The 55,850-nt window shown below is 60.5% G+C and carries 58 protein-coding genes (1 of these 58 running past the window's edge); 26 read left to right on the top strand and 32 right to left on the bottom strand.

Annotated elements, in window-relative coordinates:
* Nucleotides 1–448: 448 nt before the first annotated feature.
* The 3 genes from C8N42_RS17035 to C8N42_RS17045 form a co-directional block, all read right to left on the bottom strand.
* Complete coding sequence (locus tag C8N42_RS17035; protein ID WP_107817790.1) at nt 449–1,531, bottom strand: quaternary amine ABC transporter ATP-binding protein; 1,083 nt, start codon at nt 1,529–1,531, stop codon at nt 449–451.
* A 7-nt stretch (nt 1,532–1,538) separates the two neighbouring features.
* The gene (locus tag C8N42_RS17040; RefSeq protein ID WP_211309211.1) at nt 1,539–2,429 is read right to left on the bottom strand and encodes an ABC transporter permease; all 891 of its coding nucleotides are present in this window, start codon (nt 2,427–2,429) and stop codon (nt 1,539–1,541) included.
* Between the two features lie 75 nt (nt 2,430–2,504).
* Nucleotides 2,505–3,518, bottom strand: coding sequence for a glycine betaine ABC transporter substrate-binding protein (locus C8N42_RS17045; protein ID WP_107817739.1), 1,014 nt, complete (start codon nt 3,516–3,518; stop codon nt 2,505–2,507).
* A 365-nt stretch (nt 3,519–3,883) separates the two neighbouring features.
* Here C8N42_RS17045 and C8N42_RS17050 point away from each other — a divergent pair, with 365 nt between their 5' ends.
* From C8N42_RS17050 to C8N42_RS17065, 4 genes are all read left to right on the top strand, one after another.
* Nucleotides 3,884–5,671 carry an ABC transporter transmembrane domain-containing protein gene (locus C8N42_RS17050; RefSeq protein WP_107817740.1) on the top strand — a complete coding sequence of 596 codons (1,788 nt, stop codon included), beginning with the start codon at nt 3,884–3,886 and terminating at the stop codon, nt 5,669–5,671.
* An 87-nt stretch (nt 5,672–5,758) separates the two neighbouring features.
* The gene (gene lysM, locus C8N42_RS17055; protein ID WP_107817741.1) at nt 5,759–6,181 is read left to right on the top strand and encodes a peptidoglycan-binding protein LysM; all 423 of its coding nucleotides are present in this window, start codon (nt 5,759–5,761) and stop codon (nt 6,179–6,181) included.
* A 195-nt stretch (nt 6,182–6,376) separates the two neighbouring features.
* Complete coding sequence (locus C8N42_RS17060; protein WP_107817742.1) at nt 6,377–6,658, top strand: hypothetical protein; 282 nt, start codon at nt 6,377–6,379, stop codon at nt 6,656–6,658.
* Between the two features lie 39 nt (nt 6,659–6,697).
* Nucleotides 6,698–7,996 (top strand): DUF2254 domain-containing protein, encoded by a 1,299-nt coding sequence (locus C8N42_RS17065; protein WP_107817743.1) that lies wholly within the window; start codon nt 6,698–6,700, stop codon nt 7,994–7,996.
* Here C8N42_RS17065 and C8N42_RS17070 read toward each other — a convergent pair.
* A complete protein-coding gene (locus C8N42_RS17070) occupies nt 7,960–9,078 on the bottom strand; it encodes a beta-ketoacyl-ACP synthase III (protein WP_107817744.1) in 1,119 nt (372 codons plus the stop codon). The genes C8N42_RS17065 and C8N42_RS17070 overlap by 37 nt on opposite strands.
* A 244-nt stretch (nt 9,079–9,322) precedes the next feature.
* Here C8N42_RS17070 and C8N42_RS17075 point away from each other — a divergent pair, with 244 nt between their 5' ends.
* Entirely contained in the window at nt 9,323–11,221 is a 1,899-nt protein-coding gene (locus C8N42_RS17075) for an acyl-CoA synthetase (protein WP_107817745.1), read from the top strand.
* Nucleotides 11,222–11,417: 196 nt separating this feature from the next.
* The gene (locus C8N42_RS17080) at nt 11,418–11,636 is read left to right on the top strand and encodes a hypothetical protein (RefSeq protein WP_107817746.1); all 219 of its coding nucleotides are present in this window, start codon (nt 11,418–11,420) and stop codon (nt 11,634–11,636) included.
* Between the two features lie 7 nt (nt 11,637–11,643).
* Here C8N42_RS17080 and C8N42_RS17085 read toward each other — a convergent pair whose 3' ends face one another.
* From C8N42_RS17085 to C8N42_RS17100, 5 genes are read right to left on the bottom strand one after another with little or no spacing between them, the layout of a single operon-like run.
* Entirely contained in the window at nt 11,644–12,408 is a 765-nt protein-coding gene (locus C8N42_RS17085; protein ID WP_107817747.1) for an SDR family NAD(P)-dependent oxidoreductase, read from the bottom strand.
* Nucleotides 12,405–13,346: an SDR family oxidoreductase gene (locus C8N42_RS17090; RefSeq protein WP_107817748.1), complete on the bottom strand. Its 942-nt coding sequence runs from the start codon at nt 13,344–13,346 to the stop codon at nt 12,405–12,407. The genes C8N42_RS17085 and C8N42_RS17090 overlap by 4 nt, the downstream gene beginning before the upstream one ends.
* Nucleotides 13,343–13,684: a bile acid:sodium symporter family protein gene (locus C8N42_RS21940; RefSeq protein ID WP_245890231.1), complete on the bottom strand. Its 342-nt coding sequence runs from the start codon at nt 13,682–13,684 to the stop codon at nt 13,343–13,345. Before C8N42_RS21940 ends, C8N42_RS17090 begins: the two co-directional genes overlap by 4 nt.
* 48 nt (nt 13,685–13,732) lie before the next feature.
* Nucleotides 13,733–14,245, bottom strand: a complete 513-nt coding sequence (locus tag C8N42_RS21945; protein ID WP_245890234.1) for a bile acid:sodium symporter family protein — start codon at nt 14,243–14,245, stop codon at nt 13,733–13,735.
* Nucleotides 14,242–15,588, bottom strand: coding sequence for a flavin-containing monooxygenase (locus C8N42_RS17100; protein WP_107817749.1), 1,347 nt, complete (start codon nt 15,586–15,588; stop codon nt 14,242–14,244). The genes C8N42_RS21945 and C8N42_RS17100 overlap by 4 nt, the downstream gene beginning before the upstream one ends.
* Nucleotides 15,589–15,663: 75 nt before the next feature.
* Between C8N42_RS17100 and C8N42_RS22105 the strand changes: the two genes are divergently transcribed.
* Nucleotides 15,664–16,323, top strand: a complete 660-nt coding sequence (locus C8N42_RS22105; RefSeq protein WP_107817750.1) for a TetR/AcrR family transcriptional regulator — start codon at nt 15,664–15,666, stop codon at nt 16,321–16,323.
* A 6-nt stretch (nt 16,324–16,329) separates the two neighbouring features.
* Here C8N42_RS22105 and C8N42_RS17110 read toward each other — a convergent pair whose 3' ends face one another.
* From C8N42_RS17110 to C8N42_RS17130, 5 genes are all read right to left on the bottom strand, one after another.
* Nucleotides 16,330–16,788 (bottom strand): GNAT family N-acetyltransferase, encoded by a 459-nt coding sequence (locus C8N42_RS17110; protein ID WP_245890241.1) that lies wholly within the window; start codon nt 16,786–16,788, stop codon nt 16,330–16,332.
* 324 nt (nt 16,789–17,112) lie between these two features.
* Nucleotides 17,113–18,759 carry a chaperonin GroEL gene (groL, locus tag C8N42_RS17115; protein WP_107817752.1) on the bottom strand — a complete coding sequence of 549 codons (1,647 nt, stop codon included), beginning with the start codon at nt 18,757–18,759 and terminating at the stop codon, nt 17,113–17,115.
* 39 nt (nt 18,760–18,798) lie between these two features.
* Nucleotides 18,799–19,086, bottom strand: a complete 288-nt coding sequence (gene groES, locus C8N42_RS17120; protein WP_066705114.1) for a co-chaperone GroES — start codon at nt 19,084–19,086, stop codon at nt 18,799–18,801.
* A gap of 222 nt (nt 19,087–19,308) precedes the next feature.
* Nucleotides 19,309–19,737 (bottom strand): hypothetical protein, encoded by a 429-nt coding sequence (locus C8N42_RS17125; protein WP_107817753.1) that lies wholly within the window; start codon nt 19,735–19,737, stop codon nt 19,309–19,311.
* A gap of 145 nt (nt 19,738–19,882) precedes the next feature.
* Nucleotides 19,883–20,512, bottom strand: coding sequence for a DUF2161 domain-containing phosphodiesterase (locus C8N42_RS17130; protein WP_211309212.1), 630 nt, complete (start codon nt 20,510–20,512; stop codon nt 19,883–19,885).
* A 66-nt stretch (nt 20,513–20,578) separates the two neighbouring features.
* Between C8N42_RS17130 and C8N42_RS17135 the strand changes: the two genes are divergently transcribed.
* The 9 genes from C8N42_RS17135 to C8N42_RS17175 all read left to right on the top strand — a co-directional run bounded on the left by C8N42_RS17135 (nt 20,579) and on the right by C8N42_RS17175 (nt 27,466).
* Nucleotides 20,579–21,277 (top strand): ZIP family metal transporter, encoded by a 699-nt coding sequence (locus C8N42_RS17135; protein WP_107817793.1) that lies wholly within the window; start codon nt 20,579–20,581, stop codon nt 21,275–21,277.
* Between the two features lie 116 nt (nt 21,278–21,393).
* Complete coding sequence (locus C8N42_RS17140) at nt 21,394–22,314, top strand: manganese-dependent inorganic pyrophosphatase (protein ID WP_107817754.1); 921 nt, start codon at nt 21,394–21,396, stop codon at nt 22,312–22,314.
* Between the two features lie 65 nt (nt 22,315–22,379).
* Nucleotides 22,380–22,859, top strand: a complete 480-nt coding sequence (locus C8N42_RS17145; RefSeq protein ID WP_107817755.1) for a GNAT family N-acetyltransferase — start codon at nt 22,380–22,382, stop codon at nt 22,857–22,859.
* Nucleotides 22,859–23,239, top strand: coding sequence for a hypothetical protein (locus C8N42_RS17150; RefSeq protein WP_107817756.1), 381 nt, complete (start codon nt 22,859–22,861; stop codon nt 23,237–23,239). The genes C8N42_RS17145 and C8N42_RS17150 overlap by 1 nt, the downstream gene beginning before the upstream one ends.
* Before the next feature lie 175 nt (nt 23,240–23,414).
* Nucleotides 23,415–24,287, top strand: a complete 873-nt coding sequence (locus C8N42_RS17155; RefSeq protein ID WP_107817757.1) for a TIGR01459 family HAD-type hydrolase — start codon at nt 23,415–23,417, stop codon at nt 24,285–24,287.
* A 294-nt stretch (nt 24,288–24,581) separates the two neighbouring features.
* Nucleotides 24,582–25,025: a MaoC family dehydratase gene (locus tag C8N42_RS17160; RefSeq protein ID WP_107817794.1), complete on the top strand. Its 444-nt coding sequence runs from the start codon at nt 24,582–24,584 to the stop codon at nt 25,023–25,025.
* A gap of 31 nt (nt 25,026–25,056) precedes the next feature.
* Nucleotides 25,057–25,983 carry a bifunctional riboflavin kinase/FAD synthetase gene (locus tag C8N42_RS17165; protein ID WP_107817758.1) on the top strand — a complete coding sequence of 309 codons (927 nt, stop codon included), beginning with the start codon at nt 25,057–25,059 and terminating at the stop codon, nt 25,981–25,983.
* Complete coding sequence (locus C8N42_RS17170) at nt 25,980–26,429, top strand: YcgN family cysteine cluster protein (protein ID WP_107817759.1); 450 nt, start codon at nt 25,980–25,982, stop codon at nt 26,427–26,429. The genes C8N42_RS17165 and C8N42_RS17170 overlap by 4 nt, the downstream gene beginning before the upstream one ends.
* Nucleotides 26,429–27,466, top strand: coding sequence for a threonine aldolase family protein (locus tag C8N42_RS17175; RefSeq protein WP_107817760.1), 1,038 nt, complete (start codon nt 26,429–26,431; stop codon nt 27,464–27,466). The genes C8N42_RS17170 and C8N42_RS17175 overlap by 1 nt, the downstream gene beginning before the upstream one ends.
* A gap of 18 nt (nt 27,467–27,484) precedes the next feature.
* Here C8N42_RS17175 and C8N42_RS17180 read toward each other — a convergent pair whose 3' ends face one another.
* The gene (locus tag C8N42_RS17180; protein WP_107817761.1) at nt 27,485–28,084 is read right to left on the bottom strand and encodes a 2-hydroxychromene-2-carboxylate isomerase; all 600 of its coding nucleotides are present in this window, start codon (nt 28,082–28,084) and stop codon (nt 27,485–27,487) included.
* A 113-nt stretch (nt 28,085–28,197) separates the two neighbouring features.
* Here C8N42_RS17180 and C8N42_RS17185 point away from each other — a divergent pair, with 113 nt between their 5' ends.
* Nucleotides 28,198–29,214 (top strand): ribose-phosphate pyrophosphokinase, encoded by a 1,017-nt coding sequence (locus C8N42_RS17185; RefSeq protein ID WP_107817762.1) that lies wholly within the window; start codon nt 28,198–28,200, stop codon nt 29,212–29,214.
* Between the two features lie 74 nt (nt 29,215–29,288).
* Here the strand turns inward: C8N42_RS17185 and C8N42_RS17190 are convergent, their stop codons facing one another.
* From C8N42_RS17190 to C8N42_RS17225, 8 genes are all read right to left on the bottom strand, one after another.
* Nucleotides 29,289–29,636 carry an H-type lectin domain-containing protein gene (locus tag C8N42_RS17190; RefSeq protein ID WP_107817763.1) on the bottom strand — a complete coding sequence of 116 codons (348 nt, stop codon included), beginning with the start codon at nt 29,634–29,636 and terminating at the stop codon, nt 29,289–29,291.
* A gap of 68 nt (nt 29,637–29,704) precedes the next feature.
* Nucleotides 29,705–30,058 carry a hypothetical protein gene (locus C8N42_RS17195; RefSeq protein ID WP_107817764.1) on the bottom strand — a complete coding sequence of 118 codons (354 nt, stop codon included), beginning with the start codon at nt 30,056–30,058 and terminating at the stop codon, nt 29,705–29,707.
* Between the two features lie 79 nt (nt 30,059–30,137).
* Nucleotides 30,138–30,545 (bottom strand): ATP synthase F1 subunit epsilon, encoded by a 408-nt coding sequence (atpC, locus tag C8N42_RS17200; protein ID WP_245890236.1) that lies wholly within the window; start codon nt 30,543–30,545, stop codon nt 30,138–30,140.
* 24 nt (nt 30,546–30,569) lie between these two features.
* Nucleotides 30,570–31,994 carry a F0F1 ATP synthase subunit beta gene (gene atpD / locus C8N42_RS17205; RefSeq protein ID WP_107817766.1) on the bottom strand — a complete coding sequence of 475 codons (1,425 nt, stop codon included), beginning with the start codon at nt 31,992–31,994 and terminating at the stop codon, nt 30,570–30,572.
* A gap of 19 nt (nt 31,995–32,013) precedes the next feature.
* Nucleotides 32,014–32,886: a F0F1 ATP synthase subunit gamma gene (locus tag C8N42_RS17210; RefSeq protein ID WP_107817767.1), complete on the bottom strand. Its 873-nt coding sequence runs from the start codon at nt 32,884–32,886 to the stop codon at nt 32,014–32,016.
* Between the two features lie 17 nt (nt 32,887–32,903).
* A complete protein-coding gene (gene atpA / locus C8N42_RS17215; protein ID WP_107817768.1) occupies nt 32,904–34,442 on the bottom strand; it encodes a F0F1 ATP synthase subunit alpha in 1,539 nt (512 codons plus the stop codon).
* Entirely contained in the window at nt 34,442–35,002 is a 561-nt protein-coding gene (locus C8N42_RS17220) for a F0F1 ATP synthase subunit delta (RefSeq protein ID WP_107817769.1), read from the bottom strand. Before C8N42_RS17220 ends, atpA begins: the two co-directional genes overlap by 1 nt.
* Before the next feature lie 454 nt (nt 35,003–35,456).
* Complete coding sequence (locus tag C8N42_RS17225) at nt 35,457–36,206, bottom strand: class I SAM-dependent methyltransferase (protein ID WP_107817770.1); 750 nt, start codon at nt 36,204–36,206, stop codon at nt 35,457–35,459.
* 69 nt (nt 36,207–36,275) lie between these two features.
* On the opposite strand from C8N42_RS17225, the gene gloB reads away from it, so the two are divergent.
* The 3 genes from gloB (at nt 36,276) to C8N42_RS17240 (ending at nt 40,686) form a co-directional block, all read left to right on the top strand.
* The gene (gene gloB, locus C8N42_RS17230) at nt 36,276–37,064 is read left to right on the top strand and encodes a hydroxyacylglutathione hydrolase (protein WP_107817771.1); all 789 of its coding nucleotides are present in this window, start codon (nt 36,276–36,278) and stop codon (nt 37,062–37,064) included.
* A 234-nt stretch (nt 37,065–37,298) separates the two neighbouring features.
* Nucleotides 37,299–39,638 (top strand): ATP-dependent Clp protease ATP-binding subunit ClpA, encoded by a 2,340-nt coding sequence (gene clpA, locus C8N42_RS17235; RefSeq protein WP_107817772.1) that lies wholly within the window; start codon nt 37,299–37,301, stop codon nt 39,636–39,638.
* 79 nt (nt 39,639–39,717) lie between these two features.
* A complete protein-coding gene (locus tag C8N42_RS17240) occupies nt 39,718–40,686 on the top strand; it encodes a M23 family metallopeptidase (RefSeq protein ID WP_107817795.1) in 969 nt (322 codons plus the stop codon).
* Nucleotides 40,687–40,689: 3 nt separating this feature from the next.
* Here C8N42_RS17240 and C8N42_RS17245 read toward each other — a convergent pair whose 3' ends face one another.
* From C8N42_RS17245 to C8N42_RS17255, 3 genes are all read right to left on the bottom strand, one after another.
* Nucleotides 40,690–42,312: a peptidoglycan -binding protein gene (locus C8N42_RS17245; RefSeq protein ID WP_107817773.1), complete on the bottom strand. Its 1,623-nt coding sequence runs from the start codon at nt 42,310–42,312 to the stop codon at nt 40,690–40,692.
* 1 nt (nt 42,313) lies between these two features.
* On the bottom strand, nt 42,314–43,510 hold the full coding sequence (locus tag C8N42_RS17250) for a biopolymer transporter ExbB (RefSeq protein WP_107817774.1): 1,197 nt from the start codon (nt 43,508–43,510) through the stop codon (nt 42,314–42,316).
* 77 nt (nt 43,511–43,587) lie between these two features.
* Nucleotides 43,588–44,160: a gamma-glutamylcyclotransferase gene (locus C8N42_RS17255; protein ID WP_107817775.1), complete on the bottom strand. Its 573-nt coding sequence runs from the start codon at nt 44,158–44,160 to the stop codon at nt 43,588–43,590.
* A 79-nt stretch (nt 44,161–44,239) separates the two neighbouring features.
* Here C8N42_RS17255 and C8N42_RS17260 point away from each other — a divergent pair, with 79 nt between their 5' ends.
* Nucleotides 44,240–45,241, top strand: a complete 1,002-nt coding sequence (locus tag C8N42_RS17260) for a DUF2125 domain-containing protein (RefSeq protein ID WP_170109355.1) — start codon at nt 44,240–44,242, stop codon at nt 45,239–45,241.
* Nucleotides 45,242–45,548: 307 nt separating this feature from the next.
* Here the strand turns inward: C8N42_RS17260 and C8N42_RS17265 are convergent, their stop codons facing one another.
* The 6 genes from C8N42_RS17265 to ybaK form a co-directional block, all read right to left on the bottom strand.
* Entirely contained in the window at nt 45,549–46,472 is a 924-nt protein-coding gene (locus C8N42_RS17265; protein ID WP_107817796.1) for a prephenate/arogenate dehydrogenase family protein, read from the bottom strand.
* A gap of 4 nt (nt 46,473–46,476) precedes the next feature.
* The gene (gene hisC, locus C8N42_RS17270) at nt 46,477–47,571 is read right to left on the bottom strand and encodes a histidinol-phosphate transaminase (RefSeq protein WP_107817777.1); all 1,095 of its coding nucleotides are present in this window, start codon (nt 47,569–47,571) and stop codon (nt 46,477–46,479) included.
* Between the two features lie 119 nt (nt 47,572–47,690).
* The gene (locus C8N42_RS17275; protein WP_107817778.1) at nt 47,691–48,722 is read right to left on the bottom strand and encodes an endonuclease/exonuclease/phosphatase family protein; all 1,032 of its coding nucleotides are present in this window, start codon (nt 48,720–48,722) and stop codon (nt 47,691–47,693) included.
* Between the two features lie 136 nt (nt 48,723–48,858).
* Nucleotides 48,859–49,479 (bottom strand): 30S ribosomal protein S4, encoded by a 621-nt coding sequence (rpsD, locus tag C8N42_RS17280; RefSeq protein ID WP_107817779.1) that lies wholly within the window; start codon nt 49,477–49,479, stop codon nt 48,859–48,861.
* A 189-nt stretch (nt 49,480–49,668) separates the two neighbouring features.
* Nucleotides 49,669–50,730, bottom strand: a complete 1,062-nt coding sequence (locus tag C8N42_RS17285) for a Hint domain-containing protein (protein ID WP_107817780.1) — start codon at nt 50,728–50,730, stop codon at nt 49,669–49,671.
* A 111-nt stretch (nt 50,731–50,841) separates the two neighbouring features.
* Nucleotides 50,842–51,321: a Cys-tRNA(Pro) deacylase gene (ybaK, locus tag C8N42_RS17290; RefSeq protein WP_107817781.1), complete on the bottom strand. Its 480-nt coding sequence runs from the start codon at nt 51,319–51,321 to the stop codon at nt 50,842–50,844.
* Between the two features lie 221 nt (nt 51,322–51,542).
* Here ybaK and C8N42_RS17295 point away from each other — a divergent pair, with 221 nt between their 5' ends.
* The 5 genes from C8N42_RS17295 to C8N42_RS17315 form a co-directional block, all read left to right on the top strand.
* A complete protein-coding gene (locus C8N42_RS17295) occupies nt 51,543–51,752 on the top strand; it encodes a DUF1127 domain-containing protein (protein ID WP_107817782.1) in 210 nt (69 codons plus the stop codon).
* 371 nt (nt 51,753–52,123) lie between these two features.
* Nucleotides 52,124–53,167 carry a hemin-degrading factor gene (locus C8N42_RS17300; protein ID WP_107817783.1) on the top strand — a complete coding sequence of 348 codons (1,044 nt, stop codon included), beginning with the start codon at nt 52,124–52,126 and terminating at the stop codon, nt 53,165–53,167.
* Nucleotides 53,168–54,022: a heme/hemin ABC transporter substrate-binding protein gene (locus C8N42_RS17305; RefSeq protein ID WP_107817784.1), complete on the top strand. Its 855-nt coding sequence runs from the start codon at nt 53,168–53,170 to the stop codon at nt 54,020–54,022.
* Nucleotides 54,023–54,025: 3 nt separating this feature from the next.
* Nucleotides 54,026–55,099, top strand: a complete 1,074-nt coding sequence (locus tag C8N42_RS17310) for a FecCD family ABC transporter permease (protein ID WP_107817785.1) — start codon at nt 54,026–54,028, stop codon at nt 55,097–55,099.
* A gap of 1 nt (nt 55,100) precedes the next feature.
* Nucleotides 55,101–55,850, top strand: the 5' portion of a protein-coding gene (locus C8N42_RS17315; RefSeq protein ID WP_107817786.1) for a heme ABC transporter ATP-binding protein. It continues 48 nt past the right edge of the window; only the first 750 of its 798 coding nucleotides appear in the window; the start codon lies at nt 55,101–55,103; its stop codon lies beyond the right edge, outside the window.

Below are 55,850 nucleotides of genomic sequence, written 5' to 3' on the forward strand. Positions count from 1 at the left end.
AGTCCGTCTGGCGCCCCGCCGTGCGCCTCAGCGCCGCCGGTGAAGGGGGTTCTATGGCTTACCGCTAAGACCCGCAAGTGGTTTTTGAAAAAAAAGCACGCGGCACCCTAACTTTTTTCCAAAACCCCTTATTTTATTGGCGATGCCGCATGTTTTTTCTGCAGCCTCAAACCCGCGTCAAAGGGGTTTCTGCGTGATTTCGATGAATCACCCCGGTGAATCACCGCCCCTAGCGAGTCACTTTTCGCCTTATGGGTGCAAATCAGTCCAAACTGCCCCTACGTAAGGCGAGTGATTTTCCTGAATCGCCCCGTTTCAGATCCGATTCAGTCGCGAGTCACCCCGACTCGCCGCTATTTTTGCCGACTCGCATGACACCGAGATGAATCACCCACGAAAAAGGGCGAGGTTTTCCCCGCCCTTTGCCACTTCCACTCTGACTCGCCGCTCATGCGTAGCGCACATCCTCATCGCTATCGCTTTCGAGCGGCTTCAGCGCATTGATTGCATCATCGAGCGACACGGCCCCCAAAGGCTCGCCCTTCACCGAGACCACCGGACATTTACGATCCGGCGACCGGGTAAGCTTAGGCAGAGCCTGTTCGATGGACATATTACCCTTGAGTGTCGCCCCCTGCCCCGTTTCACCTTTCTTGGCGATAGACCGCAGACGCACGACCTTGGCGCGATTAATGTCACGGATGAAGTCGGTGATGTAAGCGTCCGCAGGTTTCATGATGATGTCCTGCGGGTCGCCCGACTGAACGATCTCCCCATCGCGTAAAATCGCGATCCGGTCGCCGATGTTCAGCGCCTCGTCGAGATCGTGGGTGATGAAGATGATCGTCTTGTGCAGTTCTTCCTGCAATTCGAGCAGGATCGACTGCATATCGGTGCGAATGAGCGGATCGAGTGCAGAGAAAGCCTCGTCCATCAGTAGAATGTCCGCATCGGTCGCCAGAGCACGGGCCAACCCCACGCGCTGTTGCTGACCGCCGGAGAGTTGCGAAGGATATTGCTCCTCGAAGCCCGCAAGCCCGACACGGTCGAGCCATTTGCGGGCACGCTCCTCGGCATCACCCCCGGCGACGCCCTGAATCTCCAACCCGTACATCGCATTCTCCAACACGGTCCGGTGCGGCAGAAGGCCGAATTTCTGGAACACCATGGACATCTTGAACCGGCGCAGATCGCGGAGTTGCTTGTCGTCCATCGCCAGAACGTCCTCCCCGTCGATCCAGATCTCGCCCGAGGTCGGCTCAATGAGACGGTTGAGGTGGCGGATCAGAGTGGACTTGCCCGACCCGGAAAGGCCCATGATCACCTGAATTCCTTTGGCGGGAATATCGAGATTGATATTGTTGAGGCCCAGCGCATGGTTGTGCTGGTCCATCAGTTCCGGTTTCGTCGTCCCGGATTTGACATGCTCCAACGCACCGGCGGGATCGTCGCCGAAAATCTTATAGAGATTGCGGATCGAGACTTTGACATCCGCATTCGGGCTTTCATCCAGCACCGTTTGATCCGTCATGTTCGTATCAGTCATGGCCGGTCTCCCGATAGGCTTGCAGACGTTTGCCGTAGGTCTGGCTGACCCGGTCGAAGATGATCGCCAGCGCCACAATGGCGAGACCGTTCATCAGGCCCAGCGCAAGATACTGGTTGCCGATGGCGCGCAGCACCTGCGTACCAAGCCCCTTCACCCCGATCATCGAGGCGATCACCACCATGGACAGCGCCATCATGATCGTCTGGTTCACACCGGCGAAGATGTTCGGCAAAGCGAGCGGAATCTGAACCCCGAACAACTTTTCACGCGCAGAGGCCCCGAATGCATCGGCCGCCTCCATCACATCCTTGTCGACGAGACGAATGCCGAGATTGGTCAGACGCACGATGGGCGGAATGGCATAGATGCACACGGCGATCAGCCCCGGCACCTTGCCGATGCCCAGAAGCATCACCACCGGGATCAGGTAGACAAAAGACGGGATGGTCTGCATCACATCGAGGATCGGCGTCACGATCGACTGGGCGCGATCCGAGCGCGACATAAGAATCCCGATCGGGATGCCCAGAGCAACACAAACCAGCGTGGCCACTGTGATCATCGCCAATGTGGACATCGTGTCTTCCCACATCCCCAGAACACCGATCAGCAAAAGCGACAGCACAGCGCCGATGGTGATTTTCCAACTGCGCGCGCCAAACCAGGTGATCGCGGCGATCACCAGAATAATGATTGGCCAAGGCGTGTCGATCAGGACATCCTCGAACCAGACGAGGAATTTCAGAAGGGGATTGAAGAAGGCCTCGAGCGCTTCTCCATAAGCGCGGGAAAATGTGCGAAACCCTTCGTCAATCCCCTGCTTGAAGGCGGACAGGTCGCTCCGCCCCAGAGAGGGAAATTCGGTGAGAAACTCCAGCAAGTTTTCACTCCTATATATAGAGGGAAGGGCCCGCGAGGGGATCGCAGGCCCGAAATGATCAGAAATTCGACAGGATCAGAGCGCGCCTTTGACCTTTTCGGCAACCTCGGGGGTCACCCATTTGGTCCAGACGTCTTCATGCTTTTCGAGGAACTCATAGGCGGCATCTTCACCGATGGCCTGATTGTCCGTCATGTAAACGAGCATCTCGTTCATCACCTCCCCCGGGAAAACGCGCGCCTTGAGGTAATCGAGCACGCCTTCGGGCGCGATTTCCGGCACATCCTTGGTCACCACGGTCGAGACCTCGGACTTGGTCCAGCTCGACGGTTGCGGATCGGCACATTCATCGACCGATTTCACCATGCAGCCGTCCCAGTTTTCCGACCCGGCCCATTCGGTTTCGAATGGCAGGGAGACAAGCTTGTACTTGCCGACCACGGCCGTCGGGTTCCAGTAGTAGCCAAACCAGTATTCGTCACGCTCGGAGGCTTTCGCAATTGCACCTTCGAGACCCGCGGCAGAGCCCGGATCGACCAGAACCCAGCCTTTTTCATCCATGCCGAAAGCACGGAACATGTTGGCATTCGCCGGCTGACAGCCCCAACCCGACGGACAGCCCATGAAGGCGCCTTTGCTGTCGTCTTCGACGTAGGGAAAATATTCCGGGTGTTCGAGCACCTTCTCGACCGTATCGAGTTCCGGATGATCCTTCGCGAACGCCGCTGTCACCCACCAACCCTCACCAAGCCCGGTGATCGGCCCGTCGAGCAGCTTGATCATGCGGCCCTCTTCCACCGCTTTCGCCAGAGGCTCACGCACCGCATTGGTCCAGAGCTCCGGCGCAATCTGCGGCTCGCCTTTCTCGTTCATCGAGGCGAACAGCGTGTTGGTGCCGCCGTTGATCAGTTCGACATCACAACCGAACCCCTCTTCGAGGATGATCGCATCGACATTCGCCATCAGCTCACCCGAGGCCCAGTTGAACTCGGCGATCTTCAGATCACCACAGTCATCCGCCGCGAAAGCGCCGCCGGCCATGGTGCCCAAGGCCAGAAAACCGGCCGCAAATAGTTTATTGTTTTTCATAAGGGGGACTCCCGCTTACTTCGTGTGAGTTCTCCGATCCGATGCGTTTGGCGCATCCGGACCAGTCACCACCCCGAATTGGGCGATTTCTCCGCGCTTGCCGTTCGCTACCCATCAAAGAGCGCCTCGGCCCCCTCCTCTCATATGACAGAGAAGACCCTGAGGCACGATCCGGCGGAGCGTGCCCATAACCCACCATATCACGCCCCGTGATGCAACCATGTTCCCGGAAAGCACGCCCTCAGGCCGCATTTTGACATGAAAAATTCACGGAATCCCTCAGAACCCCCGCAGGAGTTGCGCCGCAGCGCTGCGCACTCTATCAGTCATGCACCTTTATGCGCTCTTCTATACAAGGACAGGACATGGCCGCCGACCGCACTCTTACGGATGCCGCTGACCGCGAAAAATCGAAACACATCGGAGCATTGGGGGCGCTCTGGCCCTTCATCCGCCCTTACAAGGGGCTAATGATCGCCGCACTTATCGCGCTCGTGATCACCGCCTGCATTTCCCTCATCCTCCCTGTCGCCGTGCGCCGGGTGGTCGACGGGTTCCAAAATGCGGGTGTCGTGCTGCTCGATCAGTATTTCGGCGCGGCGCTTTTGATTGCGGGCGCTTTGGCGCTTGGCACCGGGATGCGCTATTACCTCGTGACCCGATTGGGCGAGCGTGTAGTGGCCGACATCCGCAAGGCGGTGTTCGACCGGATGATCCGCATGTCTCCCGCGTTCTACGAGCGCATCATGACCGGCGAGGTGCTGTCGCGCATCACCACCGACACCACCTTGATCCTTTCCGTCATCGGCTCGTCTATTTCGGTCGCGCTGCGCAACGCGCTGATCATGGTGGGCGGGCTGATCCTGATGCTCTTCACCTCGGCGAAACTCACCGGGCTGGTGCTTTTGATCGTGCCCGTCGTGATCGTGCCGATCATCGTGCTGGGCCGCCGTCTGCGCACACTGTCACGCGAAAACCAGGAATGGATCGCATCCTCCTCCGGCACAGCTTCCGAGGCGCTTTTGTCCGCCCAGACCGTGCAGGCCTTCACCGGCGAAGGCGAACAGGCCGCGCGCTTCAACAGCGTCACCGAGAAAAGCTTTGGCGCGGCCCACACAAGGATCAAGACACGCGCCGTGATGACCGTAATCGTTATCGCGCTGATCTTCTCCGGCGTGGTCGGCGTGCTCTGGATCGGCGCGCGCGATGTGCGCACCGAGGTGATGACCATCGGTGAACTCGTCCAGTTCGTGATCTACGCCATCATGGTCGCGGGGGCTGCGGGCGCGCTTTCCGAAATCTGGGGCGAATTGCAGCGCGCCGCCGGGGCCACCGAGCGCCTTGTCGAACTGCTCTCCTCCGAAGATCCGGTCAAAGACCCCGCCGATCCGAAACCCTACCCTCTACCCGCAAAAGGCGCGATCTCTTTCAAGAACGTGCATTTCTTCTATCCCTCCCGCCCCACGCCCCCGGCGCTCGATGGTGTGTCCTTCGACATCCGGCCCGGCGAAACCGTGGCGCTTGTCGGCCCCTCGGGTGCTGGCAAATCGACGATCATCCAACTTCTTCAGCGTTTCTACGATCCGCAGGAGGGCGTGATTACCGTCGACGGCCTGCCGATCTCCGAGATGGCCCGCGCCGATTTCCGGCGTCATATCGCGCTCGTGCCGCAGGATCCGGTGATCTTCGCCGCCTCCGCCGCCGACAACATCCGCTTCGGCCGCCCCGACGCCTCCATGGAGGAGGTGATCGCCGCCGCCAAAGCCGCCGCTGCGGACGAATTCCTGATGCGACTGCCAGAAGGCTATGACTCTTATCTCGGCGAACGTGGCATCATGCTCTCGGGCGGCCAGAAACAGCGCGTCGCCATCGCCCGCGCCATTCTGCGCGATGCGCCGATCCTGCTTCTGGACGAGGCAACCTCCGCACTCGACTCGGAATCCGAGCGCGCCGTGCAGAAAGCCGTCGAGGACATGGCCCGCACCCGCACCACACTGATCGTCGCCCACCGTCTTGCGACGGTAAAGAAAGCCGACCGCATTCTGGTGTTCGAACATGGCCGGATCGTCGCCACCGGCACCCATGACGATCTGGTGGCCGAGGATGGGCTCTATGCCCGACTGGCCAGGCTTCAGTTCTCGAACGGGGCCTGATGGCGGGGAGAAACCCGCGAAATTCCCGTTTCCATTCCGTCATATTCGGCGGATAGTCTAAAGATACCCAGTGACAGGAGATGAGACATGGGACTGTTCAGCTTTGTGAAAGATGCGGGCAAGAAGGTTTTCGGCAAGAAAGAAGAAGCCACCGATGCCGACGCCATTCTGGCCGAGATCAAGGCCCTCGGGCTTGAGGCCGAAGGCGTGGAAGTGGCTATGGACGGCGACAAGGTGGTGATCGGCGGCACGGTCAGCGATCAGGCCACGAAGGAAAAGATCATCATGGCCGCGGGCAATGTCGAAGGCGTCGCCGCCGTCGAGGACACGCTCGAAGGTGCCGATCCGGTGTTCCACGAGGTGAAAAAGGGCGACACGCTTTGGGGTATTTCCAAAGCCGCACTTGGAGATGGCAACCGCTATATGGAGATTTTCGAGGCCAACAAGCCGATGCTCTCCGATCCCGACAAAATCTATCCGGGTCAGATGCTGATCATTCCGCAGGGCTGATCGATCCGTACGGGCACCCATTACAAATGACTGCAAGGGCGTCACGACACGTGGCGCCTTTTTGCAGAAAACAACGATGAGGCGCTTCTGCGCATCTCTCCGCTTATTGTTTCGTCTAATGAGACAATAGGATGGTTGCTCCATAACAATCTGGATAGTTTGCCCTCGTAGTGACGAGGAAACGGACCACCGGCTTTGGAAGTGAGCACAGGACAGGATCAGATCGAAGAACGGATTACCCAGTGTCTTCTGATAGAACGGAAAAGCCCGTACGACGCGCTCAAGACACTGTTGGCGCAGTCCACCCCACCCGACCCGATGGAGGCCGTCTTTGCCCTGACCACCGTGGCCGCCGATCTCTCGGGCTGGCACGAACCCGTGCTCAATGACCTGTCGAACCGCTGTTTCGAAGCAGCCACGCTTTTCGTCTGTGAACTCTGGGCCGCGGGGTATCGGCTTGAACCACCGCCCCGATGAGCCATCATAAGAGAATGCTCATAGTCATAAGGCGCTGAGATGCTCCACGTTCTGCGAAAACCCCTGTTGTTCTTCCGGCGCTATTATCATGCGCTCTGGTTGCGGGTGACGCTCTATGCGCTCCTGTCGCTGGCGGTATCACTGATCACCCTCATCCTGCGCCGCTATATGCCCGAAGAACTGGCGCAACGCATAGACACCGCTGCCGTGATGCCGGTTCTGACCATCCTCGCCTCCTCGATGCTCGCCGTCTCGACCTTTACGCTCAACGTCATGGTCAGCGCGCATACCTCCGCCGCCAACACCGCCACGCCGCGCATTCACCGGCTGTTGCTGCAGGACACGACCACGCAATCTGTCCTCTCCGCCTTCATCGGCGCTTTCATCTTTGCGCTCAGTTCGATCATCCTGTTTCGCACCCATCTCTACGGAGACGATGAGGCGGTGGTGGTCATGGCGCTCACCATTCTTTTCGTGGTGGTGATCATCATCGCCATGTTGCGCTGGATCGAGCATCTGAGCCAGCTCGGCAGCCTCGACAACAGTCTAGATCTGGCGGAACAAGAGGCGCGGCGCAGCCTGACTGCGCTGCGCAAGGAACCGGCTCTGGGGGCCAATCTTCTGACCCCGGAGACGATCCTGCCCGAAAAGACGATTCCGCTCCGGGCAACGAAAACCGGCTATATCCAGTTTATCGACACCTCGGCTCTCAATGCCTGCGCCGGTGGGCATGGATTGATCTATGTGCTGCACCGCCCCGGTCGTTTTGTGTTGGAGGGCACGGTTCTGGCCCAGCTTTCAGGCTTCGACGCCGAGGCGGATATGAACGACATCGCCCGCGCCTTCGTCATCGGCCCCATCCGCACCCATGAGGTCGACGCGGAATTCAGCCTGACCACCCTGTCGGAAATTTCCTCGAAAGCTCTTTCGCCCGGAGTCAACGATCCCGGTACGGCGGTCGATGCCGTGACCCGGATGACGGCGATTTTCTGGCAGGCAGCGCATATTCCCGCGACGGAGACCTCCCGTGCCCCGCGCGTCTTTTGCCCACCGCCCTCGGCACAGGCGCTGATTGACGCCGCATTTGCCGCAACCGCCCGCGACGGCGCCGCTCTGATCGAGGTCAGCAGTACCCTGCGCCGAAGCCTGCTGGCCCTGACCGATGCCCCGGATGAGGCAATTGCCGCCGCAGCCAAGGATATGGCTGCCCGGGCACTGGATTACGCACGCAAGGCACTTCCGCTTGAAAGCGAGAAAGACCAGCTCGAAAACCTCCCCGCTCTGGGGCGTTCACATGTCGCTCAGAGCTTCTCCACCACCACAGAGCCGACCGAATAACCCGCCCCGAAGGAACAGATCAGCCCGAGATCGCCCGCACTCATCCCGCTATTGTGCTGCGCGAAGGCGATGATCGAGCCAGCCGACGAAGTATTCGCGTAATCTTGCAAAATGTTCGGCTGCTCTTCGGGGGACGGTTCACGACCCAGGACCTTCTTGCCGATGTAGTCGTTCATCGACTTGTTCGCCTGATGCAGCCAAAGGCGCTTGAGCGCGGTCGGCTCCTGCCCCTCCTCTTCCAAATGCTCTGCGATGTGCTGCGACACCAGCGGCAGCACCTCTTTGAACACCTTGCGACCGTTCTGCATAAACTGCATGTCGCGGCGGTCTTCCATCTGGTCGTGGGCCCGGCGCAGAAAGCCGTTGTTGTTGCGGATATTGTTGGAAAACTGCGTGGCGCAGCGGGTGGAGAGCACCCTGAACTGCGGCCCCGTCGCCACGTCGGAAGCTTCCAGCAACACCGCCGTCGCCACATCGCCGAAGATGAAATGACAATCCCGGTCGCGCCATTCGAGGTGGCCCGAGGTGATTTCCGGGCAAAGCACCAGCGCGCGTTTGATGGACCCCGCGCGGATCATGTCCGTTGCCGTCTGAATGCCGAAGGTCGCAGAAGAACAGGCGACATTCATATCGAAGGCAAAACCGCCCGCGCCCAGAAGCGCCTGAATCTCCACCGCCATCGCCGGATAGGCGCGCTCCATGTTGGACGCGGCGCAGAGGATCAGGTCGATGTCTGTGGCATCGACGCCGCCCATGGCAAGCGCCTGCTTCGCTGCATCGACCGCCATTTCCGCCATCATCGACGGCTCTTCGTCGGAACGCGGTGTATAGCGCGGGCACATGCGGGTCGGGTCGAGAATGCCCTCTTTCTCCATCACATAGCGGTTCTCGATGCCGGAGGCAGCAAAGATGAATTCGGAGGAGGAATAGCTCTTCGCCTCAAGCTCACCTGCGGCGATCTCACCCGCGTGTTCGGCATTGTAAAGATCGACATAGGCGTTGAACGACGCGACCAGTTCATCGTTGGAAATGGCATAGGGCGGAGTAAATACACCCGTTCCGCTGATCACAACCTCTTTCATCCCACCGCTCCTTTGACGTATTCAGAGTGGGCGCACCCTAGTCAGGCACAAGGCCTTCGTCCACTGTTCCTGACCGGGCGATCTAAATTCTGACGTGGCGTCCAAGAGGGAATTTCGTCGCATGACGCTGCGTTGTGCCCACCTGCGGCGCTCTTGCGCGGTGCGGGGATTGCCCGCATCATGGCCGCGAGGAGACGCATGTGCAGGACAAACTGCACGGCGGCAAAAGGTAGGGGAGGACAGGATGCCATCCGATTTCAGCTCGCTTCAGGCGCGCAACGCGATTGATGCGGAAATGCCGTGGGAGGCACGCGATGTGCCCGTCACGATCTACGAACGTTTGACGAAAACCGCGAAAGCCTTCGGCAATCGCCCGGCCTTTTCCTATCAGATCACCTCGGGACCCAAGGACAAGGCCGAAACCCTGACTTGGGCGGAAACGCATTACAAGACGACGCAGGTCGCAAATATGTTCCGCGCGCTTGGCGTGCATGAGACCGACGTGGTCGCCTACATCATGCCGAACGCCAACGAGACGGTGCTGACCTTCCTTGGCGGCATGGTCGCGGGCATCGTCAATCCGATCAACCCGCTCCTCGAACCCGAACAGATCGCCGCCATCCTGCGCGAAACCAATGCCAAGGTCGTGGTGACGCTCAAAAGCTTCCCGAAAACCGACGTCGCCCAGAAGGTCGCCGAGGCGGTGCGCCACGCGCCCCATGTCAATACGGTGCTCGAAGTCGATCTCCTGCGCTATCTGACGCCACCGAAAAAGTGGATCGTGCCCTTCATTCGTCCGAAAAACGACGACGCGAGGGCGCATCACGCCGATATGCTCGATTTCAACGCGGAGTTGGCAAAATATCCCGGTGACAAGCTGACGTTCGAAGATATCCGCGAAGACCGCGTCGCCGCCTATTTCCACACCGGCGGCACCACCGGCATGCCGAAAGTGGCCCAGCACAAATATTCCGGCATGATCTATAATGGCTGGCTTGGCTCCCGGCTGCTCTTCACCGAAGAAGACAATATCATGTGTCCGCTGCCGCTGTTTCACGTGTTCGCCTGTCAGGTGATCGTGATGAGCCAGCTCGCCTCCGGGGCGCACGGGGTTTACCCGACGCCGGCGGGTTATCGCGGCGAAGGCGTTTTCGACAATTTCTGGAAGCTCTGCGAGCGCTGGAAAATCTCCTTCATCATCACCGTGCCGACCGCCGTGTCCGTGCTGATGCAGCGCAAGGTGGATGCCGATATTTCCTCCGTACGCATGGCCTTTTCCGGCTCCGCGCCGCTGCCCGTCGAGCTTTACAAACGGTTTGAGGCGGCCGCAGGGGTCGAGATCGTCGAAGGCTACGGGCTGACCGAGGCCACTTGTCTCGTGTCCGTCAACCCGGTGGGCGGTCCGAAGAAAATCGGCTCCGTCGGCATTCCCTTCCCACATACGGATGTCAAAATCCTGCGCCATACGGCGGAAGGTCCGGTGGAATGTGCCGTGGACGAAGTTGGAGAGATCTGTATCGACAGCCCCGGTGTCTTCGCCGGTTCGACCTACACGGAAAAGGACAAGAACCACGACCTGTTCCACCATGATGTCTATCTGCGAACCGGGGATCTGGGCCGGATCGACACCGACGGCTATCTTTGGATCACCGGACGTGCCAAGGACCTGATCATCCGTGGCGGGCACAACATCGACCCGGCCGAGATCGAGGAAGCGCTGGCAGGTCACGAAGCCGTCGCCATGGCCGGCGCCATCGGTCAGCCGGATGCACATGCCGGCGAACTGCCCTGCGCCTATGTCGAACTGGTCGAAGGGGCCTCGGTCACCGCAGAGGATTTGATGACCTATGCCAAGGTCCACATCCACGAACGTGCCGCGATCCCGAAGCATATCGAGATCATGGACGAACTGCCGAAAACCGCCGTGGGCAAGGTGTTCAAACCCGACCTACGCAAGAGGGCGATCACCCGCATCTATAACGCGGCACTGGAGAGCGAAGGCCTGACCGCCCGCGTCGTTCAGGTGATCGACGACAAGAAACGCGGCCTCGTCGCCCGTGTCGATCCCGCCGCAAAAGCCGAGGCCGAACAACTCTCCCATGTTCTTGGCCGGTTCACCAACCCTTGGGAATGGGCCGAGTAATCTCTGCTGCCACAGCTTCAAAACCCCGCCTCGGCGGGGTTTTCTTGACGGAACTCCCGAAAATTCAATTCAATGTCGGGCTCGTTTACCGAATTTCAACCTTTGCCCCGTCATGATTGTACCCAGATCGCTCGATAGCGTGATCAGCATTCTCGCAAGCACGCTCAAAGCATGCATATCCAGGAAAGGATCGGTCATGATCGTCGGATTGCTCTTCGTCTCCCTGCTCATCGCGGCGTTGACCACGACTGTCGGCCTTGGGCTTGGCATGCCGCTCTGGTTGGGCCTTGCCGCCTTTCCGATGATCGGTGCTGCCGCCCTGCTCGTCCTGTCAGCGCTGATTTACAGTTTGCGCGCCCAGACCCAGAACCGGAACCAATTCACACCCGCCGAGGGCGAACATCTTCTGGCCTGAACCGCCCTTAATCCTCCCGGATATTGCGCATCATCAACCAGGCGAACAGGTTTGGCGACAGGCGGTTGAGCCACCAGGACAGGCGCGCAACACGCCCGACCGGAATGACATTCCGCCCCCGCTCCAACCCCTGCAAAATCTCTGCAACTGCCTGCTCCGGTGTCATCGCATCGACCGTGTCCGCCGCCGATCCCGGTCGGCTCAACTCGCCAACCCGGTTGGAATCCCCCGGATTGGTCGCCACGAAACTCGGCGCTGCAATGACACAGCGCACGCCATAAGGCTTTTCCTCCGCCCTCAGCGATTTGAAAAACCCTTCGAGCGCATGTTTGCTGGCCGCATAGCCCGTGCGCCGGATCAGCGGGGAAAACCCAGCCACCGAGGAGATGGCAAGATGCGTACCCCGCGCACGCTGCAGGTCCGGCAGAAACGCCTGCGCCATGTTCACCGCCGCAAAATAGTTGATCTCGAAGAGCCTGCGATGTGTCTCTTCGGACAGTTCGGCGAATGTCCCGATCTGGGTCACCCCTGCATTGTAGATCACGAGATCTATTCCGGGCGCCGCCTCCCGGATTGTCTCGCACAGGCTGCGAAGGGCCGCCGTATCGGTCAGATCGCACCCATGGATGCGACGTTCGGGCAGTTCTCCGACCGCATCGAGCGCAGGCCCCGACAGGTCGATCAGAACCGTCGCCCAGCCCCGCGCCCGCAATTCGACATCAAATGCCCGACCCAGCCCCCCGGCCCCGCCGGTGATCACCGCCGTCTTCATAGCCCCGCCGCCCTGCGCCAAAGCTCGAAAATCTCGGCACTCGTCAACTCGGGCACATAGCCGAACCGCTCTTTCAACGCGGTGTTATCCAGCACCGGACGGTATTGCAGAAACCGCACCTGCTCCGGCCCGTAGCGCGACAGGCCTATCGGATGCGCCACGGCCAACACCATCCGCACCACCCAAGGCGGCAGGCGCAGGACCGGCTTGCCCAGTAAGCGGGCGAGATCGGTGACGCCCAGCGCGCCGTCCCCCGCGACATTGTAGATACCCGCCGGTCCGTCAATGATGGCACGTTTCAGGATGCGCGCCAGATCACGGGTCCAGATGAACACAAAGGGACTCCCGGACCCGCTCAGCGCCAGAAGCCGCGGCTTGTGAAACAGCGCCGTGATCTGGTTTTCCAACCCCGCGCCCAGCACCGTGCCGACCCGAAGCACCACTTGCTCAAGCTGCGGCTGCATCCTCCGCGCCTCTGCCAGCATCTCCTCAACCTGCCGCTTGTGATCGGAATAGGCAAACTCGCGATTGCCCCGCACCGGATCGCTTTCGCGCAAAGGCATCGGATTGTCGGCATGATAACCATAGGCCGCACCCGAAGAGGTCACCACCAGCCGCCGCACGCCATGCGTCAGACAGGCGTCGAGAATGTTGCGCGACCCGGTCACATCCACCCGATGCGCGACCTCGCGTGTCGTCGGCGTGACGATGGAGGCAAGATGGATCACCACATCGGGCCGCTCCGTCCCGATCACCCGATCCGGGTCGGCACCTCCAACGTCGAGCGGCACGAAACGGATGTTTGCAGGCAAACCTGCGGGAGGACGCAGATCGGTGGCGATCACCTCAATGGCCGGTTCACCCGACAACCCGCTCAATTCGGCCAAAAGCGCCGATCCCACCGCGCCTGCGGCCCCCGTGATCAAAACCTTGGTCATCGCACCGCTGCCCTCCGGGACCAGAACTGTGCCAACACAAGCCCAGAGATCGCATGCCAGACGCCCCAAAGCGCCGCGATCACCGCCATACCGCCCATCCCGTGGAAAAATCCGAAGATGAGTACAAGCCCCAGCCCCGAATTCTGAATCCCGGTCTCAATGGTGATGGCCCGCCGGTCATAGGGCGACACGCGGGCGAGACTGGCCGTGGCATAGCCGCCCGCCAGCGCCAGCGCATTGTGCAGTATCACGATGAGGATCACGTAACGGGCATAGTCCAGAAACACGCCCCAATTTGCCGCCAGCGCCAGCACAATAAACCCGAGGAAGATCAGCATCGAGAGGCTTTGCAACGGACGTCGGATGCGATGCGCGATCTGAGGCCGTTAGCGATAAAGCACGATCCCGGCCAAGAGCGGCAGGAGCAACATCAGGCTCACGGTGATCGCGATCCGCACCGGGTCGATCTCCACCACGCTCAGAATCTCCCGTGAGGGTGTGTAGAGCTGCCCCCAGAAGGCGATGTTGAGCGGGGTGAGCACGATCGCGCCCATGGTGGCGCAGCCGGTCATCGACACTGAAAGCGCCGCATTTCCCCCGGCGCGATGGGTGATGAAATTGGAAATATTACCCCCCGGACAGGCGGCCACCAAGATCAGCCCCAGCGCGACGGAGGCGCTTGGTTGCAATACGAGAATCATCAGAAAGGTCAGCGTGGGCAACACCACGAATTGCGACGCAAGCCCGGTCAAAAGCGGCTTTGGTGCGCGCAATAGCTGGGCGAAATCCGACGGTTTGAGATCGAGTGCGACCGAGAACATGACAATCGCCAGAATGGCATTCATGACGAGCAACCCCGTGGGGCTAAAATTCAGAACGATGCTGTCGATATCCGTCATGCCGCCCCCTTCGAGAGCGCCCGGATCCAGCCCGTGACGGCTTTGCGATAGGTCGCCTTGTCGACGTAATAGGCCATGCGTGCGAGGCTCAGGTACTTCACACCGCCCGTGGCACGCTGAAAATTTTTGGATTTTTCGACCTGCAACTCCAGCGCGGCCGTGCTGTTGTCCCGCAACCCACGAATGTAACGCGCGATCATTTCCGCCTGTTCATGCCGCCCCTGCCAACCAAGCCCCGAGGCCTCCACCATACCCAGCACGAAGAGATCGTCGCGTGCCGGATGCATACAGTTGAGATAGAGATGCGGTGCGGCACCCTGCCAGTTGAGCAACTCCTTGTCGATGAACGGATAATGCAGCAGATAGCCGGTCGCGGTCAGGATCATATCGTACTCGGCCTCTGTGCCATCGGTAAAATGCACTGTCTTGCCGTCGAGTCGGTCGATGTCCGGTCGTACAGTCAGATCGCCATGTCCCGCATGGAACAGGATCAGCGAATTCACCACCGGGTGGCTTTCGTAGAGCCTGTAATCAGGTTTCGGAAATCCGTATTTCTGCGGATTGCCTACGAACCATTTGAGCAGGAATCCATCCACCCGGCGTTTCAGCCACATCGGCAGGTTCACCGCGCCGCCCAGCGTATCAGCGGGACGCCCAAAGACGTATTTCGGCACGAAATAATAGCCCCGGCGCAGGGAAATATCGCAGTTCACCCCATGATGGATCGCATCCACCGCGATGTCGCAACCGGAATTGCCCGCTCCCACGATCAGCACCCGTTTGCCTGCGAATTGTCTGGGCGAGCGGTACTGGGCGGAATGGATCATCTCCCCCTCGAAATGGCCCTTGAACTGCGGGATATTCGGTTGCGAGAGCGTGCCGTTGGCGATCAGAACCCCCGCGAAAACTGCGCTCTGTTCCTCTCCCGCCCCATCGCGCCAAGTAACGCGCCAGCCGTCACCGCTCTCCCCCAGCGGTTCGGCCCTGAGCACCTCGCAATTGAACGCATAGTCGCGATAGAGATCATAAGCCTTGGCGAACTCACGGAAATAATGCGCCATCTCCCGGTGCGACGGGTACTCGGCCACCTCTTCGCGCATCGGGAAATCGGTGAACTCCGTCATCGTCTTGGACGAGATCAGATGCGCGCTTTCATACATGGTCGAGCGCGGTGCCTCGATGTCCCAAAGCCCGCCCACATCGGAATGCAGCTCGAAGCCCTGAAAGGCGATCCCCTGTTCGCGCAGCACTTTGGCCATTGCAAGCCCCATCGGCCCGGCCCCGATCAGCGCATATTTTTCCGCCGCGGCACCTTCGGGCGCCACGTCCGTTTTCGCAGTCATTGATGTTCCTCCCTTTGGCATCCGAAGATGCCGTTTTAGATTGAACAACTGTTAAAAATAGTGCAAGATATTCTTATGAACCCGCAAAAAGACAAAGAAAATCAGAGACAACGCGCACCGAGCCAAAGGTCTCTGGCAACCCGCGCCCGTATCTTCAATGCTGCAGAAACCCTGTTTTCCGAACGCGGTTTCGAGGGTGCATCGATTCGCGACATCGCCGCTGCTGCGGGAGTACAAGGGGCTCTGGTGAATCATCATGGCGGCAGCAAGGAAGCGCTTTTCGCGACCATCGTGTCCCGGCGAGCCGAGGAACTGGCCCGACTCCGTCTCGACGCACTGGATGTCCTGTTACGGCAAGGCACGCCAAGCCTGCGCGATATTCTGGCGTGCTTCATCACGCCCCTGCTCGACAAGGTGACAGGCGGCGATCCCGGTTGGCTGGCCTATGGGCGGTTGATCGCTCTGGTCTCCGCCGACGACCGCTGGCGCGAGTTGACGGAAGCCTGTTTCGATCCGACGGTCGCACGGTTCATGGTGGAAATCCGCAAGCAGCGCCCAGATGCGGACCCCGCCAGGATCGGCGCCTGTTTCGTCTTCATGGTTTCGGCCATGCTGTCCGTCTGCACCTCGCGCTGGAGGATCGGTGCGTTGGCCGGTGGAACCCCTGAGCAGGACCTCGTGGAAAGCCTGCTCGATTTTTGCGAAGCGGGGTTCGAGACGGCCACACGGCCCTGATCCGGCTCAGACCAGATCGTCCTCACTCAGATGCGCATAGGCATCAGGATAAATCAGTGTTTCATGTGCCATACCCGTACCCGGTGCGATCGGATAGAGCAGGGTGTGCTCGGGCATCATCGTGGTTTCCAGATGGGACGCGGCCAGTTTGGAAAAGCCCACGCGCGAGAAATAACGTGCATCGCCAATCACGATCACCGCCTTCGCCCCCTCGCGCCTGGCACAATCCATCCCACGCACAACGAGTTCGCGTCCCATGCCCCGTTTGTGGTGGCTCGGTGAAACCGCAAGAATCGACAGCACCCACCAGTCCTCCGGCGCGACCATCCGGGCACAGCAGACATAGCCGATCATGGCCCCGGTCTCGTCACAGGCTACGCGCTCCATCGCCATCGCCTGCTCGTCCCGAAGCGCCTGAGCGAAACGATACATGTCGGGGCCGCCGAACGTGCTGTCCAGCAACACGGACAAGGGAAGCTCGTCATTTGTGGTCAGAGCACGTAAATGCATCCGCAGCCTCGCAAGAAAATCTCATATCTCAAAGCGCATATCCCGAAGTTTCGCATCAGGTTTTTACACCACACCTCCATATAGCTTTGCAGGTGCAGAAAAGGCCTGACAAGACCGAATAGAAGTTCCGGATGAAATCCGGGAGCAGCGTTACATTTCCATGCAGCTGACACAGGTGCTGCACAGGGAATGGAACAGGTTTGGCTCGCACCTGCGATCCCTAAAAGAAAAGGCCGCCCGAAGGCGACCTTTCCAAAAGCACTTATGGCGTGTGGCAGATTACATCATGCCACCCATGCCACCCATGCCGCCCATGTCCGGCATGCCGGCACCGGCGCCACCGTCTTTGGCCGGTTTGTCGGCGACCATAGCTTCGGTGGTGATCAGGAGGCCAGCAACGGAAGCAGCGTCTTCCAGAGCGGTGCGGGTCACTTTGGCCGGGTCGATCACACCGAACTTGAACATGTCGCCATATTCTTCGGTCTGAGCGTTGAAGCCAAAGGCGGTGTCATCGGATTCGCGGACCTTACCGGCCACGACAGCCCCGTCGACACCGGCGTTTTCAGCGATCTGACGCAGCGGCGCTTCGATCGCCTTGCGCACGATGGCGATACCGGCGTTCTGATCGGCGTTCGCACCTTCGAGACCTTCGAGGGCTTTGCCGGCTTGAACCAGAGCCACACCGCCACCGACGACGATACCTTCCTGAACGGCAGCGCGGGTCGCGTTGAGAGCATCGTCCACACGGTCCTTGCGCTCTTTCACTTCCACTTCGGTCATGCCACCGACCTTGATCACGGCCACACCGCCAGCGAGTTTGGCAACGCGCTCCTGCAGTTTCTCACGGTCGTAATCGGAGGTGGTTTCCTCGATCTGGGTGCGGATCTGCGCCACGCGGGCTTCGATCTCGGCCTTGTCGCCAGCACCGTCGACGATGGTGGTTTCGTCTTTGGTGATGGAGATTTTCTTGGCAGAGCCGAGCATGTCCATGGTGACGTTTTCGAGCTTCATACCGAGATCTTCGGAGATCACCTGACCGCCGGTCAGGATCGCGATGTCCTGCAGCATGGCTTTACGACGATCGCCGAAGCCCGGAGCTTTGACAGCCGCAATTTTCAGGCCGCCGCGCAGTTTGTTCACCACGAGGGTCGCCAGCGCTTCGCCTTCCACGTCCTCAGCGATGATGAGGAGCGGTTTCTGGGACTGGATGACCTGCTCAAGGAGCGGCACCATCGGCTGAAGCGAGGAGAGTTTTTTCTCGTGCAGCAGCACGATGCAGTCTTCCAGTTCGGCGACCATCTTGTCCGGGTTGGTCACGAAATACGGGGACAGGTAGCCACGGTCGAACTGCATACCCTCAACCACGGTGGTCTCGGTTTCCATGCCTTTGTTCTCTTCGACGGTGATCACGCCGTCATTGCCGACTTTCTGCATCGCGTCAGCGATCTGGCGACCGATTTCAGCTTCGCCGTTGGCGGAGATGGTGCCCACCTGTGCGACTTCGTCGGAATCGGCAACCGGGCGCGCGGAGGCTTTGATCGCTTCGACGACTTTGAGGGTCGCGAGGTCGATACCGCGCTTCAGGTCCATCGGGTTCAGACCGGCAGCAACCTGCTTGAGGCCTTCTTTGATGATCGCTTGCGCCAGAACGGTCGCGGTGGTGGTACCGTCACCGGCTTCGTCGTTGGTGCGGGAAGCGACTTCCTTCACCATCTGCGCGCCCATGTTCTCGAACTTGTCTTCCAGCTCGATTTCCTTGGCCACGGACACACCGTCTTTGGTGATGCGCGGGGCGCCGAAGGATTTTTCGAGAACCACGTTGCGGCCTTTCGGACCGAGGGTCACTTTCACAGCGTCGGCGAGGATGTTCACGCCTTTGAGCATGCGGTTGCGTGCATCGACGTCAAACTTGACTTCTTTAGCCATTGTTCACTCCGTAAATTCGGTTTGAGGGGATCGGATGTCTCAGGCGATGATGCCGAGAATGTCCGACTCTTTCATGATGAGAAGCTCTTTGCCGTCCACGGTGATTTCCGTGCCGGACCATTTGCCGAAGAGGACGATGTCGCCCTCTTTCACGGACGGTGCGATCAGCTCGCCGCTGTCTTTGCGAGCGCCTTCGCCCACGGCAACGACTTTGCCTTCGGCAGGCTTTTCTTTCGCGCTATCGGGGATGATGAGACCACCTTTGGTCTTTTCGTCGCTCTCAACACGTTCGACCACAACGCGGTCGTGCAGCGGTTTGAATGCCATCTTCGAGGCTCCTTCGCTCAAAGTTTCAGTTTCACATCCACCCTCACGGGCGGGGATAAATCGCATGTTAGCACTCATAGGGTTCGAGTGATAACGCCGCATAGTTAGGAAGGAGGTGGAAGTGAGTCAACAGGGGAGATGGGGAAAAATTTGCTGAATTACGGAGGGACTTCACGCACGAAACGACTGAAACGGGAACATCGGAGCCAGTTCGTTTGGCGCTCATTTCCATTCACGCCAGATAGTCTCAAAATCGTCGGACAAATGATATCGCACGACTTCCCAACCGAATTCGACATTCACTGCATCCAAGCCAAGAAATATGAAGTGTCCATCGGAAGCTTTGAATGCGACTATTTCTGAAATGAAGCGCTCGGAAATATGCTCCGACATCAATGTAGAACATGCTGCAAACCCTTCTGGGAAGGCCTCCTGCAGTGCTGCAATAACGTTGAGAAGATCTGATGATTCACTCTCAGAAGGGGATGCCCCATTTACAAGATGCTTGAGAATCTCGAAGTGGCCTGAGGCGAATGACGTTTTGATCTCCTCCAGAAGTGGCAAGGGGTCCTCAAGCTGATTGCAAGCGACATCTGACATTGCCATTTGCGGAAACATCATGAGGAAAACAGCGGGCAGAATGAAACGCATAGAAATGAAACCTTTTGGTCGTATCGGCGAAGGACAATAAATCCGTTGCCACCCTAGGCCAGTGCACCGATAAGACACAAGTTGTTCCACAGGCTGTCATGTCCGAAGGACAGAAGAAAAGCCCTTGGATCCGTCTTCGCGCGGGTTATTCCTGCGCCCCATAAACCCCCACCTCGACCTTCTCAAACCACCCATAATGATTGTCCCGCATCATACGGGTGGCAGTCTTCACCCCCGTCGCCCGCGCCACCTCCGCGCCTTTGGACGGTCCATGCTCCAACAGATACGCCCGGCATTTCTCCGCATCCTGCCGGTACGCCGTCACACGTCCCCCCGCAGGCGTGCCCCCCAAATTCGGGTCCCCTTCCCGGCGTTCGAACTCGGCCAACAACTTCCCTGTCTTCGCCCTGTTCTTGCGCGGCACAAACGGCCTCGGCTCGTGATGCACTTGCACCGTCTGCTCCGCCACGTTCACCGAAATCACCCCAAGCCCCAGCCGTTTACACAGCCCAAGGTTCCCCTTGAACATCCGCCACGCCGCCCTGCCCTTCCAACGCGGCACCGCCAGATAGACCTGATCGCTCAAAGCCTGCCGCGCCACGCCCTGTTGCAACAGCAACAGCGAAAACCCGGTCTTCAGCTCGACGATCACCGTCTCCTCGCCCCGAACCGCCACCACATCCGCGTCCCGCACCTCCGCCTTCACAACATATCCCAGCCCCTCGAAATGGGCTTTCACGGGCGGATAAAGATCGGTTTCGCGCAATTGTGCCATGGCATGATCTATAAACCGCTTTGCAACAGACCGGAACCGCAAGCATTGATCCGGCGTTGCTCCCTTATGCTGACGACGCTCGCCATCCTCGCCGCCGTATCCGCCGCTCTGATCCTGGGCGCTCTCTGGGGCATCTGGAAACCGCCTTCGGAAAATACCGAAGGCTTCATGATCGCGCTTGCGGGTGGTGCGCTCATCGTTTCGGTGATGTCCGAACTTATCGAGCCGGCCAGCGCGCATATTTCGTTCCTCACCTTGTGCATCGCCCTGCTCGCCGGCGCTGCGGGCTTTATTCTCGCCGATCATTTCGTGATGAAAAAGCTTGGCGCGGAAAGCGGGGGCGGTCTCTTGCTCGCCGTGACGCTCGATGGCATACCTGAAAACCTTGCCCTCGGCGTGGCCCTGATCGGGGCCGATCCATTGACCGCTGCGGCCCTCGCCGGTTCGATCTTTCTGTCGAACCTGCCCGAAGCGGCAGGCGGCGCGCGCGGGATGGTCGATGACGGGTTTTCGAAACACTCCGTCCTGTGGATATGGACCGGCACCGCCATTTTGCTAGCGCTGGCTGCACTTGTGGGCAAGCTTGCGCTCTCGGATGTGTCGGAGACACCGCTTGCCGTCATTCGCACCGTGGCCGCGGGCGTCGTAGCGGCCTCTCTGGCCACCGAAGTGTTTCCCAAAGCCTACAAGGAAGACAAGCTCTGGACCGGCATCGCCATCGTTTTGGGACTGATGGCCGCGCATGGCCTCAGCCTGATGGGCTGAATCCTTTTCACCGTGCCCGTTCGCGCCCCGCGCAAGTGGTGACAAGTCTTTCTGCACCGCCTATAAGAGCGCCGAAATCGCCAATATTCACCCCAATCCCCAAGGGACCACACCACATGACCACGCTTGTTTTCGGCCACAAATCTCCCGACACCGATTCCACCGGCTCCCCGCTCATCTGGGCGTGGTACCTCAACGAAGTGAAAGGCGTCGACGCCAAAGCCGTCCTCTTGGGCGAGCCGAACACTGAGGCCGCTTTCGTCATCGAGAAATGGGGTTTCGAGAAGCCGGAGATCATTTCCGAGGTCTCCGAAGGCCAGCCGGTCGTGATCGTTGACACCAACAATCCCGCGGAACTGCCGGACGCGATCAATTCCGCCGACATCACCGCGATCATCGACCACCACAAACTCGTGGGCGGCCTGGAAACCAAAGGCCCGATCGACATCACCATCCGTCCGCTCGCCTGCACCGCGACCATCATGCATGACCTGATGGGCGACGACGCCGCCAAGATGCCCGACAACATCAAAGGCGCGATGCTGTCCTGCATCCTCTCCGACACGCTGGAATTCCGTAGCCCAACCACCACCGATGTCGACAAGGCGCTGGCCGAGAAGCTGGCCTCCGAACTGAACATCAACCTTGGCCAATACGCCTCCGAAATGTTCGAAGCCAAATCCGACATCTCCGCCTTCTCCGACGCAGAACTGATCCGCATGGACTCGAAAGAATACGAAGTCGAGGGCACCAAGTTCCGCGTTTCCGTGCTTGAGACCACCGCGCCGAAACTGGTGCTCGACCGCAAGGCGTCGATCATGGAGAGCTTCAAAACCGTCGAGGCCGAAGACGGTGTCGATCAGGTGCTGCTGTTCGTCGTGGACATCCTCAATGAAGAAGCCACCTTCTTCACCCCGAACGATCTCTGCAAAACGGTTGCCGAAAAGAGCTTCGGCGCGACCGTGACTGGTGACTCCGTGGTGCTTCCGGGGATCATGTCCCGCAAAAAACAGATCATCCCGAACCTCAAGCTCTGAGCGCTTCGCGAAATCACACATATATAAGGGGCGCGAATTTGCGCCCCTTTTTGTTTGGAGCCCCAATGCTCAAGATCCCCGACTTCATGCGCGAGATGAAACGCGGCGAGGAAACCGCTGTTGCCAATCTCCTGACCGCCGCCTTCGGACAAAAGGACGAGGCACAACTGGTCGAGACCCTGCGCAAATCCCGCGCCATTGCGGGTGAAATGGTCTTGCCCATGGAGGGCGAAGTGGTCGGCTATGCCGCTTTGTCAAAAATGGTAGCTCCGAAAGGCTGGCTCTGCCTCGCCCCCGTCGCGATCCGCCCGGATCTGCAAGGTCGCGGTTATGGTCGTCGCCTCACTGGCATGATCACCCAATGGGCCGAAATTTCCGGTCAGACCGTGGTCGTTCTGGGAGACCCGGATTTCTACACCCGCTGCGGCTTTCACCCGATCGCGGAGGATTTCTCCTCCCCCTACCCGCTCACTCACACGTTGACGGCTGGCCCGGGCAAAGCCAAGGTGAAAGACCTGATCTATCCCAAAGCCTTTGGTGCCTGATGCCCTCATTTCCACTGCTGTCCCGGATCACCGCAGGGATCTGTCTGACCCTCGCCATCACGATTTTCATCGCTCCTCCGTTGTTTTTCTGGCTCTTTCATCTGGAACCCTCAATATCCGCTGCCGTCATGGCCCGCCGCGCCGCCGTGCTGTTCCTCGCGCCCGGCCTGTTGCTCTGGGGACTCAAGGACATCGCCCGTTCCGATCTGGCCCGTAGCGCCATCGCCCGTGCCATGGCCGTGACCATGCTGGCGCTGGTGCTCCTGGGATTGAGCGAGTTTGCCCTCGGGCGCGTCGGACCGGGGATCGCGATAGCCGTCCTCACCGAAGCCGTTCTGTTCTGGCTCTGGTACGGTCTCATGAAAGACCCGCAACGCTGATCTCCACTGTCCTTTTGCCGTGCGCACGCTAAAGCCTTTTGCAATTGATCTGAGGCACAGAACAGTTGCAAAAGGCCTGAACATATGAGCCCTGCGCAACGTTTTCCGAAAATCTGTGATTCAGATTGTTCGCAAAACGCTTTAGGTAGGGCACAACGCAAACAGTGAGGCCGCGATGACCCGCCTGATCCGAGAGCTTTCCGAAATTTCCAACGAGTATGACGCGCTGTTCGTCGATCTCTGGGGCTGCATGCACAATGGCGTCACCGCCTTCCCGGAGGCGGTCGCGGCAATGCAGAAATACCGTGCGGGCGGCGGCAAGGTCGTGCTCGTGACCAACTCGCCACGGCCCTGGCGCTCGGTCGCGGATCAGATCGCGGAATTCGGCGTACCTGACGACGCCTGGGACGCCATCGCCACCTCCGGCGACTCGGCGCGCATGGCGATGTATCTCGGCGTGGTCGGGCAAAAGGTCTGGCACATCGGCAAGATGTTCGAGGCGGATTTCTTTCAGCCGATGGAAATTCTCGACGCGCCGCTCGATGTGCAGGTCGTGCCGCTGGAAGAAGCCGAGGGCATCGTCGCCTCCGGTCCCGAGGACCCGCTGGCCGATCCCGAGATTTACCGCCCGCAATTCCTCTATGCCAAGCAGAAGGGCCTCAAGCTCCTCTGCGCCAATCCCGACATCGTGGTGGATCGTGGCGAGGTTCGGGAATGGTGTGCCGGGGCTCTGGCCGCGCTTTATACCGAAATGGGTGGCGAAAGCCTCTATTTCGGCAAGCCGCACCCGCCGATCTACGATCTGGCCCGGCGGCGTCTGGCACAGATCGCACAGATCGACGACAACCGTATCCTCTGCATCGGCGACGGCATCGGCACGGATGTGATGGGGGCGATCGGTGAGGGGCTCGACGTGCTCTTCATTACCGGCGGGCTGGCAGCACAGGAATTCGGTCCCGATCCGGCAAATCCGGACCCAATGCGGCTCAAGATGTGGCTGTCGGAACAGAACCTCTCGCCGACGGCCGCAATTTCGTTTCTGCGCTGAGTGTTTCGGCAGCAAAGAAGAACAAGGCGTCGGAGCAATCCGGCGCCTTTTCTTATGCTGCTCCGCTATCCGGCAGGGATACGCTTGCAAGCCGCTTTCCATTTCACCGCGCATTAAGGTTAATCTGATTAAGGTTAACGTGGGAAAAGAAGACCAGAGGGCGTTCACGCTCGAAACGATGCGAAACTTATTTGCAATAATTGCGCAAACATAAAAATTTTCTTTCGCGCAATATTGTTTCCAGCCCTCTCTTTCGCTATGCTGCGGCGCAACATCACGAAGGAATCGGAGATCATGTTGGACAATCAGCCGCGCGGAACCATCTGCATCGAGGATATCGAGATCGGCATGACGCGCTCCCTGCGCAAGACCATCACCGATCATGACATCGAACTGTTCGGGGAGGTCTCGACCGACCGCAACCCGGTGCATTTCGACGATGACTATGCCCAGGACACGATTTTCGAAGGCCGCATCGCCCATGGCATGTTGACCGCAGGGCTAATCTCCGCCGTGATCGGCGAACAGCTTCCGGGACATGGCACGATCTACATGGGCCAGACGCTCAAGTTCCTCGCCCCTGTGCGCCCCGGCGACACGGTGCTCGCGGAAGTAACCGTCACCGATATCCAGCACGCGAAACGCCGGGTTGCCCTTGATTGTCGCTGCACCGTGGGCGATACCGTGGTCCTGAAAGGCGAGGCCATGGTACTTGCGCCAAGCCGGAAATTCGACTGACGACGCGGGGGGCTGCCTCGCGAGGAGCCCCATGCAGATTCACACGCACTGGACCGACATCCCCGAAGAGGCCAAGAGCTGTTCCGCGGCCATCGGCAATTTCGATGGCGTCCATCGTGGCCACCGCCATGTGATTGACCTTGCCCGCGCCCACGGCCCGCTGGGCATCGTCACGTTCGAGCCGCATCCGCGTGAATTCTTCGCCCCCGGCGCACCACCGTTTCGCCTGATGAACGCGGAATCGAAAGCCAACCGGCTGGCGAAACTCGGCGTCGAACAACTGTTCCAACTGCCCTTCAACACCGAGCTTGCCGCCATGTTGCCCGAGCAATTCGCCCGCGAGATCATCGTCGAGGGGCTGGGTCTCAAAAATGTCGTGGTCGGTGCGGATTTCTGTTTCGGCGCGAAACGCGCGGGCACAGTCGCGGACCTGAAACGCTTTGGCGTGGAGATGGGCTTTGGCGTCACCGTGGCCGAATTGCTCAAAACCGACAGTGGCGTGTCTTCTTCCTCGGCAATCCGAAGCGCGCTGGCCGAGGGTGAGCCGCGCAAGGCGCAGGAAATGCTCGGCCACTGGCACCGGATCGAGGGTCAGGTCAACCACGGCGACAAACGTGGCCGCGATCTCGGATTTCCGACCGCGAACATGTCGATCGAGGGGCTGCACGCCCCGAAATTCGGCGTCTACGCCGTGCTGGTCGATGTTCTGACCGGACCGCACAAGGGCCATTACAAAGGCGCGGCCTCTCTCGGTGTGAAACCGACCTTCGGCGCGAACCTGCCTTGCCTCGAAACCTTCATCTTCGACTTCAAAGGCGAGCTTTATGGGGAACACCTCTCCGTCGCCTTCGTGGACTATCTCCGCCCCGAACTGGTGTTCAAAGGGCTTGAGCCGCTGATCGAACAGATGAACGCGGATTGCGATCAGGCGCAGGAGATCCTCGGGGCGCTGGAATGAGCAAGCGACCCCGGTTCTGGGAAACGGTTCCGCTCACCAGGATGACCGAGGACGAGTGGGAAGCGCTTTGTGACGGCTGTGGCAAATGTTGCCTCAACAAGATCGAGGACGCGGACACGGGCGAGGTGTTCCTGACCCGCGTGGCCTGTCGGCTTCTGGACGATTATTCCTGTCAGTGCGGACAATATCAGATCCGCAAGAAACTTGTGCCCGAATGCATCCGCCTCACCCCCGAAAATATCGAAAGCCACGCCTATTGGATGCCCGCCACTTGCGCCTACCGGCTGTTGTGGCAGGGCCGCCCCCTGCCCGGCTGGCACCCGCTTCTGACCGGGGATCCGGAGAGCGTTCACGCCGCCGGAATTTCCGTGCGCGGGATGACCGTCCCGGAGTTCGAGGTCGACGAGGAGGATTGGGAGGACCATATCATCGAGGAGCCCAACTGATGTTTTTCGCGTCCGACAACACTTCCGGCGTTCACCCCAAAATCATGGAAGCGCTCGTAAAGGCCAACGATGGCTACGCCGCGCCCTATGCAAACGATCGCTGGACGGCAGAGCTGACCGAGCGCTTGCGCGATCTGTTTCAGGCCCCCGACGCGCTGGTCTATCCCATGGTCTCCGGCACCGGCACCAATGCGGCACTTCTGGCGGCGATGACTCCGCCATGGGGCATCGTCTATTGTCACAAGACCGCACATATCGAGGTAGATGAGCGCAATTCCGTACCGTTTTATTCGGGCGGGGCAAAGCTCAAACTTATGGCAGGCGAGGGCAGCCGGATGACGCCGAACGAGTTGCGCACAGCGGTAACCGGCGACAGTGCGAGAGACGATGTCCACGCAAGCCCCCCTGCGGCAGTGTCGCTCACCAACCTCACCGAGTTCGGCGAGTTGTACCGCCCCGCAGATATTGCCGCTCTGGCCGAGGCTTCTCGCCTGCCGCTGCATTTCGATGGCGCCCGTTTTGCCAATGCCATGGCGGCGAGTGGCGCGACGCCATGGCAGATGACACGAGAACTGGCGACACTCTCTCTGGGGGCCACGAAAACCGGTGCGATGGGGGCCGAAGCCGCTGTTCTGTTTGATCCGTCATACAAAGAAGCCTTCGAGAGCCAGCGCATGCGTGGCGGGCATAACCTTTCGAAAGCGCGCTATATTTCGGCACAGATACTGGCGTGGCTGGAAGGTGATCTCTGGCTGGAACTGGCGACACAGGCCAATGCCATTGGCGCGCGTCTGGCAAGAGGAATTGCGGAAATCGGCGGGGAGCTGGCTTACAGGGTCGAAGGCAACCTGGTCTTCGCCCGCCTGCCCCGCAGGATGCATGTGCAGGCCAAGGCCAAAGGCGCGGTCTATAACATGTGGGGGCCGGGCACGGCGCTGACCGGTGATCCCGACGAGCCGCTTCTGGCGCGGTTCGTCGCAAGCTGGTCGACGACAGAGGCCAATGTCGATGCGCTCTTGGCGGCGCTGAGCGACTGATCGGGGCGGCTCATCGTCTCACAACGCCCCAAGATAGTCGTCCAGCATATCCAATCGGTCCTGCCCCCAGAACCGCTCATCCGTGTCGGTGACGATATAAAACGGCGAGCCGAACACACCGGCTTTCAGCGCTTCTTCGAGGTTCTGCGTGTAAATCTCCGCGCCCTTGAGCATGCCGGTCATCGACAGCATCGGGTCAAAACCCGAAGCCTTCAAAGCTTCCGTGATCACCGCATCGTCGGCAATATCGCGATCCTCTTCCCAGACCGCTTTCAAAAGCCGCTGCACCAAGCCGTCGAGATCGCCGCCCCCGGCCTCCTGCGCCGCGATCAGCGCATAGGACGCGGGAGCTGCGTTGGTCGGCCAGAAGGCGGGCTGAAACTTCATCGGCTTGCCGGCCTGCGCAGCAAAGCGTTTCAACTCCTGCATCCGGTACACCTTGCGCGCCTCGGGACGGTCCGCCGGGCGTGGCGCACCGAGACGGTCGAACATGGTGAGAATGTCGAAGGGCTTGTAGCGTACGCTTGCCCCGTGTTTCGCGGCGATCTCCGCGAACCGATCCCCCGCGAGGTAGGTGAAGGACGACAGAAGCGAAAAATAGTAGTCGATATGTGCCATTTGGTCTCTCCCGGCGCCGCATGATGTTTGCAAGAAGCTAGCGGGGTGGTAAGCGGTGTCAACGTTACGATTCCGTGACGGTCAGGCCGAAAATCACCCCGGGAAAAGCTGCTATGCCCATGACTCACGAGCCCAAACTCATCGCCGGTAATGCCAACCGCACCCTCGCCAACGCCATCGCGCGTCGTCTTTCCATGCATCGCGGCATGTCGATCGACCTTTGTGACGCACGCGTCGAGCGCTTCAACGACGGCGAGATTTTCGTCGAGGTGTACGAGAACGTGCGGGGCGAGGACATGTTCATCGTTCAGCCGACCTCGAACCCGGCCAATGACAACCTCATGGAGCTCCTGATCATCACCGACGCGCTACGCCGCTCCTCCGCCGGTCGCATCACCGCCGTCGTACCCTATTTCGGCTATGCCCGTCAGGATCGCCGCACCAAGGCCCGCACACCGATCTCCGCGAAACTCGTCGCCAACATGATGGTCGAAGCGGGTATCGAGCGGGTTCTGACCCTCGATCTGCACGCGACGCAGATTCAGGGCTTCTTCGACATCCCGGTGGACAACCTTTACGCCTCCCCGGTCTTCGCGCTCGACATCAAGCACAATTTCAAGGACGGCATGGACGACATCATGATCGTCTCCCCGGACGTCGGCGGCGTGGCGCGCGCCCGTGAGCTTGCCAAACGCATCGACGCGCCCTTATCCATCGTCGACAAACGCCGAGAAAAACCCGGCGAAGTGGCCGAGATGACCGTGATCGGCTCCGTCGAGGGCAAGAAATGCATCATCGTGGACGACCTTGTCGACACCGCTGGCACGCTCTGCAAAGCCGCCGATCTTCTAATGGATCATGGCGCCGCCGAGGTGCATGCCTATATCTCCCACGGGGTTCTTTCGGGTCCGGCCGTGGAGCGCGTGACCAATTCGCGCCTGTCCTCTCTGGTCATCACCGACTCGATCGAGGCCAATGACGCCGTCGCCAAGTGCAAGAACATCCGCGTGGTGCCCACCGCGCCTCTGTTTGCACAGGCAATCATCAACACCTGGAACGGCACCTCCGTGTCCTCTCTCTTCGAAGACAAGACGCTGATCCCGCTTTATGAGGGCGTGTATCACCCGTAAGTTCGTGAATGATTCACAGAAAAGGCGCGCAGGACCTCCTGACGCGCCTTTTTTCATGCAGATGGCTCAGCCCCTCAAACCTCCCAGTCATCCTCATGCCGTACAGGCCCGAAAGCAACCCAGTCCGCTCGCACACGAGCGATCTTCGTGTCGCCCCAAGTGCGGAATACGATGACAAATCCGTCTTCCGTGACCATTTCGGCGGAAATATCGACGCGATGATTGGTGGACTGGTCGATGTCGAGCATCGACAGGCTGACCTGCACCACAGGGGCCTTCAGATAGGGTTCATCGAACTCCACCACGCGGCGTAATTCACGTGGCCCCTTGCCGGTCCACATCGCACCGCCGTCCTGGAAATCGGAAAAAAGCACGAAGGACCCTTGCGTGATCCCAAGCTGATGGCTGTCAATTCTCAACATGGTTTTTGATCTTGTCTCCACAAAGAGACTGCCCTGAAACGGCCCGGAAAGAAAAGGGGAAAGCGCGCTTAAAACTGCGGTTTTCTGGCGTGTTTCGCCCGGATTTTGGCGATGATCTCGGAGCTGTCGATGCGGCTCAGTTCCTTGTGCGCCTCTTGCTCAAGCTCGATGCCATGCGTCGCGCAAAGCGAGGCGAGCGTCACCATGACCCCGCCAACTTCCTGCGGCGCATCGCCCTTGGGTCGGGAAAACACATAGTCCACAAGTTCATGAGCAAATTCCCGGCTCGCACCGAGCGATTGCACCAATTCCAGAGATTCTTCGAGAAACCGCCGGTTGCGCTCCACCGCATCCATGGCGACCTCTTCACCGAAACAGGCGAGAACCCAATTGTGAACACGGTCCTGAAATGTCTTGTCCATTCGATATCCGTTTCAATGCTGCAAAGAAAAAGGCCCCGCGTGATGCGCAGGGCCTTCCCAATTCCGTATCAGGGACCAATCAGAGATTGGTGTGGAACCCGAGGTCCTCGGCGATATGCACAAGGTCGGCGAGGAAGGAATGCGTCTCCGCCTGCTCCTCCTGCGTGGCCTTGTCATGCTCGGCACGGGCCTGAGTGATCATCTCGTTGACGATCTCCTGAGACATTTCCCCACGCGGCAGAGCAACCTCGGCCAGCACGGAGATATGTTCGGGAGACAGCTCGGCGAAGCCGCCCGTCACGATGAACTCCATCTCGCCCTCCGTCCCGTTCGCAATCAGACGACCGGGACGCAGAGTGAGGATGGTGGGCTCATGGCCCGCCATCGCGGTCAGACGACCTTCGGAACCCGGGATCTGAACCTGCTCCACAGTCAGAGACGCAAGTTTGCGCTCGGGAGAGACGAGATCGAATTGGACTGTAGCCATAATCGGCCTCCTTCCGGGTTTCTGTTAAGCGGCTTCCGCAGCGAGTTTCTCGGCTTTTGCAAGCACTTCACCGATGCCGCCAACCATGTAGAACGCCGCTTCAGGCAGGTGGTCGTATTCGCCGGCCACAACCGCCTTGAAGGACGAGATCGTGTCTTCGAGCGGAACCTGCACACCGTCGGAGCCGGTGAACACTTTCGCAACGTCGAACGGCTGGGACAGGAAGCGCTGGATTTTCCGGGCACGGGCCACGGTCAGCTTGTCCTCTTCCGACAGTTCGTCCATGCCGAGGATGGCGATGATGTCCTGCAGCGACTTGTAGCGCTGGAGGATACCCTGAACGTCGCGGGCCACCTGGTAGTGCTCTTCGCCGACGATCTGCGGATCGAGGATCCGGGACGAGGAGTCCAGTGGGTCCACAGCCGGGTAGATGCCAAGCTCGGAGATCGCACGGTTGAGAACGGTCGTGGCGTCGAGGTGGGCGAAGGTCGTGGCCGGTGCCGGGTCGGTAAGGTCGTCGGCGGGCACGTACACAGCCTGGATCGAGGTGATCGAGCCGTTCTTGGTGGAAGTGATGCGTTCCTGCATCGCGCCCATGTCGGTCGCCAGCGTCGGCTGGTAACCCACAGCCGAAGGGATACGGCCGAGAAGTGCGGACACCTCGGAACCGGCCTGGGTGAAGCGGAAGATGTTGTCCACGAAGAACAGAACGTCGGTGCCGGACTGGTCACGGAACTGTTCCGCAAGGGTCAGACCGGTCAGAGCGACGCGGGCACGGGCTCCCGGAGGTTCGTTCATCTGACCGTAAACCAGAGCCACCTGGCTCTCGGAGAGGTTATCCGGCTTGATCACGTTGGATTCGATCATCTCGTGGTAAAGGTCGTTGCCCTCACGGGTCCGCTCGCCCACACCGGCGAACACGGAGAAGCCCGAGTGCACTTTCGCGATGTTGTTGATCAGTTCCATGATGAGAACGGTCTTGCCCACCCCGGCGCCGCCGAAGAGGCCGATCTTGCCGCCTTTGGAATAGGGCGCGAGAAGGTCGATCACCTTGATGCCGGTGACGAGAATCTCGGTGTCGGTCGCCTGCTCGGAGAATTCCGGAGCTTCGGCGTGAATCGGACGACGTTCTTCGGCCACGACCGGACCTTTTTCGTCAACGGGCTCGCCGACGACGTTGAGGATACGACCGAGGGTCGCGTTGCCCACCGGAATGGTGATCGGGCCGCCGGTGTCGGTGACCTCCTGACCGCGCACGAGACCTTCGGTCGCGTCCATCGCAATGGTGCGGACGGTGTTTTCGCCAAGGTGTTGCGCCACTTCGAGCACGAGGCGGTTGCCGTTGTTGCTGGTCTCAAGGGCGTTGAGAATTTCAGGAAGCGCGTCTTCGAACTGCACGTCCACAACGGCGCCAATCACCTGCGTGATTTTGCCTTTTGCGTTTGCCATGTCTTATGTCTCCGGGTTCTTAGAGCGCTTCAGCGCCCGAAATGATTTCGATAAGCTCGTTGGTGATCACGGCCTGACGCGAGCGGTTGTACTCGATCGTCAGCTTGTCGATCATGTCGCCTGCGTTGCGCGTCGCGTTGTCCATGGCGGACATCCGCGCGCCCTGCTCGGAGGCGGCATTTTCCAACAGCGCCGAGAAGATCTGCGTTGCCACGCCACGCGGCAGAAGATCGGCAAGTATGCCTTCCTCGGAGGGCTCGTAATCGTAGAGCGCGCTTACGGCACCCTCTTCGACTTCGTAAGCCGCCGGGATGATCTGCTGGGCGGTCGGGACCTGCGTCACGACGTTCATGAACTTCGCGTAGAAGATCGTCACCACGTCGAACTCGCCCGCGTCGAATTTCGCCAGAAGATCTTTGGCGATCTCTTGCGCGTTGACGTAGCCGACTTTCTTGACCTCGGTGAGGTCCACATGACCGACGAACAGGTCCGCGTATTCCCGCTTGAGCTGTTCACGGCCTTTCTTGCCAACGGTGAGGATTTTCACCGTCTTGCCAGCGGCCAGAAGCTCTTTGATACGGGTCTTGGCCAGCTTCACGATGTTCGTGTTGAAGCCGCCGCAGAGACCTTTCTCAGACGTCATGACGACGAGCAGCTGCACATCGTCCTTGCCGGTCCCGGCCAGAAGCCGGGGCGCGGTATCGGAGCCACCGACCGACGCCGACAGCGCACCCAGCACAGCGTTGAACCGCTCTGCATAGGGGCGCGAGGCCTCGGCCGCATCCTGTGCCCGCCGCAGTTTCGCGGCGGCCACCATCTGCATGGCCTTGGTGATCTTGCGGGTCGATTTGACCGACGAGATCCTGTTTTTGAGATCCTTGAGGCTGGGCATCTAAGCGTCCTTCAGGATTAAGCGTAGGTTTTGGCGAATTCGTCCAGAACCGCTTTGAGCTTGTCGGCCGGCTCGCCTTTGATCTTCGGATCCTCGTTGGTGATCCAGTCGAGCACGTCTTTCTTCTGGTTGCGCAGGAAGTCGAGAAGTTTGGCTTCGTATTTGCCAACCTCGGCAACTGGGATGCTATCCAGATAACCGTTGGTACCCGCGAAGATGACGCAGACGATTTCGGCGTTGGTCAGCGGCGCGTATTGCGGCTGTTTCATCAGCTCGGTCAGACGCGCGCCACGGTTCAGAAGCTTCTGGGTCGCGGCGTCCAGATCGGAACCGAACTGAGCGAAGGCAGCCATCTCGCGGTACTGGGCGAGCGACAGTTTCACCGGGCCAGCCACGGAGGACATGGCTTTGGTCTGCGCCGAGGAGCCCACGCGGGACACGGAGAGACCGGTGTTCACGGCCGGGCGGATACCCTGATAGAACAGTTCGGTTTCGAGGAAAATCTGACCGTCGGTGATGGAAATCACGTTGGTCGGAATGAATGCGGACACGTCACCGCCCTGGGTTTCGATGATCGGCAGAGCCGTCAGCGAGCCAGCACCGAAATCTTCGTTCAGCTTCGCGGACCGTTCCAGAAGGCGCGAGTGGAGGTAGAACACGTCACCCGGATAAGCTTCACGCCCCGGCGGACGGCGCAGAAGCAGGGACATCTGACGATAGGACACAGCCTGTTTCGACAGGTCATCGTAGATGATCAGGGCGTGACGACCGTTGTCGCGGAAATACTCGGCCATCGCGGTCGCGGTGTAGGGCGCAAGGTACTGCATCGGCGCCGGGTCGGACGCGGTTGCGGCCACCACGGTGGTGTATTCGATCGCACCGGACTCTTCGAGTTTCTTCACGAGCTGCGCCACGGTGGAGCGTTTCTGACCCACGGCGACGTAGATGCAGTAGAGTTTCTTGCTCTCGTCGTCGCCAGCAGCCTCGTTGTAGGACTTCTGGTTCAGGATCGCGTCGAGGGCCACGGCGGTTTTACCGGTCTGACGGTCGCCGATGATCAGCTCGCGCTGACCACGGCCGATCGGGATCATGGCGTCGACGGATTTGAGGCCGGTCGCCATCGGTTCGTGCACGGATTTACGCGGGATGATGCCCGGCGCTTTCACGTCGGCGATGCGACGCTCGGAGGCGGCGATGGCGCCTTTGCCGTCGATCGGGTTGCCCAGACCGTCCACAACGCGGCCCAGCAGGGCGTCGCCGGCAGGCACGTCCACGATGGACTTGGTGCGCTTGACGGTGTCGCCCTCTTTGATGTCACGGTCGGAACCGAAGATCACGACACCGACGTTGTCGGCTTCCAAGTTGAGCGCCATGCCCATGATCCCACCCGGGAATTGGACCATCTCGCCAGCCTGGACGTTGTCGAGGCCGTACACACGTGCGATCCCGTCACCGACGGAGAGCACGCGGCCCACTTCAGCAACCTCGGCCTCCTGGCCGAAGTTTCTAATCTGCTCCTTAAGGATCGCAGAAATTTCAGCTGCCTGGATTCCCATTATCCGACCTCTTTCATTGCATTCTGGAGGGAGTTGAGCTTGGAGGCGATCGAGGTGTCGATCATCTTCGAGCCCACCTTAACGACAAGACCGCCGATGATGGCTTCATCCACGGTCGCATTGATGTTCACGGTCTTGCCAAATTTCTCGGAGAGGGTCTTGGCAAGTTTGGTGGTCTGCGTCTTGGTCAGCGCCTTGGCGGAGGTGACCTCGGCGGTCACTTCGCCACGCTCCTCGGCAAGCAGATCGCCAAGCTTGGCGACGAGCTGCGGCAGGACGAACAGACGGCGGTTCTGCGCCATCAGCCCGAGCGTACCGGAGACGATGCCGGAAAGACCGGCTTTTGCAGCAATCGCCTTGATCGCGGCTTCGAGTTCTTCGCGGGTGTAGACCGGCGAAGTGATCAGAGCCTTGAGATCGTCGCTCTCGGCAAGCGCGGAAGACAGCGTCGCCACGTCCTCTTCGAGCGCCGCGATGGCATTGCTTTCCTTGGCCAGTTCAAAAACGGCCGTTGCATAACGTGCGGCGATGCCGCCGGAGATCGAAGCTGGTTCGGACACGTCCACCCTTCCGATGTCTTAGGGCCCGTCCCCGTCCGCCCCTTGCGGGTTCTCGTATCGGGAATGAGCAGCTTGACTGACCCGCGCAGCATACGCAGGCAACAAAATCAGCGTGGATGTAGCAGAGCCCAGACCATGCCGCAACCTTGTTACGCCAGTTTAGCGCCAACACCGGAAAACTTGCTTTGTTTGCTTTTCAGGGGCTTAGGCGGAATCTTTCGTCAGGGCGCAAAAAAATTTCACGTCGGATGCGGGAGGCGTTCACGGATTCGTGCGATTCCCCTCTCTTCGTCCTTTTCCCGAAGCCTGAACCATGTCGTTGCGAAGTCTTGAAAATCCGCACCGAACGGGCAAAAATCAGGACAATCCAGTCATAATACACCGGACACGGCCCGCCTTACATGGTGGCGATCCGACAGACCTCGCCACAATTCGCTTATACCTTGATTACAGATTAAACCGGCTTCGCCTCGGGCACGGGCCGAAGTCCCTCCAGCACGCCGCCTTTGCGCCGCACTGCTTCGGGTGTGCCCGATCCGGTCTGGGCGTAAACCTGTTTCGACGCTTCCACCACGAGGACCCCACCGGCAAGCGCCGTAGGCATCTGCCGCCCGATCCGTTCCCAGAGCGGCCCCCAGCGTTTCCAGAACCGTTTGTGCGACGGCGGCTGGAACAGCACCGCCGCATGACGTTCCGGCACGAACCGCGCCTGCCGGAGCTGAATTTCGAGCTGGCTCATGCTGTAAGGCCGACCATAGCCAAACGGCGTGCTGTCCGAGCGCGACCACAGCCCGCCACGGTTCGGCACCACGAACAGCGCCTTGCCCCCCGGCCCCAGCACACGCCAGCACTCCTCCAGCAAAGCATCCGGCGCATCCGACGTTTCCAGCCCGTGCATCACGACGAGCTTATCCACGAACCCGGTCTGGAGCGGCCAGCGGGTTTCCGGGCAGAGCGCCGAGACATTCGGTTGCCCCACGGGCCAGTGCATCACGCCTTGCTGATCCGGCATCAGCCCGACCACGCGCCGCGCATCCGCCAGAAACGGTCGCAGTAAAGGCACGGCAAAACCGAAACCCGCCACCGTCTGACGCTCGGCATTCGGCCAAAAGGTCACGACCTGATCGCGGATCGCCCGCTGCGCGGCACGACCGAGCCCGGTACGATAGTAGAAATTTCTCAGTTCAACGACGTCGAGATGCATTGCAATCCCTTGGACTTCCCAGAATGCTGGGTTCAAGGCCACCATAACCGCAAGAGACCGGAGAACGCCATGCCAGAGATCGCACCAGAGAACGCCCTCGAAATCGTCACCGTCGCCGCCCTCTCCGACAATTACGATTTCCTCGTCCACGATCCGGTGAGCGGGCGCACGGCATTGGTCGATGCCGCCGATCCCGCGCCGATTCTCGACGCGCTCACGGAGCGTGGCTGGACCCTCGACGAGATATGGCTGACCCATCATCACTGGGATCATATCGACGGCGCTGCCGGCCTGTTCGAGGCGACAGGAGCAACGATTACCGGGGCTGCGGCCGATCAGCACCGCCTGCCGCCGCTGACCCGCGTGGTGGAACCGGGACAGAGTTTCGACTTTGCCGGTCACGAGGTGCAGATTATGGGTGCGGATGGGCACACCCTCGGCCATATCGCCTACTACATCCCGGATGCGAAGGCGCTGTTCTCCGCCGACAGCCTGATGGTTCTGGGCTGCGGGCGTCTGTTCGAAGGCACGCCAGAGCAGATGTGGGAGACGCTCTCGCGTTTCGCCACCCTGCCCGAGGACACAATGATTTATTCGGGTCACGAATACACGGCCTCGAACGCGCGGTTTGCGCTGACCATCGAGCCGGAAAACGCCACCTTGCGCAATCGTGCGAAAACCATTGAAGAAATGCGCATGAAGGGCGAGGCCACCGTGCCCGCCCCGCTCTCTCTGGAGCTTGCGACCAACCCCTTCCTGCGCGCCCATCTCGCCCCCGTGAAAAAGGCGCTCGGCATGGCGGACGCCTCCGATGTCGCCGTGTTTGCCGAAATCCGCGCCCGCAAGGACAGGTTCTGATGCCCCGTGCGCCCCTTGTTTTCCTGTCAAGTCATCATAGATGGTTTATAACGAATGAGGGGAACATTCGGCCCAAACCGCACAAAACTTGACGTCTCCGAAAAATTTACCGGTGTTAACCACTTTTTTCCTTGAAGCTCGGGCGTATCAATCGAACTTTAAGAGTATGAGGCCACGGTTGGGTGCGGGGCCAGTCCCCCTCCAGACCCCGAATGCGAAGGAGCACAGAACGTCGTGCCGTCATTTTCGAACACCCTTGAGCAAGCCATCCACGCAGCTCTGGCGCTGGCCAATGCCCGTCGCCACGAACTCGCTACCCTGGAACACCTCCTGCTGGCACTGATCGACGAGCCCGACGCGGCCCGCGTCATGCAGGCCTGTAATGTCGATCTCGAGGAGCTTCGCAAAACCCTTCTGGATTATATCGAGGACGATCTCTCGACGCTCGTCACCGATGTCGAAGGCTCCGAAGCGGTCCCGACCGCATCTTTCCAACGCGTGATTCAGCGCGCCGCGATCCATGTGCAATCCTCCGGGCGCACCGAAGTGACCGGGGCCAACGTGCTTGTCGCAATCTTCGCCGAACGCGAATCCAACGCCGCCTATTTCCTTCAGGAACAGGATATGACGCGCTATGACGCGGTGAATTTCATCGCGCACGGCGTGGCAAAGGACCCGGCTTTCGGAGAGGCACGCCCGATCACCGGAGCAGATCAGAACGAGGAGGACGCCCAGTCCACCCAGACGCAACAGGCACAGCCTGCCGAGGACAAGGAATCGGCGCTGGCGAAATACTGTGTCGATCTGAACAAGAAAGCGATGAAGGGCGATGTCGATCCGCTGATCGGTCGCGCCGATGAGGTCGAACGCTGCATTCAGGTGCTCTGCCGCCGTCGCAAGAACAACCCGCTTCTGGTGGGCGATCCGGGCGTGGGCAAAACCGCCATCGCCGAAGGCCTCGCCAAGAAAATCGTCGATGGCGAAACCCCGGAAGTGCTGGCCCATTCCACAATCTATTCGCTCGACATGGGCGCACTTCTGGCCGGGACCCGCTATCGCGGCGATTTCGAAGAACGCCTGAAAGCGGTGGTCAAGGAACTCGAAGATCACCCGGACGCGATCCTCTTCATCGACGAGATTCACACCGTGATCGGCGCGGGCGCGACCTCCGGCGGTGCGATGGATGCCTCCAACCTGCTGAAACCCGCGTTGCAGGGCGGCAAGCTGCGCTGCATGGGGTCCACCACCTACAAGGAATTCCGCCAGCATTTCGAGAAAGACCGCGCCCTGTCCCGTCGTTTCCAGAAAATCGACGTGAACGAGCCGTCGGTGGACGATGCCGTGAAAATTCTTCAGGGTCTCAAGCCCTATTTCGAGGAACACCACGACATCCGCTACACCCACGATGCGATCAAGACCGCCGTGGAGCTCTCCGCGCGCTACATCCATGACCGCAAGCTGCCCGACAAGGCCATTGACGTGATCGACGAGGCCGGTGCCGCGCAACATCTCGTGGCGGAAAGCAAACGCCGCAAGACGATCTCGCCGAAAGAGATCGAAGCGGTGGTGGCGAAAATTGCCCGTATCCCGCCGAAGAACGTCTCCAAGGACGATGCAGAGGTGCTCAAGGACCTCGAAGCGACGCTCAAACGTGTGGTCTTCGGTCAGGACAAGGCCATCGAGACTTTGGCCTCCGCGATCAAACTGGCCCGTGCGGGTCTGCGCGAACCGGAAAAACCCATCGGCAACTATCTCTTCGCAGGTCCGACCGGCGTGGGGAAAACCGAGGTTGCGAAACAGCTCGCCGACACGTTGGGCGTGGAGCTTCTGCGCTTCGACATGTCGGAATACATGGAGAAACACGCCGTCTCCCGTCTGATCGGCGCGCCTCCGGGCTATGTCGGTTTCGATCAGGGTGGCCTTTTGACCGACAGCGTGGATCAGCATCCGCATTGCGTGCTTCTGCTCGACGAGATCGAAAAGGCGCACCCGGATGTCTACAACATCCTGTTGCAGGTGATGGACAACGGTAAGCTGACCGATCACAACGGTCGCACCGTCGATTTCCGCAACGTGATCCTGATCATGACCTCGAACGCCGGCGCGACCGAGCAGGCGAAAGAGGCCATCGGCTTCGGGCGTGACCGTCGCGAGGGTGAAGACACCGCCGCGATCGAACGCACCTTCACACCGGAATTCCGCAACCGTCTGGATGCGGTGGTCTCCTTCGGCCCACTGCCGAAAGAGGTCATCCTGCAAGTCGTCGAGAAGTTCGTGCTACAACTTGAGGCTCAGCTCATGGACCGCAACGTGCATATCGAGCTTACCCGCCCGGCTGCCGAATGGCTTGCCGACAAGGGCTATGACGACAAGATGGGCGCACGTCCTCTGGGCCGCGTCATTCAGGAGCACATCAAGAAACCGCTCGCCGAGGAACTCCTGTTCGGCAAACTGTCGAAAGGCGGCGTGGTCAAGGTCGGCGTCAAGGATGGCGAGATCGACCTGCGGATCGAGGAACCGGGCGCCCCTCGCATCGGTCGTTCAAAGAAACCGCCGCTGCTTACGGCAGAATAAGCCTTTGAAAAGCCCCGTCACCTTGACGGGGCTTTTTCTTCGCGCGACTGTAACCGCATTCACAAAACCAATGTCTGTCATGCGTGCCCTGATTGCCTCTCTCCTGCTCCTCGCCACTCCGGTCCTTGCCCGCGATCCGGTGCTGGCCCCACCCATCGACTGCGTGCTGGGCCAGACCTGCTACATCCAGAATTACGTCGATGCCGATCCCGGCCCCGGCACTGCCGATTTCACCTGCGGCACGCTGAGCTACGACGGCCACAAGGGCACGGATTTCGCGCTGCCCGTCACCCTCGACATGTGGCAGGGCGTCGATGTACTGGCCTCCGCCCCCGGCACGGTGAAGGCCATTCGCGACGGCATGGAGGATTTTTCACAGGATGCGGAAGGCGCCCCCGACGTCACCGGCAAGGAATGCGGCAATGGTGTGGTGATCGACCATGGCGATGGCTGGAGCACGCAATATTGCCACATGATGAACGGCACCATCGCCGTTCAGAAAGGCCAGCGCGTCGGCGCTTCCACGGTACTTGGTCAGGTCGGTCTTTCCGGCATGACCGAATTTCCGCATGTTCATCTCGCCATTCGCCACAACGGCAAGATCATCGACCCGTTCAATCCCACCGGACTGATTGCCTGCGGCAAAGATGCAATGCTGAATGGCACGCTTTGGGACCGTGATATGATCTATCACACGGGCGGCCTCCTGACTCTCGGGATCGACACCAAAGTGCCGGATTACGAAAGCGTCAAGGCAGGCACGGCGGGCAACGACCCACTCCGCTCCGACAGCCCCGCGCTCGTCGTCTTCGGCTTCGGCTATGGCACTCTGAAAGGCGACATCCTGCGGATGAGCATCTTCGGCCCCGAAGGTGAGGTGATCGCTCACGACGCATTGCTGGAGAAGGATCAGGCCCGCATGTTCCGCGCTGTCGGTCGGAAAAATCCGGGCACATGGCCCTTGGGCGGCTATACCGCGACGGTGCAACTCCTGCGCAAAGGCGAAGAAATCGACCGGCTCGAAGAACGCTTCCGCATTGATAAGTAAGACTTACTTCTCGGTGAGCTTCAACTCGATCCGCCGGTTCTGCGCCAGGGCTTCGGGGCTGTCCCCCTCCGCAATCGGCTGATATTCCCCGAACCCCGCCGCCACCAGACGCGACGGATCGAACCCGAGATCGTTCACCATATAGCGCACCACAGCCAGCGCACGGGCCTGCGACAGTTCCCAGTTGTCGCGATATTGTCCCGTCCCCGACAGCGGCGTCTTGTCGGTGTGGCCATCGACGCGGATCACCCAGTCGATTTCCGGCGGAATTTCGGCCGCCACTTCGGAAAGGATACGCGCAACACGGGCGATCTGCGGCTTGCCCTGCAAACCAAGCTCAGCGGAAGCCGGTTCAAACAGAATCTCGGAGGAAAACACGAAACGATCGCCGACGATCCTCACGCCCTCGCGGTCGCCAAGAATTTCGCGCATCCGTCCGAAAAATTCGGACCGATAGTTTTGCAGGGTCTTCGCCTCTTCCTCCAGACGCTTGCGCTCCGCCTCTTCCAAAGCCGCACGGGCTTTTTCCTCGGCGGCAACCTGCGCCAGAGCGGCGTTGAGGCGCTGGGTCAGGCTGTCGATCTGCACCTGATTTTCCGTATCCGCCGCCGTGCGTACATCGAGCGTCGATTGCAGCGCCGACAATTGTTCGCGCATCTGCGCCACCTGTGCGTTCAACAGCGCAAGCTTGCGTTCGCCTTCCGCCGATTTGGCCTCTTCCTCAGACAATGCCGCCTGTGCCGTCGCCAAAAGCGCTGCCTGTTTATCGCGATCCGAGATATCGCTGTCGAGCTGTGCCTGCAATTTGTCTCGCGCCGTGCGCGCCGCCGCCAGAAGCGTCAACGTCTCTTCGGCCTGCTTGCGTGCCTCTTCGAGCGCCAGTGTCATCGCGGTCAGTTCATCGTCCGATCCGGCCAGACGTTCCTGCAACGCCTTGAGCGCCGCAGCATCCGCCAGACGGTCTTGCTCCGCCTGCGAAAGCCGGTCCTGCGCCGCCTCAAGGGCAGCCTGCCGCTCATTGGTTTCCGTTTTCAACTGCGCCACCAAGGCATCAAGTGCCTCGCGCCGCGCCGCCGCCAACCGCGCCTCTTCCGCCGCCGCGTCGATCTCTTCGCGAGCCTTCGCGAGCGCCAGTTGCGCGGCTTCCTGATCGGAAATCAATTGTGCTTTCGCCGCTTCCAGATCTTCAATCTGCGCGGCCAGTTGCGCGCCCTCGGTCAGTGCCGCATCACGTTCGGCCATCAGACTTGCCACCTGCGCCTCGAACGAGGTGATCCGCCCGGTCAACGCGGCATTCTCGCTCTCAAGCCCTTCGATGGTTGCGGCCTGCGCCTGCGCCCGAGCCTGCACATCGGACAAGGTCGCCTGCAAACTGCCGATCTGGCTTTCGAGCCCGAGACTTTTTTGTTGTTCGAGCCCCAGCGCCTCCGCCAAGGCGTTCAACTCCCCGGTCAGAGCATCCAGCTCATGTTCCTGCCCGGAAATCTGGTCGCGCAGCATGGATTGCACCACCATGAAGATGGTCAGAACGAACATCAGCACCAGCAAAAGCGCCGTCATCGCATCGACGAACCCCGGCCAGATCGAGCCGGACATGCGATGGGAGGAGCGGCGCAGAACGGCCATGCTATTCGCCCTGTTCGCCCAGATCGCGCAACGTGCGGGTCAACTCGGCCAATTCAGAGCGCAGTTCGGACACGCTTTCCTGACGCCCCGCAGACAGTTCTTCGAGAATGCGCAAAAGCTGCACGTCGATGGAACGCAGACGCATCCGGGCCTCCGCATCGAACGGCTCTTCCTCCGCCCCGGCACGGTTTTCCACCACCCCGAGCAACCGTTCCTGCCCCTCGGCAATGCGTGTGAGCAAGGGGGCCGTACCCGTGTCGGCATCCATCTGCAACACCAGACGATCCACCGAAGACACCAGCTGAACGAGACGGCTGTCGACCGCGACGCGCGCCGCATCGGAACGGGAGAACATCTCCTGCAATTGCTGCATCTGCTCGCTCATGTAGTCGAGCACCGCAACCGCCCCCGAGATCTCGCCATCGCCCGCGTCCGAGGCAAAACCGATGCGGGTGATGGTGGACATCCATTCTTCAAGCTCGCGATAGAACCGGTTCTGCCCATGGGTCGCGAACAGCTCCAACATCCCGACAACAAGCGAGCCCGCAAGCCCCAGAAGCGAGGAAGCAAAGGCTGTGCCCATGCCACCGAGCTGGCTTTCCAGCCCGCCCATCAACTGGCCTAATACATCGCTTGCCGTTTCTCCTTCCGCAGGCGAGAGCGAACGGATGGTATCGACCAGCGCGGGTACGGTCGTCGCGAGGCCATAAAACGTGCCCAGAAGCCCAAGGAAAATCAGAAGATTGGCAATGTAGCGCGTAATATCACGCGCTTCGTCGATACGGGTCGCCACCGAATCGAGAATGGAACGTGATGAGCTTGCCGAGATTTGCGAGTGTACCCCGCGCCCCCGCAGAAGTGCGGCCAAAGGCGCCAGCAAGCGCGGCGCGGCCTTGCCCGGCACATTCGGGCGCTGACCGGTGAAACGTTCGATCCAGTTCACCGAGGAGACGAGTTGCGCCACCTGCCAGAAACAGGAGAGAATCCCGATGATGAAGACCACGGCGATGAAGCCGTTGAGATAGAGATTGGCGAAAAACACTGGCCCAACACGCGGCAGGGCCATGACCAGCCCGGCCACGACCAGCCCCAGCACGATGATCATCAGCGTGATCTGGCGCACGGGTTGGGAAAAGTATTTCAGCTCGGCCCGGCCTTTTTCAGCCTGTTGCTTTCGCGTGTGATCGGGTTGGTCCATCGACGTCCTGACCCCTTGACGGTTCGCGCTCACGATAGGGGCTCTGTCGCCCGCTGCCAACACGCGATTTCGTGTCCTTAGATTTTGAGCCGACGTCGGACCATATCCGAGAGCTGCGTCAGTTCAATATCCTCCATGCCCAACTCGGCCAGATGCTCCGCCGTCGAGAACAGGTAGTCGCAATTCGGTCCGCGTCCACCACAGGCCCCGGCGATCACCTCCGCCTGCCGCTCAAGGCTCAATGGCCCGGTGTATTGCACATGCTCCGGGTCGACCACATAAGCCAGCGCGGCCACATCGCGCCCATCCGAGAGGCGCAACGTCACCACGCGTTCGAGATAGGCGGAGGACACCAGTTCGCGGTCGCGCAGATCGGCCAGTGCCTGTGCCGCCACCTCCGGCCCGATGCGAAAGGCGAGCCCGTGACAGGCCGCCCCCGGCTCCGCATCGAGCGCCAGCACCAGCCCCGGCACCTCGGGCGAACCGCGATGATGGATCGACCACATGCAAAAGGAACGCGCATAATCCATGAGAACCGCCGGATGGCGTTCGGCAAACTCGAAGCCCGGATTCCACATCAGGGAGCCATAGCCAAAGACCCAGAACCCTTCGCGCACAAGCGCGTGATCCGCCACATGATCGGAGGACATCGCCCCTCTCTCCTCTTTTCAGCTCCGCATCCCCCCGTTAAACACGGGCCATCCGGAAATGAAAAGACGGGACCCCAAGATGCGCAAACTGATCTGGCTCGTGCTGGCCGCGTTCATCCTCTATTCCGGCTATTGGATGATCGGCGCGAAGGGCACGGAACGCGCCATTGCCGCCTGGATCGACGCCCGCGCGAGCGAGGGCTGGCAGGCGGAGACCGTCGAGATCAAGACCCGTGGCTTCCCGGCCCGCTTCGATACCGCGATCATGGAACCGCGTCTGGCCGATCCGCGCACCGGCGTGGCGCTCTCGACACCGAAAATCGAGATTCTGAGCCAGAGCTTCCGCCCGACACGCTTCACGCTCCACATGGCGCCGGAACTGACACTCGCCTCGCCCTATCAGCGCCTCGACATCACGCAGGACTCTGCCGAAGCGCAATTGTTCGTCGATCCCGGTCCCAGCCTGACATTGGATCACGCCTCACTTGCGATCGACGGGCTGAAACTCGTTTCCACTGCGACATGGGGGCTGGCCCTCGACAGCGCACAGGTTGCCTCTCAACGTCACGAAGACGACAAGCTGACCCATGACATCACAGTGAATGCACAAGGTTTTGCCCCGACCGGCGGCCTCGTTGAAGAGTTGGACCCAGAGGGGCTTTTGTCGGATCGCTTCGAAGAACTCGATCTCAAAATGACCGCAATCTTTGACGGCCCATGGGGCATTCACGCTCTCGAAGGCCCGCGCCCGCAACCGACCCATATCGAGATCGAGAATTTCTCCGCGCATTGGGGAGATCTGAACCTGAAACTCACAGGGGCGTTCGACGTCGACAAGCGCGGCTATCCCATCGGCAAGGTGGCGGTGAAGGCGGAGAACTGGCGCGAGATGATCGAACTGGCAATTGCCACCGGCGCGATCCCGGAAAACATGGGCGGATTGGCACTGCGCAGTGGCGAAATGCTCGCGGGTCTGTCGGGGCGCAAGGATACGATTGATGCGGAGCTGAGCCTGAAGGACGGTATGATCACACTCGGTTTCATTCCGCTGGGACCTGCCCCGCGTATCGTCATTCGGTAACCCGGCTGCGGCTTGTATCCCGTACCACCGTCGGTCTGGACACTGGACGCCTCGACTTTAATCGCTCCCCTTCCTCGCCGTTAACCTTAACCTAATTAACCTTAACGTGGAGGAAAGGGCAAAGTACAGCCCCCCAAACGACACGGCTCCCCAGCAGGAAACTGCATTCGAAAAGCGATGGGAGGCGCGCGAGCCTTAAAGCGTTTTCTTTTTATCTGAGACAGGGAAAAAGGGAAACGCGATACAACATATAAACATTGTGAGCGCTTCACACTAAATCTGTGTTTCAGATTTAATGCGAAACGCTTTAGCCGCCTTTTTTCACACGTCCGAAATCCGGCGCGTCCGTATCCTGCCCAGCTTCGATGATGCCGCGCCGGATCGCGCGGGTGCGCGTGAAATAATCGTGCAACGTGTCACCATCGCCAGTGCGGATCGCCCGTTGCAGCGCGAAGAGTTCCTCGGTGAACCGCCCGAGGATTTCCAGCGCCGCCTCCTTGTTGGTCAGGAAAACGTCACGCCACATGGTCGGATCGGAGGCTGCGATCCGGGTGAAATCCCGAAAACCCGCAGCGGAGAATTTGATCACCTCTTGATCGGTCACCCGGCGCAGGTCGTCAGCGACCCCCACCATCGTGTAGGCGATCAGGTGCGGCACATGGGACACCACGGCGCAGACCGTGTCATGATGCTCCGGGTCCATCCGTTCGGTATTTGCACCAAGTGCAGCCCAGAAGGTTTCGAGCTTCCTGACCTCGCCCTCATCGGCGCCTTCGGGCGGCACGATCAGGCACCAGCGATTGTCGAACAGTTCGGCAAAGCCCGAGCGGGGCCCGGAATGCTCCGTCCCCGCCATCGGGTGGGTGCCGATGAAATGCACACCCTCTGGAATATGCGGCATCACCGCTTCGAGTACGGATTTCTTCACCGAGCCCACGTCGGTCACCACCGCACCGGATTTCAGTGCCGGAGCGATCTCCGCCATCACCTGCCCCATCACGCCCACCGGCACGGCGAGAACCACGAGATCGGCATTCTGCACTGCCTCGGTCGCGGTGTCGCAGACCCGGTCCACAAGTCCGATCTCCCGTGCCGTGTCCCGGGTCGCCTGTGAACGGGCATAGCCGGTGATCTCACCCGCCACGCTCGCACGGCGCATCGCCAGAGACATAGAGCCCGCGATCAGGCCAAGGCCGATCAGGGCAACACGGTTGTAGATCACCTCAGGCACAGGTTCAGACACTGGCCTGCTCCCCTTTGAATTGACCGATCACATGGGCCACGCGGCGACAGGACGCCTCGTCGCCCACAGTGATCCGCAGACAGTTCGGCAAACCGTAACCCGCCACCTTGCGCACGATGATGCCTTGGGATTTCAGGAAATCGTCGCAGGCTTCCGCTTCCGCCTCATCGGTGAAACGCGCAAGAATAAAGTTGGCACAAGAGGTATCGGACGGAATGCCCAGTTCCATTAGCGCTTCAGCGAGCCAGGCACGCAGGCGAGTGTTGTCCTCGCGGCATTTTTCCACCCAGTCGCGATCCTTGACCGCGGCCTCGGCGGCGGCCAGTTGCGCTTCGGAGAGGTTGAACGGCCCGCGCACCCGGTTCAGCACGTCGATGATGTCCTTGGGACCATAGCCCCAACCGACGCGCACGCCGCCCAGACCGTAGATCTTGGAAAAGGTGCGGGTCATCACCACGTTGTCGCGCGCCTCGACCAGAGCCGCACCGCCATCAAAGCCTTCGACGAACTCGGCATAGGCCCCGTCGAGCACCAAAAGCACCTGCGGCGGCAGGTTGGCCGCCAGATGCGCGATGTCGCGCTGACCAATCATTGTGCCGGTCGGGTTTGCCGGATTGGCGATAAAGACAAGCTTCGTGCGCTCCGTACAGGCATCGAGAATGGCGTCGATGTCCACGACACGCTCACGCTCGGGCACACAGACCGGCGTCGCCCCCGCAGCGCGCGCGGAGATTTTGTACATGGAAAACCCGTGCTCGGTGTAGATCACCTCATCGCCAATGCCCGCATAGGCCTGGCAGAGGAAGTGGATGATCTCGTCCGAACCGACACCGCAGATGATACGTTCGGGATCGAGACCGTGCACCTCGCCGATCGCCTTGCGCAGGCTGGTGTGATCGGTGTTCGGATAGCGATGCAGATTGTGAACCGCCTTGGCAAAAGCTGCCTTCGCGCTTTCGGGCGCGCCGAACGGGTTCTCGTTCGAAGACAGCTTGATCACATTGTCGACGCCCTGCACATGGCTGGCGCCGCCCTGATACAGAGCGATGTCGAGAATGCCGGGTTGCGGTTCGATCAAACGGGTCATGGGTCCACTCGCTTAGAATTTGCCCGCCCCTCTTAGCGCCGTGCGCAAGACTTTGCCAGCGGCATGAATACCGCATCCTCAGTTGTTGCACCCACGCTTCGGTCTGCGCCTCGCCCTTCTCAGACCTGCGCCCCCGCAGCCGGTTTCCAACGAAAGCCCGCGCGCAGAATACCGTGATCGTTGGTGCCCGTGGCCTTGTGGTCCTCGATGTTGAGATGATCGTTGTCCACGGTCATTTCATCAAAGGCCCAAAGGCGTCGCTTCGAGTGATCGTAGAACTCCTGCGAGAACAGAATGTGATCGAGGCTCTCACGCTCCTTCTTGAACACATGGGTATAATAGACATCGCGGGTCGAGCGATATTCCTGAAGCGTCTGCGCGGTATAGAGCGCATTGTCGCCGCCGCCTTCCGAAAGACCCGTCAGGTATTGCGGCTGTTCGGTCAGGATGTTGAGCGTGTTCGACAGCTTGCCGTCGTTCATGTCGCCGATCACCACCACGGGCGTGTTCGTGCCCTTGGTCAGATTGGTGATGATCATCCGCAAGGCCGTCGCCTCCGCCGTGCGCCGGATCGTCGAGACGGCATAGCCCAACGCATTGAGATGATCCTTGTGCAGATCGCGCTCATACCAGTCCTCGCGCCAAAGCTCGGTCGGGCGCCGGGATTTGAAATGCGTCACGAACACATGGATCACCGGCGTGTCCGGATGCGGCTGAACCGTGAAATGCAATACGGGTCGCGAAAACGTCGTGAGCGTCACGGCGATGCGGTCCTGTTGCGGGTCATCCCCGCCCGAGGCCAGCACCATCTCTTCGGGAAAGTCCACGATCCACTCGGGATCGCCGACCAGAATGTCCTTGCGCACCGCTCCGGCACAGACGATGCGATTGCCGGGATGGCCGGGCGGCACCAAAGCCTGATGACTGTCCTGCAAACCGGCCAGGTCCAGCGCCTCCTCCAAAGCCGACCCAGACCACAGCTCCTGAAACCCGACCACATCGGCAGCGATCCGTTTCAAAACCGCCCCGGTGTAGAAAACCTTGGCCTCGTATTCCTCCTCGGTCCAACGCGACCCGGAATACATCGCCACACCGGGCGATTGCAGATTGTAGAGATTGAAAGACCCAAACGAAATATCACGCGCCGCCATATCAAAGCCTCCTGAAATACCATGGACAGCATAGCGCAAAAGGAGATTCGGATCAGGCTGGCTTTTTCTGACTTCGCCAAAGCAAAAGGCCGCCCCCAAGGACGGCCTTTCGAAATGCTTCGATTTCGGCTCAGACTTAGTTCTGAGCGTAGAATTCGATGACGAGGTTCGGTTCCATCTGCACAGCGTAGGGCACATCGGAGAGGCCCGGGGTGCGCACGAAGGTCGCGGTCATTTTGGAGTGGTCGACATCGAGGTAATCCGGCACGTCACGCTCGGCGAGACCGGCGGCTTCGAGCACGATGGCGAGCTGTTTGGATTTCGCACGGACCTCGATCACGTCACCCTCTTTCACACGGTAGGAGGGGATGTTCACGCGCTCACCGTTCACGAGCACATGGCCGTGGTTCACGAACTGACGGGCGGCAAAGATGGTCGGCACGAATTTCGCGCGGTAGACGACGGCATCGAGACGGCGCTCCAGCAGACCGATGAGAAGCTCACCGGTGTCACCACGCTGACGCTCGGCATCGGCGAAGATGCGGCGGAATTGTTTCTCGGTCAGGTCGCCGTAGTAGCCTTTCAGCTTCTGCTTGGCGCGGAGTTGCAGACCGAAGTCGGACAGTTTGCCTTTGCGGCGCTGACCGTGCTGACCCGGGCCGTATTCGCGGCGATTGACCGGGGACTTCGGACGGCCCCAGATGTTTTCGCCCATGCGGCGGTCGATTTTGTACTTGGCAGACGTGCGTTTGGTCACGGCTGATCTCCTTCATAAGATTTCGAAGGGCGTTGTCCTCTCCCCGGACGGGTTTCCCCGCGCCCCGGGTTGACAGGTTTCCTCTTGCGAGGGCCACCAACACCAATGAATACCCGGCGCACATCGCTGCACACCGGATGGCGGGCTTATACAGCCGCGCGCCCCGGTGTCAAGCGCTACGCGCCCGTTTCAAGCAACGCTGTGCAAAAGGATCGCCGCTTCCGCCGCCGACAGGGTCCGCCGCGCCGCCGGGCCGTAGTCCCCGGACTGATCGGCGAGATGCGGGAAACGCATCAGAAGGCGGTCGCGCTGGTCCTCTTCGACCATGGAAAGATCGGTAAAGCCCGGATGGTAGCTCTCCGTCTCCAGCCCGTTGGCAAAGATCACCTCATGGGCGTCGAACAGCAAATGGATGTAATCCACCCCACGCAGATGGCGCTCGACGGTGATCGCGCGGTCATTGACCAGATCGCGCGCCGCAACAAGCACCTCGTCCGCATTGAACAGATCGCGCGCCGCCGGACCGCGCAGCAACATCCGGTGATCGGGCGACACGACCAGATCCTCGTCCGGCTGCCCCAACCCGAGCGCATCGGCGCGAAACCGGATTGGGCGGAGCGATGGCAGGGCGTAAAGACGCGCGCCGGACATATGGCGCTGTCCGATCCAGCGCAGCTTTTGCACGCCGTTGTCCTTGGTCTGAACCGCATCCCCTTCGCACAGGGTCTCAACCGCACGCGGACCGTCCGGTGTCAGGATTTTCGTCCCCGCCGTGAAACAGATGACCCCGCCAGGGCGGCTTTCTCCGGTATCCCGTGCGCTGGCGACATGGGTGGAGACCACCCAGAGATCGGTGTCGGAAGGCGGCACCTCACCCACGAACATCAGAAGCGGCGCGCCCAGATGCGGCGTGTCGATCAGTGTGATTTCGTAACGCTTGATGCCGTCGGTAACGTCGAACCCGCCATTGAACAGCCGCCCACGCATATCCTTGTCTTGATAGACCGGCGCATCCGCCACGGCAGCACCGATCAGTCGACGCACGGATTGCGCCGCACGCTGGTGCAGCTCCGCCCGCCCGATCGCTCCGTCGAGCACATAGACATCGCGCGCACCGTCGACGCAAACCGCCTTGCCCGTCCAGCGCCATGTGGCACCGACGCTCAACGCTGTCAGCGGCGCATTGGAAAGCCCATCGAGCTCCCCTTGCGTCCACGCGATGACAAACGTGCCGGAATAGCCCGTTCTCATTGCCTGTATAGCCTGCCAAATTCTTTTTATTGCACACAGGCTAACACAGGCGAATCGCTCTGTTAACGGTTTTCTGAACGATTTTCGCGTTCTGCAAAAAAGAGCGTGCCCTCAGAGCACGCTGACTTCGGCCACGGACGCCGCCAGCGCCGCAATCCCCGGCTCAGGTTCGAGGCAGATCATCAGCCCACGTTTGCCGCCATTCATCACCACCGGGGCCTCGACCTCGGTCACCGTGACATCGAACACCACCGGCACACGCTTCTTCTGGCCGAAGGGGCTGATCCCACCGGTATGAAACCCGGTCAGCCGTTCGGCTTTCGCGGGGTCCATCATCTTCGCCGATTTGGCTTTGAGGGCTGCCGCCACCTTTTTCATCGAGAGCGAGCGATCCGACGGGATCACCGCGCAGGCGGGCTTGCCATCGACTTCGAGCATCAGCGTCTTGAACACCCGCTCCGGCGTCCAGCCGATCGCCTCGGCCGCCTGCAACCCGATCGGCCCGTCGCCGCCCCCGTAATCATACTCATACAGTTCATAACCAATCCCCGCCTTATCGAGGAAGCGCGTGGCCGGGGTTGCTGTGCTCATTGGCGATCTCCTTTTCCGTGCCTTCTATAGAACACCCCTTCGCGCAGGAAAACCACGGGGCACACCATCCGCCTTGCCCGCCAGAAGCCATGCTTTTAACGCATAGCGGGACTGCCATGCAGGCATTTGTTTTCACAAACCGCCCGTCATATATGCGCATTAGGATAAATACTGCCCATTTTGAGGGCGGTTTGAAAACTTCAATTCGAGGACCGACAATCATGACGACCCTGACCCATACCCTCGCGCCGAGCACCGCCTCCGGCCACAAAGGGTTCGGCGCCGGCCTGTTCGGCAAGCTTGCCGCGTACCGCAACGCCGCCAAGACCCTCAAGGCGCTCGACGCGCTGTCCGACCGCGAACTGGCCGACATCGGCCTTGAGCGCGGAGACATTGCCGATGTGGCCTATGGCCGACTGACCCGCGCCTGATCCAATCGGATCAAACCTGAGACAAACGCGCCCGCCGGAAATCCGGGGGGTGCGTTTTTTTTGCAGCCTCACTCTACAGCAATATTCTGCGGCAATATCTTGACAAAATAACTCGGACATTATAGCTCCCATCGAAACGCAAGCGCCCGCGCGGCAGCCAGCCCGACACCGCATTTTGGGAAACGGGGCTTGCCGATGATCCATCTGTACCACAGCGCCAAATCCGCCCGGTCCTCGCCAGCAGGCAATGAGGACGGTGCGTGCCGCCCGGTCTCCCTACCTGTTGCCAAGGTCATGTGACCCGAGCCAGCGCGCGGGGTGGTCCTTCGTGTCCCGCGCGCGTCCATCCTATCCTCCGTGAGGCTATCGCCATGAACAAACCGCTCACCGCAGAAGACATCCGCGCCGCGAAAGCCGCCAACACCGGCAAACGCGACCGTGACCTCGCCGACAGTCTCGGCATTTCCGAGGCCGAACTCGTGGCCGCCCATGTCGGGCAAACCGACGGCATGAGCGTCACTCGGATTGTAGCCAATCCCGACGAGGTCATGCCGCGCCTCACCGCTCTGGGCGAGGTCATGGCGCTGACCCGCAACGCCTCCTGTGTGCATGAGCGCGTCGGCACGTTCGAGCAATACAAATCCGGCCCCCACGCCTCGATGGTGTTGGGCAAGGAGATCGACACGCGGATTTTCCCGAAATTCTGGACCTTTGGTTTCGCGATTGAAAACGAAACCGAAAAGGGCATCCGCCGCACCTTACAGTTCTTCGACGCCTCGGGCGATGCACTTCAGAAAATCTTCCTGCGTGACACCTCCAATCACGACGCATGGCAACCCCTCATTGATGTGCTCGCCCTCAAGGATCAGTCGTCCGAAATCGCCGTCGAGCCGCGCCAGCCCACGGAAGGGGCAAAGGCGAACGAAGCCAAACGGGACATCCTTGTCGAGGAATGGGCCCGGATGACCGACACGCATCAGTTCAACCGCCTGACCGCCAAACTCGGGATGAACCGGCTCGGCGCCTATCGCCTTGCCGGTGCGCCCTTTGTGCGCAAGATCGCCCCGGAGGCCGTCGCGAGCTTTCTGGAGACGGTTTCCGAAGCCCGACAGAAAGTCGTGCTCTTCGTCGGCAATCGCGGCAACATCCAGATCCACTGGGGCACGCTCGACACGATCAAGCCGATGGGGCCATGGCTCAACGTGCTCGATCCGCGCTTCAACCTGCACCTGCGCGGCGATCATCTGGCCGAAGTCTATGTGGTGGACAAGCCGACGAAACGCGGCCCCGCCGTGTCTCTGGAGGCTTTCGATGCGGAGGGCGGGCTGATCTTCCAGTGTTTCGGCCAGCGCGAAGATGACACGGACGATCTGGGCCAGTGGCATCAGATCCTCGCCGATCTGCCGGAGGCATAAATGAAACATCTGCTCCTCAGCGCCGCGCTCCTCCTGCCGCTTGCGGCGCAAGCCGAAAGCTATCCCGAAGCCAAATCCATCGTCGCCATCGGCGGGCCGGTGACAGAGATCGTCTACGCTCTGGGCGAAGAGGACCGGCTTGTCGCCCGCGATACCACCTCACAATATCCGCCGGAGGCCGAAGCCTTGCCCGATGTCGGTTACATGCGGCAATTGTCGGCGGAAGGCGTGCTTTCCGTCGGTCCCGACCTGATCGTCACCCGCGACACCGCAGGTCCGCCCGAGGTAATCGACCAGCTCCGCGCCGCGTCGATCCCTCTGGTTCCTGTGAAGGACGGCTTTACGCAAGAGGCGGTGATTGCCGCCATCCATACGGTCGGCGAGGCGCTCGGTGTGCCCGCCAAGGCCGATACCCTCGCCACCGAGGTCGAGCGCCAGTTTGCCGAGCTTGAACAGACGCGCACAGAAGCGGGCACACCGCCCCGCGTGCTTTTCATCCTGTCCAATCAGGGCGGGCGGTTGAACGTGGCGGGCGATGGCACCGGCGCGGATGGGATCATTGCCTTGTCGGGGGCCGAAAATGTCATGTCCGGTGCCTTTCAGGGCTACAAGATCATGAGCGACGAGGCGATCATCGCGGCAAGCCCCGATGTGATCCTGATGATGGAAAGCACCGGTCAGGCAGAACATGACGCCAACAAGAGCGACATTCTCGACCTGCCCGCGCTGTCCCAAACTCCGGCCGGACAAAACCGCGCCTTCGTTCAGGTCGATCCCGCAGCGCTCGGCTTTGGCCCACGCACGGCGGAATTTGCCACCGAGTTGCATAACGCGCTCCGGGCCGCAGCGGAGTAAGCCATGGCCATCGCCGAGACCCGTCCCGCTCCTCTCGCAGGCGACCGCCGCGACAAGGCCCGCGCGCTGCGTCTTGTTCTGCTGGTCCTACTTGGCCTCACCATGCTTCTCGGCCTCGGTTGGGGAGCCGCTGGCGACACGGATGTGATCGGTGCGCTCATGGCCAAGGCCGGGATCGGCGAAGCGTCTTTGCGCGATATGACCATCGTTTGGGACATCCGTATGCCGCGTGTGCTGACCGGCGCACTGGTCGGGGCCGCGCTCGCGGTCGCGGGCGCGGTGATGCAGGGTCTGTTTCGAAACCCGCTCGCCGACCCGGGCCTTGTCGGGGTCTCGGCCGGGGCCGGGTTCGGCGCGGTGGCAGCCATCGTGCTTGGCGGATTGCTCCCTCTCGCGTTGCAGAACCTCGTGGGGTCCTATCTCATCCCCGTCGCCGCGTTTCTCGGCGGCTGGCTTTCCACCATCGTGCTCTACAAGATCGCCACCCGCGGCGGTCGCACCTCGGTCGCCACGATGCTCCTCGCTGGCATCGCGCTTGGGGCTCTTACCGGCGCTTTGACCGGCTTTATCGTCTATAAAGCCACCGACGATCAGCTCCGCGATCTCACGTTCTGGGGCATGGGATCGGTCGCGGGCGCGACCTGGGCCAAGCTCCTGACCGCCGGTCCGATCATCGCCCTAGCCCTCCTCGCAGCCCCGTTTCTCGCCCGTGCGCTCGACGCTCTGGCCTTGGGCGAAGCGGTCGCAAGCCACATGGGCATCGACACCCAGCGGATGAAACGCATCGCGATCCTGTCCGTCGCAGGCTCCGTCGGGGCTTCCGTGGCGATCACCGGCGGCATCGGGTTCATCGGCATCGTCGTGCCGCATCTGCTGCGCCTGCTTCAGGGGCCGGAACATCGCAACCTCCTGCCCAACGCCGCCCTTTTGGGGGCGATCACGCTTTTGCTCGCCGATATGATCTCCCGCGTCGTGGTCGCTCCCGCCGAATTGCCCATCGGCATCGTCACCGCCTGTCTCGGCGGGCCGTTCTTCCTCTGGATTCTGTTGAAAAACCGCGCCCTTCTGGAAAGCTGAGATGATCACCGCCACCGACATCACCGTGCATTTTGGCACGCGCAAGGTTCTCGACCGGGTCCATTTCTCCGCTGCTGCCGGCGACGTGACCGCTATCGTCGGGCCGAACGGGTCCGGCAAGACCACGCTTTTGCGCGCCATTACTGGAGAACAGGCGTTCGATGGCGAGGTGGCGCTCGACGGCGTGCCGCTGCCGCATCTCTCGCCGCTCGATCTGGCCCAGCGTCGCGCCGTCCTGCCGCAATCGGGCAGCATCGCCTTTCCCTTCACCGTGCTCGAACTCGTCCGCCTCGGCCTCACCGCCGGACTCGCGACGGGGCGGACCGAGGGGCTTGAGCACCTGCCGCGGACCGCACTGACCCGTGTCGGGCTTGAGGGGTTCGAGGGGCGGATGGTGCAGGAGCTTTCGGGAGGAGAACGTCAACGTGCCCAGCTCGCGCGCGTTCTGGTGCAGATATGGGAGCCCGTGCTCGACGGTCATCCGCGCTGGCTCATTCTCGACGAACCGGTCTCCGCGCTCGACATCGGCCATCAACTTGCCGTGATGGAACTCGCCCGCGATTACGCCCGGCGCGGCGGCGGGGTGATCGCGGTGATGCATGACCTGAACCTCACCGCAATGTTCGCGGATCGCGTCACGCTTCTGGGCGGAGGAGAGGTGCAGGCCGAGGGCACACCGCAAGAAGTCTTCACCGACGGGCGTCTGTCGGCTTGTTACGGCTGTTCTTTGAGGACCAACACCCCGCCGCCC

Origin of the sequence: Celeribacter persicus (assembly GCF_003050785.1) — a bacterium.
GTDB lineage: Bacteria > Pseudomonadota > Alphaproteobacteria > Rhodobacterales > Rhodobacteraceae > Celeribacter > Celeribacter persicus.

Bases quoted from the DNA above. Each gene is read 5' to 3' on its own strand.
- C8N42_RS17080 (WP_107817746.1), top strand. From the start codon at position 11,418: ATGATCGTCGGATTGCTCTTCGTCTCCCTGCTCATCGCGGCGTTGACC.
- C8N42_RS17225 (WP_107817770.1), bottom strand. From the start codon at position 36,206: ATGCATCTCGACGTCGTTGAACTGAGAAATTTCTACTATCGTACCGGG.
- C8N42_RS17145 (WP_107817755.1), top strand. From the start codon at position 22,380: ATGCTCAAGATCCCCGACTTCATGCGCGAGATGAAACGCGGCGAGGAA.
- C8N42_RS17260 (WP_170109355.1), top strand. From the start codon at position 44,240: ATGCGCAAACTGATCTGGCTCGTGCTGGCCGCGTTCATCCTCTATTCC.
- C8N42_RS17130 (WP_211309212.1), bottom strand. From the start codon at position 20,512: ATGGCACAATTGCGCGAAACCGATCTTTATCCGCCCGTGAAAGCCCAT.
- C8N42_RS17310 (WP_107817785.1), top strand. From the start codon at position 54,026: ATGGCCATCGCCGAGACCCGTCCCGCTCCTCTCGCAGGCGACCGCCGC.
- C8N42_RS17295 (WP_107817782.1), top strand. From the start codon at position 51,543: ATGACGACCCTGACCCATACCCTCGCGCCGAGCACCGCCTCCGGCCAC.
- ybaK (WP_107817781.1), bottom strand. From the start codon at position 51,321: ATGAGCACAGCAACCCCGGCCACGCGCTTCCTCGATAAGGCGGGGATT.
- C8N42_RS17090 (WP_107817748.1), bottom strand. From the start codon at position 13,346: ATGACCAAGGTTTTGATCACGGGGGCCGCAGGCGCGGTGGGATCGGCG.
- C8N42_RS17185 (WP_107817762.1), top strand. From the start codon at position 28,198: ATGCCCATGACTCACGAGCCCAAACTCATCGCCGGTAATGCCAACCGC.
- C8N42_RS17070 (WP_107817744.1), bottom strand. From the start codon at position 9,078: ATGAAAGAGGTTGTGATCAGCGGAACGGGTGTATTTACTCCGCCCTAT.
- C8N42_RS17155 (WP_107817757.1), top strand. From the start codon at position 23,415: ATGACCCGCCTGATCCGAGAGCTTTCCGAAATTTCCAACGAGTATGAC.
- C8N42_RS17170 (WP_107817759.1), top strand. From the start codon at position 25,980: ATGAGCAAGCGACCCCGGTTCTGGGAAACGGTTCCGCTCACCAGGATG.
- C8N42_RS17150 (WP_107817756.1), top strand. From the start codon at position 22,859: ATGCCCTCATTTCCACTGCTGTCCCGGATCACCGCAGGGATCTGTCTG.
- C8N42_RS17195 (WP_107817764.1), bottom strand. From the start codon at position 30,058: ATGGACAAGACATTTCAGGACCGTGTTCACAATTGGGTTCTCGCCTGT.
- hisC (WP_107817777.1), bottom strand. From the start codon at position 47,571: ATGACCCGTTTGATCGAACCGCAACCCGGCATTCTCGACATCGCTCTG.
- C8N42_RS17035 (WP_107817790.1), bottom strand. From the start codon at position 1,531: ATGACGGATCAAACGGTGCTGGATGAAAGCCCGAATGCGGATGTCAAA.
- C8N42_RS21940 (WP_245890231.1), bottom strand. From the start codon at position 13,684: ATGCTGATCTTCCTCGGGTTTATTGTGCTGGCGCTGGCGGCAAATTGG.
- C8N42_RS17165 (WP_107817758.1), top strand. From the start codon at position 25,057: ATGCAGATTCACACGCACTGGACCGACATCCCCGAAGAGGCCAAGAGC.
- C8N42_RS17305 (WP_107817784.1), top strand. From the start codon at position 53,168: ATGAAACATCTGCTCCTCAGCGCCGCGCTCCTCCTGCCGCTTGCGGCG.
- C8N42_RS17100 (WP_107817749.1), bottom strand. From the start codon at position 15,588: ATGACTGCGAAAACGGACGTGGCGCCCGAAGGTGCCGCGGCGGAAAAA.
- C8N42_RS17045 (WP_107817739.1), bottom strand. From the start codon at position 3,518: ATGAAAAACAATAAACTATTTGCGGCCGGTTTTCTGGCCTTGGGCACC.
- C8N42_RS17140 (WP_107817754.1), top strand. From the start codon at position 21,394: ATGACCACGCTTGTTTTCGGCCACAAATCTCCCGACACCGATTCCACC.
- C8N42_RS17050 (WP_107817740.1), top strand. From the start codon at position 3,884: ATGGCCGCCGACCGCACTCTTACGGATGCCGCTGACCGCGAAAAATCG.
- C8N42_RS17075 (WP_107817745.1), top strand. From the start codon at position 9,323: ATGCCATCCGATTTCAGCTCGCTTCAGGCGCGCAACGCGATTGATGCG.
- C8N42_RS17240 (WP_107817795.1), top strand. From the start codon at position 39,718: ATGCGTGCCCTGATTGCCTCTCTCCTGCTCCTCGCCACTCCGGTCCTT.
- C8N42_RS22105 (WP_107817750.1), top strand. From the start codon at position 15,664: ATGAACCCGCAAAAAGACAAAGAAAATCAGAGACAACGCGCACCGAGC.
- atpD (WP_107817766.1), bottom strand. From the start codon at position 31,994: ATGGCAAACGCAAAAGGCAAAATCACGCAGGTGATTGGCGCCGTTGTG.
- C8N42_RS17245 (WP_107817773.1), bottom strand. From the start codon at position 42,312: ATGGCCGTTCTGCGCCGCTCCTCCCATCGCATGTCCGGCTCGATCTGG.
- atpC (WP_245890236.1), bottom strand. From the start codon at position 30,545: ATGGCTACAGTCCAATTCGATCTCGTCTCTCCCGAGCGCAAACTTGCG.
- C8N42_RS17300 (WP_107817783.1), top strand. From the start codon at position 52,124: ATGAACAAACCGCTCACCGCAGAAGACATCCGCGCCGCGAAAGCCGCC.
- lysM (WP_107817741.1), top strand. From the start codon at position 5,759: ATGGGACTGTTCAGCTTTGTGAAAGATGCGGGCAAGAAGGTTTTCGGC.
- C8N42_RS17135 (WP_107817793.1), top strand. From the start codon at position 20,579: ATGCTGACGACGCTCGCCATCCTCGCCGCCGTATCCGCCGCTCTGATC.
- atpA (WP_107817768.1), bottom strand. From the start codon at position 34,442: ATGGGAATCCAGGCAGCTGAAATTTCTGCGATCCTTAAGGAGCAGATT.
- C8N42_RS17210 (WP_107817767.1), bottom strand. From the start codon at position 32,886: ATGCCCAGCCTCAAGGATCTCAAAAACAGGATCTCGTCGGTCAAATCG.
- C8N42_RS21945 (WP_245890234.1), bottom strand. From the start codon at position 14,245: ATGACGGATATCGACAGCATCGTTCTGAATTTTAGCCCCACGGGGTTG.
- C8N42_RS17065 (WP_107817743.1), top strand. From the start codon at position 6,698: ATGCTCCACGTTCTGCGAAAACCCCTGTTGTTCTTCCGGCGCTATTAT.
- C8N42_RS17275 (WP_107817778.1), bottom strand. From the start codon at position 48,722: ATGGCGGCGCGTGATATTTCGTTTGGGTCTTTCAATCTCTACAATCTG.
- C8N42_RS17250 (WP_107817774.1), bottom strand. From the start codon at position 43,510: ATGGACCAACCCGATCACACGCGAAAGCAACAGGCTGAAAAAGGCCGG.
- gloB (WP_107817771.1), top strand. From the start codon at position 36,276: ATGCCAGAGATCGCACCAGAGAACGCCCTCGAAATCGTCACCGTCGCC.
- C8N42_RS17085 (WP_107817747.1), bottom strand. From the start codon at position 12,408: ATGAAGACGGCGGTGATCACCGGCGGGGCCGGGGGGCTGGGTCGGGCA.
- C8N42_RS17180 (WP_107817761.1), bottom strand. From the start codon at position 28,084: ATGGCACATATCGACTACTATTTTTCGCTTCTGTCGTCCTTCACCTAC.
- groL (WP_107817752.1), bottom strand. From the start codon at position 18,759: ATGGCTAAAGAAGTCAAGTTTGACGTCGATGCACGCAACCGCATGCTC.
- groES (WP_066705114.1), bottom strand. From the start codon at position 19,086: ATGGCATTCAAACCGCTGCACGACCGCGTTGTGGTCGAACGTGTTGAG.
- C8N42_RS17285 (WP_107817780.1), bottom strand. From the start codon at position 50,730: ATGAGAACGGGCTATTCCGGCACGTTTGTCATCGCGTGGACGCAAGGG.
- C8N42_RS17255 (WP_107817775.1), bottom strand. From the start codon at position 44,160: ATGTCCTCCGATCATGTGGCGGATCACGCGCTTGTGCGCGAAGGGTTC.
- C8N42_RS17175 (WP_107817760.1), top strand. From the start codon at position 26,429: ATGTTTTTCGCGTCCGACAACACTTCCGGCGTTCACCCCAAAATCATG.
- C8N42_RS17160 (WP_107817794.1), top strand. From the start codon at position 24,582: ATGTTGGACAATCAGCCGCGCGGAACCATCTGCATCGAGGATATCGAG.
- C8N42_RS17190 (WP_107817763.1), bottom strand. From the start codon at position 29,636: ATGTTGAGAATTGACAGCCATCAGCTTGGGATCACGCAAGGGTCCTTC.
- C8N42_RS17125 (WP_107817753.1), bottom strand. From the start codon at position 19,737: ATGCGTTTCATTCTGCCCGCTGTTTTCCTCATGATGTTTCCGCAAATG.